Source organism: Bradyrhizobium sp. BR 10261 (assembly GCF_019455395.1).
GTDB classification, from domain to species: Bacteria; Pseudomonadota; Alphaproteobacteria; order Rhizobiales; family Xanthobacteraceae; genus Bradyrhizobium; species Bradyrhizobium manausense.
The window spans coordinates 1-56,736 of record NZ_JACOFQ010000008.1; the positions used below are offsets into that span (position 1 = coordinate 1).

The 56,736-nt window shown below is 63.3% G+C and carries 52 protein-coding genes, 3 tRNA genes and 1 pseudogene (1 of these 56 only partly in view); 25 read left to right on the forward strand and 31 right to left on the reverse strand.

Translation table 11 applies throughout. The annotated features are described in order from the left end of the window. Positions 1-285 precede the first annotated feature (285 nt). The 4 genes from HYH07_RS10915 to xylB form a co-directional block, all read right to left on the reverse strand. Positions 286-1,233 (reverse strand): ABC transporter substrate-binding protein, encoded by a 948-nt coding sequence (locus HYH07_RS10915; protein ID WP_220002503.1) that lies wholly within the window; start codon positions 1,231-1,233, stop codon positions 286-288. 95 nt (positions 1,234-1,328) lie between these two features. Beyond that, positions 1,329-2,369 carry an ABC transporter permease subunit gene (locus HYH07_RS10920; RefSeq protein WP_220002504.1) on the reverse strand — a complete coding sequence of 347 codons (1,041 nt, stop codon included), beginning with the start codon at positions 2,367-2,369 and terminating at the stop codon, positions 1,329-1,331. Further along, complete coding sequence (locus HYH07_RS10925) at positions 2,362-3,885, reverse strand: sugar ABC transporter ATP-binding protein (protein ID WP_220002505.1); 1,524 nt, start codon at positions 3,883-3,885, stop codon at positions 2,362-2,364. The genes HYH07_RS10920 and HYH07_RS10925 overlap by 8 nt, the downstream gene beginning before the upstream one ends. A 123-nt stretch (positions 3,886-4,008) precedes the next feature. Next, positions 4,009-5,454, reverse strand: coding sequence for a xylulokinase (xylB, locus tag HYH07_RS10930; RefSeq protein WP_220002506.1), 1,446 nt, complete (start codon positions 5,452-5,454; stop codon positions 4,009-4,011). A 245-nt stretch (positions 5,455-5,699) separates the two neighbouring features. Here xylB and HYH07_RS10935 point away from each other — a divergent pair, with 245 nt between their 5' ends. Further along, entirely contained in the window at positions 5,700-8,075 is a 2,376-nt protein-coding gene (locus HYH07_RS10935; protein WP_220002507.1) for a glucose/quinate/shikimate family membrane-bound PQQ-dependent dehydrogenase, read from the forward strand. Positions 8,076-8,140: 65 nt separating this feature from the next. On the opposite strand, the gene HYH07_RS10940 is transcribed toward HYH07_RS10935, so the two are convergent. From HYH07_RS10940 to HYH07_RS10970, 7 genes are read right to left on the reverse strand one after another with little or no spacing between them, the layout of a single operon-like run. Further along, positions 8,141-9,520, reverse strand: a complete 1,380-nt coding sequence (locus HYH07_RS10940; protein ID WP_220002508.1) for an amidase — start codon at positions 9,518-9,520, stop codon at positions 8,141-8,143. A 3-nt stretch (positions 9,521-9,523) separates the two neighbouring features. Further along, positions 9,524-10,030 (reverse strand): hypothetical protein, encoded by a 507-nt coding sequence (locus HYH07_RS10945; RefSeq protein WP_220002509.1) that lies wholly within the window; start codon positions 10,028-10,030, stop codon positions 9,524-9,526. 12 nt (positions 10,031-10,042) lie between these two features. Then, complete coding sequence (locus HYH07_RS10950; RefSeq protein WP_220002510.1) at positions 10,043-11,245, reverse strand: NAD(P)/FAD-dependent oxidoreductase; 1,203 nt, start codon at positions 11,243-11,245, stop codon at positions 10,043-10,045. Beyond that, a complete protein-coding gene (locus HYH07_RS10955; protein ID WP_220002511.1) occupies positions 11,246-12,361 on the reverse strand; it encodes a ring-opening amidohydrolase in 1,116 nt (371 codons plus the stop codon). It abuts the gene before it with no gap. Next, a complete protein-coding gene (locus tag HYH07_RS10960) occupies positions 12,358-14,703 on the reverse strand; it encodes a xanthine dehydrogenase family protein molybdopterin-binding subunit (RefSeq protein WP_220002512.1) in 2,346 nt (781 codons plus the stop codon). Before HYH07_RS10960 ends, HYH07_RS10955 begins: the two co-directional genes overlap by 4 nt. Next, positions 14,700-15,191 carry a (2Fe-2S)-binding protein gene (locus tag HYH07_RS10965; RefSeq protein WP_220002513.1) on the reverse strand — a complete coding sequence of 164 codons (492 nt, stop codon included), beginning with the start codon at positions 15,189-15,191 and terminating at the stop codon, positions 14,700-14,702. Before HYH07_RS10965 ends, HYH07_RS10960 begins: the two co-directional genes overlap by 4 nt. Further along, a complete protein-coding gene (locus HYH07_RS10970) occupies positions 15,181-16,059 on the reverse strand; it encodes a xanthine dehydrogenase family protein subunit M (protein WP_220002514.1) in 879 nt (292 codons plus the stop codon). Before HYH07_RS10970 ends, HYH07_RS10965 begins: the two co-directional genes overlap by 11 nt. Positions 16,060-16,257: 198 nt before the next feature. On the opposite strand from HYH07_RS10970, the gene HYH07_RS10975 reads away from it, so the two are divergent. The 9 genes from HYH07_RS10975 (at position 16,258) to HYH07_RS11015 (ending at position 25,226) form a co-directional block, all read left to right on the forward strand. Then, positions 16,258-17,091 carry an ABC transporter ATP-binding protein gene (locus tag HYH07_RS10975; RefSeq protein WP_220002515.1) on the forward strand — a complete coding sequence of 278 codons (834 nt, stop codon included), beginning with the start codon at positions 16,258-16,260 and terminating at the stop codon, positions 17,089-17,091. Further along, a complete protein-coding gene (locus tag HYH07_RS10980) occupies positions 17,081-18,004 on the forward strand; it encodes an ABC transporter permease subunit (RefSeq protein WP_220002516.1) in 924 nt (307 codons plus the stop codon). The genes HYH07_RS10975 and HYH07_RS10980 overlap by 11 nt, the downstream gene beginning before the upstream one ends. Continuing rightward, the gene (locus HYH07_RS10985) at positions 18,004-19,125 is read left to right on the forward strand and encodes an ABC transporter permease (protein WP_220002517.1); all 1,122 of its coding nucleotides are present in this window, start codon (positions 18,004-18,006) and stop codon (positions 19,123-19,125) included. Before HYH07_RS10980 ends, HYH07_RS10985 begins: the two co-directional genes overlap by 1 nt. A gap of 34 nt (positions 19,126-19,159) precedes the next feature. Further along, the gene (locus tag HYH07_RS10990) at positions 19,160-20,149 is read left to right on the forward strand and encodes an ABC transporter substrate-binding protein (RefSeq protein ID WP_220002518.1); all 990 of its coding nucleotides are present in this window, start codon (positions 19,160-19,162) and stop codon (positions 20,147-20,149) included. Between the two features lie 86 nt (positions 20,150-20,235). Next, positions 20,236-21,210, forward strand: coding sequence for an ABC transporter substrate-binding protein (locus HYH07_RS10995; RefSeq protein ID WP_220002519.1), 975 nt, complete (start codon positions 20,236-20,238; stop codon positions 21,208-21,210). A gap of 7 nt (positions 21,211-21,217) precedes the next feature. Then, positions 21,218-22,030 carry an ABC transporter ATP-binding protein gene (locus HYH07_RS11000; protein WP_220002520.1) on the forward strand — a complete coding sequence of 271 codons (813 nt, stop codon included), beginning with the start codon at positions 21,218-21,220 and terminating at the stop codon, positions 22,028-22,030. Next, positions 22,027-22,782, forward strand: a complete 756-nt coding sequence (locus HYH07_RS11005) for an ABC transporter permease (protein ID WP_057745763.1) — start codon at positions 22,027-22,029, stop codon at positions 22,780-22,782. The genes HYH07_RS11000 and HYH07_RS11005 overlap by 4 nt, the downstream gene beginning before the upstream one ends. A 764-nt stretch (positions 22,783-23,546) precedes the next feature. Further along, positions 23,547-23,807 carry a hypothetical protein gene (locus HYH07_RS11010; RefSeq protein WP_220002521.1) on the forward strand — a complete coding sequence of 87 codons (261 nt, stop codon included), beginning with the start codon at positions 23,547-23,549 and terminating at the stop codon, positions 23,805-23,807. Between the two features lie 1,191 nt (positions 23,808-24,998). After that, complete coding sequence (locus HYH07_RS11015; protein WP_220002727.1) at positions 24,999-25,226, forward strand: hypothetical protein; 228 nt, start codon at positions 24,999-25,001, stop codon at positions 25,224-25,226. Between the two features lie 456 nt (positions 25,227-25,682). Here HYH07_RS11015 and HYH07_RS11020 read toward each other — a convergent pair whose 3' ends face one another. Next, the gene (locus HYH07_RS11020) at positions 25,683-26,159 is read right to left on the reverse strand and encodes a hypothetical protein (protein ID WP_220002522.1); all 477 of its coding nucleotides are present in this window, start codon (positions 26,157-26,159) and stop codon (positions 25,683-25,685) included. Positions 26,160-26,851: 692 nt separating this feature from the next. Between HYH07_RS11020 and HYH07_RS11025 the strand changes: the two genes are divergently transcribed. The 4 genes from HYH07_RS11025 to HYH07_RS11040 all read left to right on the forward strand — a co-directional run bounded on the left by HYH07_RS11025 (position 26,852) and on the right by HYH07_RS11040 (position 29,179). Then, positions 26,852-27,091: a hypothetical protein gene (locus tag HYH07_RS11025; protein ID WP_220002523.1), complete on the forward strand. Its 240-nt coding sequence runs from the start codon at positions 26,852-26,854 to the stop codon at positions 27,089-27,091. A gap of 989 nt (positions 27,092-28,080) precedes the next feature. Then, positions 28,081-28,269, forward strand: a complete 189-nt coding sequence (locus tag HYH07_RS11030; protein WP_057745930.1) for a hypothetical protein — start codon at positions 28,081-28,083, stop codon at positions 28,267-28,269. A gap of 437 nt (positions 28,270-28,706) precedes the next feature. Next, a complete protein-coding gene (locus HYH07_RS11035) occupies positions 28,707-28,937 on the forward strand; it encodes a hypothetical protein (protein WP_220002524.1) in 231 nt (76 codons plus the stop codon). A 56-nt stretch (positions 28,938-28,993) separates the two neighbouring features. After that, positions 28,994-29,179, forward strand: a complete 186-nt coding sequence (locus HYH07_RS11040) for a hypothetical protein (RefSeq protein ID WP_157083481.1) — start codon at positions 28,994-28,996, stop codon at positions 29,177-29,179. 20 nt (positions 29,180-29,199) lie between these two features. Here the strand turns inward: HYH07_RS11040 and HYH07_RS11045 are convergent. Further along, positions 29,200-29,273 (reverse strand) — tRNA-Gly (locus HYH07_RS11045). Between the two features lie 327 nt (positions 29,274-29,600). Next, a complete protein-coding gene (locus HYH07_RS11050; RefSeq protein ID WP_220002525.1) occupies positions 29,601-32,030 on the reverse strand; it encodes an ATP-binding protein in 2,430 nt (809 codons plus the stop codon). Between the two features lie 333 nt (positions 32,031-32,363). On the opposite strand from HYH07_RS11050, the gene HYH07_RS11055 reads away from it, so the two are divergent. Then, on the forward strand, positions 32,364-33,077 hold the full coding sequence (locus tag HYH07_RS11055) for an ABC transporter substrate-binding protein (RefSeq protein ID WP_220002526.1): 714 nt from the start codon (positions 32,364-32,366) through the stop codon (positions 33,075-33,077). A gap of 22 nt (positions 33,078-33,099) precedes the next feature. Here HYH07_RS11055 and HYH07_RS11060 read toward each other — a convergent pair whose 3' ends face one another. Beyond that, positions 33,100-33,285: a hypothetical protein gene (locus tag HYH07_RS11060; RefSeq protein WP_220002527.1), complete on the reverse strand. Its 186-nt coding sequence runs from the start codon at positions 33,283-33,285 to the stop codon at positions 33,100-33,102. A 205-nt stretch (positions 33,286-33,490) separates the two neighbouring features. On the opposite strand from HYH07_RS11060, the gene HYH07_RS11065 reads away from it, so the two are divergent. The 3 genes from HYH07_RS11065 to HYH07_RS11075 all read left to right on the forward strand — a co-directional run bounded on the left by HYH07_RS11065 (position 33,491) and on the right by HYH07_RS11075 (position 37,249). Next, complete coding sequence (locus tag HYH07_RS11065) at positions 33,491-33,877, forward strand: YciI family protein (RefSeq protein ID WP_057745801.1); 387 nt, start codon at positions 33,491-33,493, stop codon at positions 33,875-33,877. A gap of 188 nt (positions 33,878-34,065) precedes the next feature. Continuing rightward, the gene (locus HYH07_RS11070) at positions 34,066-36,123 is read left to right on the forward strand and encodes an ATP-dependent helicase (RefSeq protein WP_220002528.1); all 2,058 of its coding nucleotides are present in this window, start codon (positions 34,066-34,068) and stop codon (positions 36,121-36,123) included. Positions 36,124-36,217: 94 nt separating this feature from the next. Further along, positions 36,218-37,249: an LLM class flavin-dependent oxidoreductase gene (locus HYH07_RS11075; protein WP_220002529.1), complete on the forward strand. Its 1,032-nt coding sequence runs from the start codon at positions 36,218-36,220 to the stop codon at positions 37,247-37,249. Positions 37,250-37,267: 18 nt separating this feature from the next. Here the strand turns inward: HYH07_RS11075 and HYH07_RS11080 are convergent, their stop codons facing one another. From HYH07_RS11080 to HYH07_RS11095, 4 genes are all read right to left on the reverse strand, one after another. Then, on the reverse strand, positions 37,268-38,440 hold the full coding sequence (locus tag HYH07_RS11080; RefSeq protein ID WP_220002530.1) for a hypothetical protein: 1,173 nt from the start codon (positions 38,438-38,440) through the stop codon (positions 37,268-37,270). A gap of 57 nt (positions 38,441-38,497) precedes the next feature. Next, complete coding sequence (locus HYH07_RS11085) at positions 38,498-40,582, reverse strand: hypothetical protein (RefSeq protein WP_220002531.1); 2,085 nt, start codon at positions 40,580-40,582, stop codon at positions 38,498-38,500. A 60-nt stretch (positions 40,583-40,642) separates the two neighbouring features. Continuing rightward, complete coding sequence (locus tag HYH07_RS11090; RefSeq protein ID WP_220002532.1) at positions 40,643-42,685, reverse strand: hypothetical protein; 2,043 nt, start codon at positions 42,683-42,685, stop codon at positions 40,643-40,645. Positions 42,686-42,762: 77 nt separating this feature from the next. Next, positions 42,763-43,641, reverse strand: a complete 879-nt coding sequence (locus HYH07_RS11095; protein WP_220002533.1) for a hypothetical protein — start codon at positions 43,639-43,641, stop codon at positions 42,763-42,765. Positions 43,642-43,901: 260 nt separating this feature from the next. Between HYH07_RS11095 and HYH07_RS36280 the strand changes: the two are divergent. Then, a pseudogene (locus HYH07_RS36280) lies at positions 43,902-44,021 on the forward strand (LLM class flavin-dependent oxidoreductase); the annotation flags it as partial. Between the two features lie 408 nt (positions 44,022-44,429). Here the strand turns inward: HYH07_RS36280 and rnk are convergent. From rnk to HYH07_RS11115, 4 genes are all read right to left on the reverse strand, one after another. Then, the gene (rnk, locus tag HYH07_RS11100; protein WP_220002534.1) at positions 44,430-44,843 is read right to left on the reverse strand and encodes a nucleoside diphosphate kinase regulator; all 414 of its coding nucleotides are present in this window, start codon (positions 44,841-44,843) and stop codon (positions 44,430-44,432) included. 16 nt (positions 44,844-44,859) lie between these two features. Next, a complete protein-coding gene (locus HYH07_RS11105; protein ID WP_220002535.1) occupies positions 44,860-45,246 on the reverse strand; it encodes a GreA/GreB family elongation factor in 387 nt (128 codons plus the stop codon). A gap of 537 nt (positions 45,247-45,783) precedes the next feature. After that, positions 45,784-46,758, reverse strand: a complete 975-nt coding sequence (locus HYH07_RS11110) for an ABC transporter substrate-binding protein (protein ID WP_220002536.1) — start codon at positions 46,756-46,758, stop codon at positions 45,784-45,786. A gap of 554 nt (positions 46,759-47,312) precedes the next feature. After that, positions 47,313-47,398: transfer RNA gene (locus HYH07_RS11115), tRNA-Tyr, on the reverse strand. A gap of 207 nt (positions 47,399-47,605) precedes the next feature. On the opposite strand from HYH07_RS11115, the gene rlmB reads away from it, so the two are divergent. Next, the gene (gene rlmB / locus HYH07_RS11120) at positions 47,606-48,460 is read left to right on the forward strand and encodes a 23S rRNA (guanosine(2251)-2'-O)-methyltransferase RlmB (protein ID WP_220002537.1); all 855 of its coding nucleotides are present in this window, start codon (positions 47,606-47,608) and stop codon (positions 48,458-48,460) included. Positions 48,461-48,653: 193 nt separating this feature from the next. On the opposite strand, the gene HYH07_RS11125 is transcribed toward rlmB, so the two are convergent. Next, on the reverse strand, positions 48,654-49,160 hold the full coding sequence (locus tag HYH07_RS11125; protein WP_220002538.1) for a hypothetical protein: 507 nt from the start codon (positions 49,158-49,160) through the stop codon (positions 48,654-48,656). 46 nt (positions 49,161-49,206) lie between these two features. Beyond that, positions 49,207-49,692: a hypothetical protein gene (locus HYH07_RS11130; protein WP_220002539.1), complete on the reverse strand. Its 486-nt coding sequence runs from the start codon at positions 49,690-49,692 to the stop codon at positions 49,207-49,209. A 272-nt stretch (positions 49,693-49,964) separates the two neighbouring features. Here HYH07_RS11130 and HYH07_RS11135 point away from each other — a divergent pair, with 272 nt between their 5' ends. Beyond that, on the forward strand, positions 49,965-50,399 hold the full coding sequence (locus HYH07_RS11135; protein ID WP_220002540.1) for a hypothetical protein: 435 nt from the start codon (positions 49,965-49,967) through the stop codon (positions 50,397-50,399). 162 nt (positions 50,400-50,561) lie between these two features. Beyond that, positions 50,562-50,636, forward strand: a tRNA-Thr gene (locus HYH07_RS11140). 18 nt (positions 50,637-50,654) lie between these two features. On the opposite strand, the gene HYH07_RS11145 is transcribed toward HYH07_RS11140, so the two are convergent. Together HYH07_RS11145 and HYH07_RS11150 are read right to left on the reverse strand one after the other, a co-directional pair. Then, positions 50,655-51,074, reverse strand: coding sequence for a GFA family protein (locus tag HYH07_RS11145; protein WP_220002541.1), 420 nt, complete (start codon positions 51,072-51,074; stop codon positions 50,655-50,657). 64 nt (positions 51,075-51,138) lie between these two features. After that, a complete protein-coding gene (locus HYH07_RS11150; RefSeq protein WP_220002542.1) occupies positions 51,139-51,846 on the reverse strand; it encodes a class I SAM-dependent methyltransferase in 708 nt (235 codons plus the stop codon). Positions 51,847-51,932: 86 nt separating this feature from the next. Here HYH07_RS11150 and HYH07_RS11155 point away from each other — a divergent pair, with 86 nt between their 5' ends. Continuing rightward, positions 51,933-52,688: a dienelactone hydrolase family protein gene (locus tag HYH07_RS11155; RefSeq protein ID WP_228749404.1), complete on the forward strand. Its 756-nt coding sequence runs from the start codon at positions 51,933-51,935 to the stop codon at positions 52,686-52,688. 281 nt (positions 52,689-52,969) lie between these two features. Here HYH07_RS11155 and HYH07_RS11160 read toward each other — a convergent pair whose 3' ends face one another. Both HYH07_RS11160 and HYH07_RS11165 read right to left on the reverse strand, forming a co-directional pair. Further along, positions 52,970-54,664 (reverse strand): methyl-accepting chemotaxis protein, encoded by a 1,695-nt coding sequence (locus tag HYH07_RS11160; protein WP_220002543.1) that lies wholly within the window; start codon positions 54,662-54,664, stop codon positions 52,970-52,972. 205 nt (positions 54,665-54,869) lie between these two features. Continuing rightward, positions 54,870-55,037 carry a hypothetical protein gene (locus HYH07_RS11165; protein ID WP_220002544.1) on the reverse strand — a complete coding sequence of 56 codons (168 nt, stop codon included), beginning with the start codon at positions 55,035-55,037 and terminating at the stop codon, positions 54,870-54,872. A gap of 102 nt (positions 55,038-55,139) precedes the next feature. Between HYH07_RS11165 and HYH07_RS11170 the strand changes: the two genes are divergently transcribed. Beyond that, the gene (locus HYH07_RS11170) at positions 55,140-55,535 is read left to right on the forward strand and encodes a hypothetical protein (protein ID WP_220002545.1); all 396 of its coding nucleotides are present in this window, start codon (positions 55,140-55,142) and stop codon (positions 55,533-55,535) included. Positions 55,536-55,846: 311 nt separating this feature from the next. Further along, positions 55,847-56,101, forward strand: a complete 255-nt coding sequence (locus HYH07_RS11175) for a hypothetical protein (protein WP_220002546.1) — start codon at positions 55,847-55,849, stop codon at positions 56,099-56,101. A gap of 36 nt (positions 56,102-56,137) precedes the next feature. Here HYH07_RS11175 and HYH07_RS11180 read toward each other — a convergent pair whose 3' ends face one another. Then, on the reverse strand, positions 56,138-56,380 hold the full coding sequence (locus tag HYH07_RS11180) for a DUF6719 family protein (protein ID WP_220002547.1): 243 nt from the start codon (positions 56,378-56,380) through the stop codon (positions 56,138-56,140). Positions 56,381-56,624: 244 nt separating this feature from the next. After that, positions 56,625-56,736, reverse strand: partial view of an outer membrane protein gene (locus HYH07_RS11185; protein ID WP_220002548.1) — the 3' portion only. 593 nt of this gene lie beyond the right edge of the window; 112 of the gene's 705 nt are visible here — the last part of the coding sequence; the start codon falls outside the window, past its right edge; it ends in the stop codon at positions 56,625-56,627.

A 56,736-nucleotide genomic window follows, 5' to 3' on the forward strand; every position in this document is an offset into this window, starting at 1 on the left:
CGATGGCCGGCGACGTAGACGCTCTTGCCCTTCAGCTCAAACGGTACGCTTGCCATTCGCGATGTCCCAAAATGCCCGACCGGACTTGCTGTCCTTCTCTGACATATCGCTCGCCGGGGTCAACCCGTTCTTCCGACGATTCAGCCCCAAGGCCATGGTCGGCCGTTGACGGGAGCGCCTTGCGCCGCTCACGCAGCTGCCGTGCCAATGGTGCTGACGATGCCGAAACGCGCCGTCGTGCGAAGGCGGCGACCGCGCAACAGGTCGCCGCCCAATGCAGCCGTTCTACTGTGAACGGTCCGAGGTCCAGCCCTTGTAATCCCCGATGTTATCTCGGGTCACGAGCTTCGAGGGCAGCAGCTCGACGGTCGAGGCCGGCTTCTGCCCATTCAGGATGCCGACGCCGACCTGCACCGCGCGCCGCGCCATGAAGAACGGGTCCTGCGAGGCCGACGCCTGGATCTGCGGCGAGCCGGGATCCTTCAGCGAGGCCTCAATGTCGGGCGCGCCGTCGACCGCGGTGATGATGATGCCGCTGCGGTTTTGCTGTTTGGCCGCGAGATCGGTGCCGATCGCCTGCGGGTCGTTGATGGCAAAGATGGCGTCGATCTTGGGGAAGCGGGTCAGATAGCCTTGCGCGATGGTGAGGCCGCCTTCGCGCGAGCCCTTGCCGTCCTGGTCGCTGGACAGCACCTTGATGCCGGGATTCTTGCCGAAGACGTTCTTGCAGCCGGTGACGCGGTCGATCACCGCGGAGACCTGCGGTCCGTTCTCGATGATGACGTCGCCCTTGCCGCCCAGCTTGTCGACAATGTACTGGCACGCGATCTCGCCGGCCTGGACGTTGTTGGTCGTCACGGTGGCATCGGCGCCTTCGGCCGCGGTGTCGACTGCGACCACGACGATGCCCGCAGCCTGCGCCTTCTTGATCGCCGGGCCGATCGCCTTGGGATCGCCGGGGTTGAGCAGGATCAGATCGACACCGGCGGCGATGAAATTGTCGATCTGGGTGACCTGCTTGCCGAGATCATATTCGAAGCCGACGGTGGTGATCTTCACATTGGGATTGGTCTTCTTGGCCTCGAACTCGGCGCCCTTCGACAGCGCGACGAAGAACGGGTTGCCCATCGAGCCCAGCGAGACGCCGATCGATTTGAGCTCCTTGGCAGAGGCCGGCGCGGTGGTCAGGGCAAGCGCCATCGCAGCGCCGGCGAGCATGGTCATCTTCAACATTGTCTTCCTCCCTGGTCTGTCTTCATCCCCGGGCGCGGCAGACCAGTTGCCGCAACCGAATTTCACACCATGCGCTCAGATGCGCGTAAAACCGTTCAAGTCCTGGCGGAGCCTTGCAACCGGTAGCGATCCAGCGCCACGGCGCCGATGATCACCAGGCCCTTGATCACATATTGCCAGATGTCGGAGACGCCGACGAGGATCAGGCCGTTCGAGAGCACCGCGATGATCAGTGCGCCGACCAGCGTCCCCCAGATCGAGCCGATGCCGCCGACGAAAGACGTGCCGCCGAGGATGACCGCGGTGATGGCATCGAGCTCGTAGCTTTGTCCGAGCTGCAAGCCGTTGGCGGCATAGAGCCGCGCCGCCTGCATGGCGCCGCCAAGGCCTGCGAAAAGCCCTGATACGCCATAGACGAAGGTCAGCACGGCCCAGACCTTGATGCCGGCGAGCCGAGCGGCGCTCTCATTGCCGCCGACCGCATAGATGTGCACGCCCAGCACGGTCCGGCGCAGCACTACCCACGACACGAGAATGACGAGCAGTGCAATGACCGACAGCCAGGGAATCGACGCGACGCCCGGAATCAGCGTCAGCGAGCCGTTGCCGATGAAGGCATAGGGAATCGACGGATTGAACACCGTGGTGTCGGCGCCGAGCAGACGCGCCAGTCCGCGCACGGCGGTGAGAGAGCCCAGCGTGACGATGAAGGGCGGCAGGCGCAACAGTGCGATCAGCGCGCCATTGATGATGCCGAAGCCAAGGCCGGTGAGCACAGCGACCGGCAGCCAAAGCGCCCCCATCTCGGGCAGTTTGGAGACCGTCAGGCCCGCCATCGCCGAGGCGGCCAGGATCGAGCCGACCGAGAGATCGATGCCGCCGGTGAGGATGACGAAGGTCATGCCCGCGGCGAGCACGGTGTTGACGGCAGCCTGCTGCAGCACGATCCCGAGATTCTGTCCGGTGAAGAAGCGGCCATCCGATAGATAGTGGAAACCGATGCACAGCAGTAGCAGCACCGGCAGCATGCCGGCGGCGCGGATCAGGAGCCTGATCCGTTGGCGCTTCGTTGCCTCGGCAGCGGCGGTGCCGTTTACGGTCGCGGCCTTTGCCTGCGTCGATCCATTGTCAGGCATCGAGATGCTCCGTCCCCGTGGCGAGGGCCATGATGTCTTCCTGCGTTAGAGGCGCCGTCTCGGTTCGCCTGACTTCGCCTGCGATATGCCCCGACCGCATCACCAGGACGCGGTCACAGATACCGATGATCTCTGGCAGATCGGACGAAATGACGAGGATGGCGGTGCCGGCCTTGGCGAGATTGTCGATGATGGTATAGATCTCCGACTTGGCGCCGACGTCAACGCCGCGCGTCGGCTCGTCGAGGATCAGCACCTTCGGCGCAATGGCGAGCAGCCGCGATAGCAACACCTTTTGCTGATTGCCGCCGGACAGGCCTCCTGCGGGCACGCCGGGATTGGCGGCGCGGATACTGAGTCCAGCAAACGCCCTGTCGGCGCGCTCGCGCGCCTTGTCGCGGTCCAGGAACCAGCCGAGCTTGGCATCGCGTCCGATCACGGCGAGATTGATGTTGTCCAGGCACGACATGTCGAGGAACAGGCCGAGCGCCTTCCGGTCTTCGGTCAGATAGGCGATGCCGGCCTCGAGCGCCTCGCCGGGCGTGCGGATGTCGATCGGCTGGCCTTCGAGTTCGAGACGACCCGAAATCTTCGGTGCGGCACCAACGATCAGATGCGCAAGCTCGGTGCGGCCGGCGCCGATCAGTCCGGCAAGCCCGACCACCTCGCCGGCATGGACGGTGAGCGAGCAGCCCTTGACGCGCTGCCCATCCGCCATGTCGGTCGCCGTCAGCACGGGATGCCCCTTCCCGGCCTCGGGATCATGATCCTTCTTGTAGAAGGAGGAGACGTCGCGCCCGACCATCATGCGGACGATGGCATCGGCGCGGATCTCCTGCTTGCCGAGCGAACCGACCAGCCGGCCGTCCCGCAGCACGGTGACGCGGTCACCGAGCGCATAGACCTCGTCCATGCGGTGCGAGATATAGATGATGGCAAGCCCTTCGGCGCGAAGTTGCCGGATCAGCGCAAACAGCCGCTCGCTCTCGCCGGCGGACAGCGCCGTGGTCGGCTCGTCCATGATCAGGATTTTCGAGCGCGCGTGCAGCGCACGCGCAATCTCGACGAGCTGGCGCTGCCCCATGGAGAGATGCGCCACCAATGTCGACGGTGTGAAATCCGCGCCCAGCCGCTCCAGGATCGGGCCGACACCTTCGCGCATAGCACCGCGCGCCAGCAAACCTGAACGCGACATCTCGCGACCGAGATAAATATTCTCCGCGACGCTCAGATTGGGGGCCAGAGACAGTTCCTGATAGATGATCGAGATACCCGCGGCGCGACCGCCGAGCGGGCCGTGGATATGCACCGGCTTGCCTTCGATGCGGATCTCGCCGCCAGAATCGGGCCGGTAGGCCCCCGACAGGATTTTCATCAGGGTCGATTTGCCGGCGCCATTCTCGCCCATCAAGGCATGGACCTCGCCGGCATAGACCGTCAGGTCAACCGCACGCAGCGCCTTGATGCCGAAAAAGGATTTTGACACTCCTCGCATCTCGAGGATCGGCTCGTTCATCGTGCCTCCCGGCGCACAATGCGTTTCCTGTTCGCGCCTCGTCGGGCGCGGTTTTGCGCATTAAACAAAAGGCCGCCGCACAGGGCAACAGCGAACAGGTCAAAATGCGCAACCAAAGCGAAGCTAGTGGCGTGGCCGATAGAGCTGGCGCCAGGCGGGAAGCCGGTCGGCATAGGCCCGAGCCAGCACGGGGTCAGGTTCGAAAGTCTCGACGCGTTGCGGTGGCGTGCAGACGTCTGCGATGGCCTCGCCGGTGACAGCAAGTCGCCCCAATCTCGCCGCACCGAACGCCGCGCCGGTTTCGCCTTCGGCAAAGCGATGGATCGGAACATTCAAGACGTTTGCAAGCACCGACAGCCAGAACCGGGACCGCGAACCGCCGCCGATGACGTCGGCCTCGGTCACTGCAATGCCGGCATCGCCAAGCGCGTCCCGGCAATCGGCCAGCGCGAAGGCCACGCCCTCCAGCACGGCCTGCACGATCGCCGTGCGGTCGGTGCCGTGGCTCAACCCATCGAGCATGCCGCGCGCGACGGGATCATCGTGCGGTGTCCGCTCGCCCGCAAGATATGGCAGGAAGCTCACGGGCGACGGCGCCTGCGCCCGCGCGCCAAGCGGCGCCAGCAGTTCGCTTTCAGGCACGCCGAACAGGCGCGCAGCCCAGGCAAGGCACGACGCCGCCGAGAGAATGGCGCCGGCCTGAATCCACATGCCAGGGATTGCGTGGCAGAAGGTGTGGACCACCCGGTCCGGGTTGGTGGCAATATGGTCTGATGGCGCCAGCAAGGCACCTGAGGTTCCCAGCGAGATGAACGCGGTTCCCGGTTTGATCGCGCCGATGCCGATGGCGCCCGCCGGATTATCACCGGCGCCGCCCGCGATCATTGGCCGGCGAACCATGCCCCAACGCTGCGCAAGCTCGCCGCGCAATGAAGCCGCCGGCGCGCAGCCCTCGACCAGGCGCGGCATGTGCGCGCGTGACAGGCCGGTTGCGGCCAATGCCGCATCCGACCAGTCCCGCCGCGCCGCGTCGAGCCATAGCGATCCCGATGCGTCGGAGACATCCTCGACGGCCTCGCCCGATAGAACGAGGCGCAGATAGGCTTTCGGCAACAGCACGCGCCGCGTCGCCTCAAAAACCTCGGGCTCGTGCTTTGCGATCCAGAGCAGCTTTGGCGCCGCAAAGCCGGGCATCGCCTTGTTGCCCGTGATCGCGCGCAAGGCGGGCCAGCGCTGCTCCAGAATGCGACACTCCCCGGCCGAGCGTCCGTCGTTCCAGAGGATGCAGGGCCGCAATGGCCTATCGTTCGCATCGAGCAGCGTCGGGCCGTGCATCTGGCCCGACAGCCCGATGCCTTCGACCCTCGCCAGCTCTTGTCCATGCGAGGCCTTCAGGGCGTCCAGTGTGGCAAAGGTCGCCTCGATCCACTGCGCTGGATCCTGCTCGAAATAGCCTTGCTGCGGCGAGGCGATCGTCAGCGCCCAACTCGCACTCGCGATCACGCGCTGCGCGCCGTCCACCAGAACGGTCTTGACTGCGGAGGTGCCGAGATCGATGCCCAGATACATGACGGATGTGGTTCCCGGCTATTGCGAGTCCTTAAGGACACGACAATGATCGTATTCAACGAGCGCGCAATTCCGAACAAAGACTTATCACATCGGATCGCAAGTTTTCGCCCTTGGATGTTGCATCAACGCAGCAGTCGAAGGTTGCCAGCTGTGGTTGACTTGACCACAGTGACTGCAACTCGGCGCCGTCTGCTGCGTTTGCACCGGACAGTGCTCGATCTTTTTGCCCCGCCGGAGCAACCATGCAGCGATCCAGGGCCGTCTTTGTCACAGGTCTCGTCTATGCCCTGATCGGTCTGGTGCTCGCGGGCGGCGGCCTCTGGCTCGCCACGCTCGGCGGATCCATCTTTTACCTTGTTCTCGGTGCCGGGATTGTCGTGACGGCCGCGTTGTTGCTGGCACAGCGCCATCAGGCGCTCTGGCTGTTCGCGATCGTGCTGATCGCCACTGTGGCGTGGGCCATCTCGGAGGTGCGGTTCGACTGGTGGCCGCTGGCAGCGCGCGGCGACATCGTCTTTCCCATGGCACTCTGGCTGCTCGCGCCCGTGATCGTTCGCGGGCTGCTGCAAGACCGGCCGGTGTCGTACCGAAGCGCGACGCTGCCACTCTGGATCGGCGTAGCTGCCTCTTCGGTCGTCCTCGTCATCTCGCTTCTGTCCAGCTATCACGACAGCAACGGCACGATCGCCGAGCAGGCATCGAGTGTGCCGCAAAGCGAAGCCGACCCTCAGCCGGATGGCGATTGGCGGGCGTATGGACGCACGCAATTCGGACAGCGCTATTCGCCGCTGCAGCAGATCACGCCCGACAATGTCGGAAAGCTCAAGGTCGCCTGGACATTCCGCACCGGCGATATGCCGACACCGGAGGATTCCGGCGAGACCACCTTCGAGGTCACGCCGATCAAGGTGCGCGACACGCTTTATCTTTGCTCACAGCACCAGGTGCTGTTCGCGCTCGACGCCAGCACCGGCAAGGAACGCTGGCGATACGATCCCAAGCTGGTGCACAACAAGACGTTCCAGCACATGACCTGCCGCGGCGTCTCCTATCACGAAACCGCTGAAGGTGCCGTCGACAGCGGCGGCGCTCCGGCGCCCGCCGAATGCCCCCGGAGGATCTTCCTGCCGGTCAATGACGGCCGCATGATCGCGCTCGATGCCGACAGCGGCAAGCCGTGCGACAGTTTTGGCGATCACGGCAGCCTCGATCTCCAGCAAGGCATGGGGATCAAGACGTTGGGCTTCTTCGAGCCGACGTCGCCGCCTGTGGTCAGCGACAAGATATTGGTCGTCGCCGCGGCAGTGATCGACAATTATGCGGTCGACGTGCCCTCGGGTGTCGTCCGCGGCTTCGACGTCTACACCGGCAAGCTGGTTTGGGCCTGGGACTCCGGCGCAGCCGACGAAAATGAGCTGCCGTCGCCGACGCGTCACTACACCAACGGCTCGCCGAATTCGTGGATCACGGCCTCGTTCGATCCGAAATTGAATCTCGTCTACATCCCGACAGGCAATAACGGGCCCGACATCTGGGGCGGCGATCGCAATGCGCTGGTCGAGCGCTATTCCAGCTCGATCGTTGCGCTCGATGTCCTCTCCGGCAAGCGCGTCTGGTCGTACCAGACGGTGCATCACGACCTCTGGGACATGGACGTTCCCTCGCAGCCGAGCCTGGTCGATGTCACCACGGCCAAGGGCATCGTTCCCGCGATCATCCAGCCGACCAAGGTGGGCAACATCTTCGTGCTCGATCGACGCACCGGCGAGCTGATCGTGCCCGCGTCGGAGCGCCCGGTGCCGCAAGGCGCCGCGCCCGGCGATCGCAGCGCGCCGACGCAACCATTCTCCGAACTGACGTTCCGCCCCGAGGCGAAGCTGACCGGCGCGGACATGTGGGGCGGCACGATCTTCGATCAGCTCTTGTGCCGGATCATGTTCCACCGGCTGCGTTACGAGGGCACGTTCACGCCACCCTCGTTGCGGGGCACGCTCGTCTTTCCCGGCAATCTCGGCATGTTCGAATGGGGCGGCATCGCGATCGATCCGGTGAGACAGGTCGCCATCGCCAACCCGATGTCGCTGCCGTTCGTCTCGAAGCTCATTCCGCGCGGCCCGCAAAATCCGCCCGCGCCGACGGCCGAGAAGCCTGTCGGCAGCGAGGTCGGCACACAGCCGATGTATGGCACGCCGTTCGGGGTGGACATCCAGAGCTTCCTCTCGCCACTCTCCGTGCCGTGCTACCGGCCGCCATGGGGCTCGATGGCTGCGATTGATCTGAAGACGATGAAGATCGTCTGGCAGCATCCCAACGGCACGATCCGGGACACCACGCCGCTGCCTTTGCCTTTCCGGATGGGCGTGCCGATGCTGGGCGGGCCGATCGCGACCGCCGGCGGCGTTGCGTTCTACACCGGCACCTACGAGTACACGATCCGGGCCTACGACGTGCGCGACGGCAAGGTTCTCTGGGAAGACCGCCTGCCTGCCGGCGCCCAGTCGACACCGATGAGCTACGAGGCCGGCGGCAAGCAATATGTCGTCACCGCGGCCGGCGGTCACGGTTCGTTCGGCACCAGGCGCGGCGACTACGTCATCGCCTATGCGTTGAAGGATTGACCCGCAGTGGCGTCTGGAGAGACTGCCGAGCGCTGCCGAATGCCGAGCCGCTCTGCGTCACCCCGTCAGAGCGAATTCGGCCATCGGTACACGAACAGCCGGCCTTCATATTCGCGAGCAAACTTCACCAGCCCGCCATCATGATCGCAGCCCGCGATCACTTGAAGTCCGACAGGAAGCGCGCCGTCCGGGATGACACAGGGAAGCGACATGGCAGGCAGGCCGAGTGCGTTCACGATCGCCGTGAACACGGCATGGCCGCGCGGCCCGACCGGCTGGCCGTCGATGACGGCGGGATGGGATTCGCCCGCCGGCCACGGCATCGCAGCGGCGCACGGTGTGATCAGGAAGTCGTATTGCGCGAACAACGCATCGAAAGACCGGCGCAGGGTTGCGACCTGGTTGAGTGCGTCGAGATAGTCGCGCGCCGACAGGCGGCGCCCGGCCGCCTCCATCTCGGCGATGGCGGGGCTAACCTGGCCCTGCCAACCCGGATGCTGATCCAGGAGCCAGGCGACCCCGGTCTGGCTGATCACGGGCCACACGGCTTCAAGCGGATCGGCCAGTGTGAACGGCGATAGGGTCTCGACGTCAAGGCCAAGCGTTCGAGCCTGCGCGATCGTGCGTTCGGTCACGTCGCGAATGAAGGGGTCGACGGGCGCTCGGCCAAATGTCGGCGCATAGGCGATGCGCGGCCGTGGCGGCAACGGCGCAGCCATAAGGCGCGGCCACGCCGGCGCAGCAATCACCTCCATGGCTGCGAGAACATCCTCGGCGCCGCGTGCGATCGGGCCGATCACCTCGAACTCGCCCAGGATGGCCGGAAAACCTTTGCCGCGCGCCACGGTGTCGCGCGAGGGTTTGAAGCCGACGAGGCCGGTATGAGCGGCCGGGCGCCGGATCGAGCCGCCGCCGTCGGTGCCGAGCGCGAACGCGCACATGCCGGTGGCGACCGCTGCCACCGCACCGCCGCTCGAACCACCCGGTGTCAGGGCCGGATCCCAGGGATTGCCGGTGGTCCCGAACAGCGCATTGTCGGTGTAACCATGCACGGTGAATTCAGGCACGTTGGTCTTGCCGAGGATGATGGCGCCGGCCTCGCGCAGCCGGCGCACCGGCAATTCGTCCTCATCGGGCACGAAGTCGGAATAGAGCTTCGACCCCCAGGTTGCGCGCAGCCCTGCGACGAGGATGTTGTCCTTGACCGTAACAGGCACGCCGTCGAGCGCGCTTGCGGGCTTCCCGTCGCGCCAACGCCGCGCGCTTGCGTCTGCCGCGGCAAGCGCGCCTGAAGCATCCAGCGTCACGATGGCATTGAGGCGCGGATTGGTCGCGGCGATATGCGAGAGCGTCGCCTCGATCACCGCGCGCGGCGAAAGGCCATCGGCAAAGGCGCGCGCGAACTCACGCGCCGACATGGCCCAGAGCGGAGCGCGATCGTTCATGGATCAGCCGAGTTTCGGGTAGGTCGCCTTGTCGAAGAAGCTCGCGCCGGCGACATATTTGCGGCCCGGCGACACGTCCGGCTTCTCCTCGCCTTCGCCCGATGATTCGAAGGTCAGCTCGAGCTGCACGCCGGAGGGATCGTAGACGAAAAGCTGCCACAGCGAGGCGCCGGGCACGATGAATTCGCGCCAGTCGAGCCCGGCGGCCTTGAAGCGCGCCACATAAGAGCGATAGCCCGAGCAGGACAGCGAGACGTGATCGATCGCCGCCGTGCCTGAGGGTGCCTTGCCTTCGGGGCCGAGCGCGGGACCGCCGGCATAGACGTGGATGATGCCGAGCCCGCCCGGCTGGGGGCAGCCGAGCCAGGCACCGGGATAGCCGAAATCGGGCCGGGGAAATTCGCGCAGCCCGATGATCCCGGTCCAGAACGTCCGGGTCGCGGCGAGATCATCGGTCTTGATCGCAATGTGATAGAGACCATGGACGGTCGCGAGCGGCAGATCGGTCATCTCAATATCTCCTCACGCTCGGCCGCCGTCGATCGGCGGGCCGATTTGACGATACAGCGCCTTCAGATTGTTGCGAAACGGTTCATCACTCTTCTTGCGCGTGCCCGCGACCGGATCTCCGCCCGCGAGAATCGTGTCGCTCGCGGCCAGCGAGAGCTCCATCACGAAGCGCATGCGATCAGACCGCAGCGCCTCGATCTCTGCAAGCCACGCCGCGACGTCACGCACGCCGCCCTGATGGCGCTGCGTGATCAGCGCGGCCGCACAGGCGGCATCCTCGATCGCCTGGGTCGCGCCCTGGCCGAGCGTCGGCACCATGCCATGGGCGGCGTCGCCAAGATAGAGCACGTTGCAGTCGGCGGCGTGGTAGAGCAAATCATGCTCCTGCATCCGCGCCCAATGTGTGTCGGCGACGCCATTGCAGAGCTGGTCGATCAGCCAGCGCGCCTGGTCGCTCGGCGGCGCCTCGGCCGGCGTATAGGCGGCGCGCAGCGCCTCAGGCGCCTTGCTGGCTTCGGGGATCTCAGACTCGATCGGGAACGTGCCGGCCAGATAGACGTGATCCGGCGGCACGCGGAACGCCAGCAACCGGTTCGGCCCGTTGAACCATTGCTCATAATCGTCGATCAGGCCGCGCGAGGTGTCAGGCACCAGGAGGCGCGAGATCGCAACGCCCGTGAGACGCACCGGCACTTCGCCGGAGATGGTCCGCCGCACGTCGGAGTAACGGCCGTCCGCCGCAATCAGGAGATCGATAGCGTCAATCCGATGCTCGCGGCCATCCTGGCGCCAGGTGATTGTTGTCTTGCGAGGATCGGCAGCATCGCGGGCGATATGCGTGATCTCGCAGCCATAGGCGACGCTCGGGCCGGCTGCCTCGCGCAACACGCGGTAGAGCTCCGACCAGCGGATGCGCCAGCCGGGCCCATCGGCAACGTCCTTGAGCGGCAGATCGAACAGCACGGTGCCGTCGGTGAGCGAGATCCGCCAATTGGCCCAGACGAAGCTCGCCGCGGTGATGCGCGCGGCAAGCTCCGGATCGACCGCACGCAGCGCCTTCACCGCGTTCGGCCCGACATTGAGCCCGGTGCCCGCTTCGGAGTGGTCGTCGCGGCTGACCCGCTCGAGGCAGACGACTTCGACGCCGTCAAGAGCTGCGAGCCGGCGCGCCATCACGCATCCCGCGACGCCAGCGCCGATGATGACAATCCGCATCTAGCCAGCCCCTTCCTGCGACGCGATCACGGCGATCAGGCCGCCGCCATCCGGCCCCTGATGCTCGGCGCCTCCAGACACGAAAATGCGTCCATCGCCGATCACGCCGGCCACGAGGCCGGCAACCGCACCTCTTATGTGCCGCTGCGCGTTGATATCGGTGTCGTCGAGCATGGTGTGGCGATGGCCGCGGATCCGGCCGCGCCGGTCCGGCTCGCATTTGACCAGCACCGAGGCGATGCGCGCCGAGTCCGCGGCGGACACCTGCGGGCTGGCCGCGATGCCGAGATCGGCGAGCACGTCGACCACCGCTCCGATATCGAGCGCATCGCTCATGGGCCGGTGCGCGATGCGCAAATTGCCCGCCCAGTTCGGGCTGTTGCCGAGCACCACGACCTCGTTGCTTTCGACCTCGACGCCCGAGGAAATGCTCGCACGCGGCGACTGGATCGAGAAATCGGCGAGCAGCGACGCATCGGTAAAGTCGTCCGGCCTGATCTCGGACAGGGCGAGCGCGACGCCAAAGGCGCCGGCGGCGCGCGCAAAGGCCATCGACTTGTTGGGATCGCTGGTGAGCGGCGTCTTGCCGGCGGCGATGGCCGCCGCCGCCCGCGCCACCGTCACGCAGGGGCATTTCACCTGGACGAAATGCACGTCCTCAATCCGTTCGATTCCGGCGTCACTCATTGCGGCACGCACGGTCGCCGCCACGCTCTCGACATGGGCGCGCCGGCCGACCTCTTCGGCCGCCACCGGAGCGCTGAAGGCAGTCCCGATTGCCAGCGCGGACGGATGGTGCTTAGCGGCTTCGCTCTCGCCGACACAGAAGACGCTGTAATGCGGGCTCATCACCCCCTCGGTGCCACCGGAGAGCACGCAGGGGATCTCGCGGATCAGCTCGGCGGCCGGCCGGCCGAGATGCTTCGACAGCAGCGCCATCAGCGTCTGGGTGAAGTAGCCGCGGGTAAAATCGTTGACGCCGCCATTGCCTTCGGTCTTGCCGATGATGGCCGCGACGTCGGCCGCCTTGATCGTGCCGCGCACGATCAGATCATCGAGTTCGGAGAGGTCGCCGGGATGGGCCATCGACAGGCGAAACACGCGTGCTGTTCTCATGCGTCCTCCTGTCGTGTCAGCTCGAACAGCCGGCTCGGGCTCAGCGGAATTTCGAGCAGCTCGACCTTGCGCGAGGTGAGCTGCAGCGCATCCTCGATCGCCTGCGCGAACACCGCACCCACCGGGATGGCTCCCGCCTCGCCCGCGCCCTTGATGCCGAGCGGATTGAGCGGCGACGGCGTCACCGTATGGTCGAGCTCCATGCGCGGCACGTCGAGCGCGGTCGGTAGCAGATAATCGGCGAGCGAAGCGTTGAGGAGCTGGCCCTGATCGTCGAAGGCAAGCTTCTCGAAGAAGGCATTGCCGATGCCCTGCGCTACGCCGCCGTGGATCTGGCCTTCGAGGATCATCGGATTGATCACCGTGCCGCAGTCATGGACCACGACATACTTGAGCACCTTCAGCTCGAAGGTCAGCGGATCGATCTCGACGATCGCGGCATGAACGCCGTTGGCGGTCGCGCCGGAGGGCGGACCGAAATATTGCGTGGATTCGAGCCCCGGTTCGGTGCCCGGCCTCACCGCACCGCGCATCGGATTGGCGCGCTGCGCGAGCTCGCCGAGGCGGATGAACTTTCCTGGAATCCCCGCGATCGACACTTTTCCGTCGGCAAGGACGAGGTCCTCCTCGGCGCATTCGAAGGCGTCGGCCGCGAGCTTCAGGGCCTTGCGCCGGACCGCGGCCGAAGCCTCGCTGACGGCGTTGCCGGCCACCACGGCACCCCGGCTCGCAAAGGTCCCGGCGCCCCAATAGAATTGGTCGGTGTCACCGGTGACGATATCGACATCGGAAGGATCGACGCCGAGCTGGTCGGCGACGATCTGCGCGAAGCTGGTGAAATGCCCCTGCCCCTGGGTGCCGATGCCGGTCGCCACGTTCACCTTGCCGTTGGCCTGCACCTGCACCTTGGCGCCCTCATACGGGCCGATGCCGGTGCCCTCGACGTAGCAGGCGACGCCGATGCCGACGCAGCGTCCCTCCTCGCGAAACTTCGGTTGCTCCTCCTTCAGGAAGCGCTGATATCCGATCGCGTCGAGCGCCTTGGTGAGAACGGGCTCGTAATTGCCGCTGTCGTAGCTGAGCGGCGCAAAGTCCTGGAAGATGATCTGATTGTTGTACGGAAAGGCGTCTGGTGGAATCAGGTTGCGCCGCCGGATCTCCGCGCGATCGATGCCGAGCTCCCGCGCGGCCAGATCGAGCAGCCGCTCGATCACGAAAACCCCGTGCTGCCTGCCGGCGCCGCGATAGGGCGTGACGATCGGCAGATTGGTGAACACGGCCGTGAACGTGCTGTCATAGGCCGGGATCACGTAGGGGCCGAGCAGCGTGCACTGGCTGTTGATCGGCACCGTCAGGCCGTACGTATTGTAGGCGCCGGTGTCGTGCAGGAAGACGTCCTTGACGCCGAGGATGCGGCCGTCGGCTGCGAGCGCGATTTCGGCGTCGTGAATCTGGCCGCGCTCGTGCGTGGTCGCGACGAAATGCTCGAGCCGGTCCTCGATCCATTTGACCGGACGATTGAGACGCATGGAGATCCACGGCAGCGCCACCTCTTCCGGGTAGAACATCATGATCTTCGGCCCGAAGCCGCCGCCGACGAAGGGCGCGATGACGCGCACCTGCCGCTCGCCGAGGCCGAGCATGGCGGCAAGGCCGTTGCGAATGAACACCGGCGCCTGGGTCGTATCCCAGATCGTCATCTGCTGGCCGCGCGCATTCCAATGCGCGACCACGCCGCGGGTCTCGATCGGCGAGGAGATGCCGTGCTCGTAGCGAATGCGGCGCCTGAGGATGATATGCGCGTTGGCGGCGGCCTTGCGATAGTCGCCTTTGACCTGGTGGACATGGGCCGCGACATTCGAGCCGAGGTCGTCATGGACCGGCACCGACGAGGACGTCAACGCCTGCTCGATGTCGACGACCGCAGGCAGCGTCTCCAGCTCCACATCGATATCGTCGAGCGCGTCCTCGGCGAGGTAGCGGCTCTCTGCGACGACGACAGCGAGCGGCTCGCCGACATAGCGCACCTTGTCCCTGGCGAGCGGCACCTGAGTGCGCGGATTGAAGGTGCTTCCCGGAATCGGCGGGGGCTGCACCAGAAGCGGACCGGGCTGCCAATAGTCGCCATAGTCCTCCGCAACATAGACCGCGACGACGCCCGGCCGCTTTCTCGCGCGCGATACATCGATCTGCTTCAGGCGGGCATGCGCAACCTGGCTGCGCAGGAAGGCGACATGCAGCATATCAGGCAGTTCGACGTCGTCGATGAACAGCGCCTGGCCGGTCAGGAGCTTCCTGTCCTCATTGCGCTTGACCGGCGCGCCGAAGAAGCGAGTGCTCATGGCGCCTCCTCCCGCATCCGCGCGGCCGCATCCATCATCGCATCGACGATGTTCTGATAGCCGGTGCAGCGGCAGAGATTGCCTGATAGCGCCTCGCGCACCTCGTCCTCCGACGGCGATGGATGCTCGTTCAGATAGGCCGTCATGGTCATCAGGATCCCGGGCGTGCAATAGCCGCATTGCAGGCCGTGATGGGCGTGCATCGCTTGCTGCACCGGATGCAGCTCGCCGCTGGCGGACGCCAGCCCCTCGACCGTCGCAAGCGCGTGGCCCTTGGCCTGCACCGCCAGCATCAGGCAGGACCGAACCGGATCACCGTCGAGAAGGATGGTGCAGGCCCCGCATACTCCGTGCTCGCAGCCGACATGGGTGCCGGCGAGCCCCAGCTCATGACGCAGGAAATCGGACAGCAGCAGGCGCGATTCCACCGTGCGCCGATAATGGGTGCCGTTCACCGTGAGCTCGATCTCGTGGTGGTCAGGCTGCATGGCTGATCCGTTGGTGAGCAGTGCGGATGGCGCGCTGGACCAGCACGCCGGCCACATGCCGCTGGTAGTCCGGGCTGGCGTGAACGTTGCCGGACGGCGCGATGAGGTCCCGCACGCCGGCGGCGACCGCTTCGACCGCATCGCCCGTCACACGGCTGCCGATCATCGGCAATGCTGCGGCACCGGCATCCACCGGCGTCTCGCCGACGCCGCAGAGGGCGAGCCGCACGCTGGCGCAGCGGCGCTCCTCGTCCAGTGTCACGACGGCCGCAACGCCTGCAATGGCGAAATCGCCGCGGCGGCGCGCGATTTCCATGAAGCAGGCGCCGCTGCGCGGGGCCAGGACCGGATAAGTGATACCGACCAGCATCTCGTCGCTGGCGAGGTCGGTGGTGAGCAGGCCGGCAAAGAAGTCGGACGCCGCCACCATTCGCTCGCCCGCTGCCGACCTGATCAGCATCTTTGCCTGCATGGCGATTGCGAGCGCCGGCAGCTCCGATGCCGGATCGGCGTGGGAGAGATTGCCGCCGATGGTGCCGCGGTTACGAACTTGCGGATGCGCGATATGCGGCAGTGCATCGGCGAACAGCGGGCAGCTCCTGAGGAACTCGCCATCCCGCTCGAGCGCCCGGTAGCGCGTCAAGGCACCGACCCTGACCTGCCCCGCCTCCGGGCGATCGATGCCGGCAAGCCCCGTGAGCGCGTTGATGTCGATCAGCACCGAAGGCCGCGCCAGGCGAAAATTCATCGCCGGGATAAGGCTTTGGCCGCCTGCGAGAAAGCGCGCTTCGTCGCCATGTTCGGCCTTCAGCGCGAGCGCGTGGTCGAGCGACGACGCCAGGACATATTTGAATGGAGCAGGCTTCATATGGCTCGCATATCGAGGGCTCGCGCGCTTGTTGCGAAAGCGAACACGAAACTATCTGCTGTGAACAAGGCAAGTCAAAAGTCGCCCGCGCGTCAATTGCTTCGAAATCAGACAAAAACCTGCTTATTATGCACTTCGCCTGCGTAAAGATTGGGCGCGCCACGACAAACCGCTTTTGCGACAATATTTCGCATCGCCATGCCAAAGCCAAGTCTCTCCATATCAGACGAACCGATCGCGGACCCCCGACCGGGGCGGCTCGTCGTCGACGCCCAAAACATCTCGCTGACCTTCGACACCGCCGACGGCCGGGTCGAGGCGCTCTCCAACGTCAATCTGCAAGTCGCCGAAGGCGAGTTCGTCTCCTTCATCGGGCCGTCCGGCTGCGGCAAGACCACGATGCTGCGGGTGATCGCCGATCTGCAGCAGCCTTCGTCCGGCACGCTCACGGTGAACGACATGAGCGCGGAAGCGGCGCGGCTTGCCCGCAGCTATGGCTATGTATTCCAGGCGCCGGCGCTGTTCCCATGGCGAACCATCGAGAAGAACCTGAAGCTGCCGCTGGAGATCATGGGCTATTCCGAGATCGAGCAGCAGCGGCGCGTCGAGCGCTATTTGTCGATGGTCAATCTCACCGGCTTCGAGCGCAAATTTCCCTGGCAGCTTTCCGGCGGCATGCAGCAGCGGGTCTCGATCGCACGCGCCTTGTCGTTCGATCCGGCGCTGCTGCTGATGGACGAGCCGTTCGGCGCGCTCGACGAGATCGTGCGCGATCACCTCAACGAGCAGCTCCTCCAGCTCTGGAAGTCGACCGGCAAGACCGTGCTGTTCGTGACCCATTCGATTCCGGAAGCCGTATTCCTGTCGACCAGGATTGTCGTGATGTCGCCGCGCCCGGGCCGCATCATCGATGTCATCGACTGCGATTTCCCGACCGACCGTTCCCTGGAAATCCGCGAGACGCCGGAATTTTTGAAGGTGGCGCAGCGCGTGCGCAATGGCCTGCGCGCGGGGCACTCCTATGACGAGTAACGCGCTCGCCCTGCCCTTGCGTCCCGCGCGCACGCTTCGTGATCATCCCCTGGTCACGCGTTACGCGCCAGTCGTCACAATGGTGCTGGCGCTGGCCGCGATCTGGTATGTCGCGGCCATCGCCATGAACTGGTCGCTGGTCCGCGACGGCTTCGAGCGCGAAGAGACACCCTATACGATGAGCGACGTGCTCGCCGGCACCATGGATGCCGAGCGGCCATTGCTGCCGGCCCCGCACCAGATCGCCGCCGCCTTCCTCGATTCCGTGTTCGGCTACCCGCCGCTGGCGCCGCGCAGCCTGGTCTACCATTCGCTGGTGACGTTATCGGCGACCTTGCTCGGCTTCCTGCTCGGCGCGCTGTTCGGGATCGTGCTGGCGCTGCTGATCCTGCACAGCCGAGTCTTGGAGCGGAGCTTGCTACCCTGGATCATCTGCTCGCAGATGGTGCCGGTGCTGGCGTTGGCGCCGATCTTCATCGTGGTGCTGGGGGCGCTCGGACTGCACGGCCTGCTGCCGAAGTCGATCATCTCGGCCTATCTCTGCTTCTTTCCCATCACCATCGGGATGGTGAAAGGCTTTGCCTCACCCGATCCGCTCCAGCTCGAACTGATGCGAACGTGGTCGGCGACGCCGCGCCAGGTGCTGTGGAAGCTGCGCTGGCCGGCATCGGTGCCTTATCTGTTCGCGAGCCTCAAGGTCGCCGTGACGATTTCGCTGATCGGCGCCATCGTCGCGGAATTGCCGACCGGCGCGGAAGCCGGCATCGGGGCGCGGCTGCTCTCGGGCTCCTACTATGGCCAGACGGTGCAATTGTGGTCGGCGCTGGTCGCCGCCGCTGTCCTCTCCTCCGCCTTGATCGCGCTGATCGGACTGATCGAACGCGCTGTCGGCCGGCGCATGGGGGTGCATTGATGGATCCGCGCAAGCTGAGGCTGGGATTCATCGCCGCGACCGCCGCGCTGGCGCTCGCCTTCGTGCTTCCGCTCGCGCCGCAATCCTCGCCTTTGTCGGCCTATCCCATCGTCCGGTCCATTGTCGGCGCAGCCGGCCTGTTGTTCCTGCTGGCCGCCTGGCTGTCGGATCAACGGGCGACAATTCCCGGTCTTGCCGGTGCGACGCTCGCCGCCGCCGCGTCGCTGGTGCTGCTGGACGATGCGGCCGTGGCGGGGACCGCACGCGCCGGCTTCTGGATGATCGTGATGGCGTGCTGGCTGTCGGCGGCACTGGGCGTCGTCAATCTCGCCGGCACGCATCAAGCCCGGGGCAGACGGCGGCGCGCGCTCGACCTGCTGGTCCCGCTCCTGTTCGGTCTCACCGTGTTCTATCTCTGGGAGGTCGCGGTGCGCGGCTTCGGCGTGCCGGCCGTGCTGCTGCCGTCACCGAGCGCGGCGGCGACGAAATTCGCCCATTCGCTGCCGATCCTCGGCGCCGACTTCGTGCAGACCTTCGTCCGCGGCGTGCTGGCGGGTTACGTCATCGGCTGCGCCGCCGGGCTTCTGGTTGCGATCCTGGCGCACCGCTACGCCTTCCTCGGCCGCGGGCTGCTGCCGCTCGGCAACTTCTTTTCGGCGCTTCCGCTCGTCGGCGTCGCGCCGATCATGGTGATGTGGTTCGGCTTCGACTGGCCGTCGAAAGCCGCCGTGGTCGTGCTCGTGACCTTCTTCCCGATGCTGGTCAACGCCATCGCCGGGCTGAATGCGGCCGGCCATATCGAGCGCGACCTGATGCGCTCCTACGGCGCCACCCATGCCCAGGCGCTGGCCAAGCTGCATCTGCCGGCCGCGCTGCCTTTCATCTTCAACGCGCTCAAGATCAACGCCACGCTTGCCCTGATTGGCGCGATCGTTGCAGAGTTCTTCGGTACTCCGACACAGGGTATCGGATTTCGCATCTCCACCGAGGCCGGCCGCATGGCCATCGACATGGTCTGGGCGGAGATCGCGTTGGCCGCCCTCGCCGGAATGGCTTTCTACGGCTTTGTCACGCTGGCCGAACGCGCGACAACGTTCTGGCATCCGTCCTATCGGACCTAGGTCGGCGAGGTCCAAGTTGAATTTGGAGTCTTGCATGAAGCACGCATTGGCACTGGCCGCAGGTCTTTCGCTCGGCCTGACGCTTTCGAACGCACAAGCAGCCGAACCCGTCACCATCCAGCTCAAATGGGTCGCCCAGGCGCAGTTCGCCGGCTACTTCGTGGCCAGGGACAAGGGCTTCTACAAGGAAGCCGGCCTCGACGTCACCATCAAGCCGGGCGGTCCTGACGTGGCGCCCCCGCAGGTGATTGCCGGCGGCGGCGCCGACGTGACCGTCGACTGGATGCCGTCCGCGCTCGCCTCGCGCGAGAAGGGCGTCCCGCTCGTCAACATCTCGCAGACTTTCAAGAAGAGCGGCCTGGAGCTGACCTGCCGTGCCGACACCGGCATCAAGAAGCCGGCCGATCTCAAGGGCAAGACGCTCGGCGTCTGGTACGGCGGCAACGAATATCCGTTCCTGTCCTGGATGTCGAAGCTCGGCTTCAAGACCGACGGCTCGCCGGGCGGCGTCAAGGTGATCAAGCAGGGCTTCAATGTCGACCCGATCCTGCAGAAGCAGGCCGACTGCGTCTCGACCATGACCTATAACGAGTACTGGCAGGTGATCGACGGCGGCTACAAGCCGAGTCAGCTCGTCGTCTTCAAATACGAGGACGAAGGCGTCGCAACGCTGGAGGACGGCCTCTACGTGCTGGAGAAGAACCTGAAGGACCCCGCCTTCGTCGCCAGGATGGCGAAGTTCGTGAAGGCCTCGATGAAGGGCTGGGAATATGCCAAGGCGCATCCCGATGAGGCCGTGAAGATCATCCTCGCCGCCGACACGACCGGCGCCAAGACCGAGAAGGATCAGAAGCGGATGATGGGCGAGATCGCCAAGCTGCTTGGCGACGCCGACGGCAAGCTCGACGTCAAGGACTATGACCGCACGGTGGCGACGCTGATGTCGGGCGGTTCCGATCCCGTCATCACCAAGAAGCCAGAAGGCGCCTACAGCTTCGCCGTCATCGAAGCGATGAAGAAGTGACATTGAACGTAGGACGGGCGCGCGGCGTCCGTCCTACCCTGATTCCGCGACCGCTCATTCAATCGAACCCTCCGGACGGATATCCCATGAACTGGACGACGAAGACGCTCGCGGCACTCCTTTTGCTCGCAAGCATGGCCGGTCTCGCAGGTCCAGCGCGAGCGCAGGACAAGGTTTCGGTCGGCGTCTTCCCGCTCAGTTCGTCCCTGCCCTATTTCGTCGCGCTCGAGCGCGGGTTCTTTAAGGAACAGAACATCGAGCCGGAGATGACCAAGCTGATGGGCGGGCCGGCCAATGTCGCGGCGCTCATGACCAATCAGATCGAGGTGTCCGCCGTCCTCGTCACGATCGAGGGGCTGAACGCCAACGTCAAGAAGCCGGGCGTTGCGATGTACATTGCGCTCAACAGCCAGACCAAGACCTGGAAGATGGAGCAATTCGTCGTCCGCAACGGCTTTCCCGCGAACTCGATCGCCGATCTCAAGGGCGCCAAGCTGATGTCGGCGCCGGGACCTGCCAATCTGAACACCGCCAAGGCCATCCTTGCCAAGAACGGACTGAAGGACGGTGACTACACCATCGATCAGCTCGACATGGGCCAGCACGTCAATGCGATGACCTCGGGCAGCTTCGACGGCGGATATACGCTCGAGCCGAATGCATCCATGATGATCAAGGCCGGCGTCGCACGCTCGCTCGAGGCCGGCGTGATCTCGAAATACATCCTGGGCAGCGAAACTGCCAATGCCTATGCGGCCGGCTGCGCGGTGACCAGCGACTTCGTCCAGAAGCGGCCGGATGTCGCAAGGCGCTTCGCCGCGGCCTGGGCCAGGGCGATCGCATTCATCAACGCCAATCCGGACGAGGCCCGCAAGCATCTCGCCAAGAACACCTTCACGCCCGATAACGTCGTGGACATGGTGCCGATGCTCGGTTACGTGATGGCATCGGACATGAGCAAGGAGCAGATCGCCGATCTGCAAACGCTGGCGGATTTCGGCGCGTCAATCGGCGTCATCCCCGAAAAGATCGACGCCACCAAGTTCCTGCAGAAGTTTTGAGCCCCGCGTGAGCAGCGCCGTCCCGAGCTGGCCGACCGGCACCCATGACGAGTCGCGCAGGACCGCGCCTCACGTCACCATCCGCGGACTTTGCAAGGGTTACACCGACGCCGTCATCTACGACAATTTCGATTTCGACATTCCTCGCGGCAAGCTGATTTCGGTGTTCGGGCCGAACGGATGCGGCAAGAGCACGCTGATCAACATGATCGCCGGCCTGGTGCCGATGGACGCGGGCGAAGTGCTGTTCGACGGCCGGCCGGTCAGCAAGGTCAAGTTCGGCTATGTCTTCCAGAACTATCGCGAGGCGCTGTTCCCCTGGCTGCGCGCCTTCGACAACATTGCGTACCCGCTCAAGCTGATGGGCGTTCCCAAGCCCGAGCGCGACCGGCGCGTCGAGCGCCTGGTCGCGCATCTCGGCGTCAAGGTCGATCTGTCGCTCTATCCCTATCATTTGTCGGGCGGCCAGCAGCAGCTGGTCTCGATCATGCGCGCGCTGATCGTCGAGCCGGAAATCCTGTTCCTGGACGAGCCGTTCTCGGCGCTCGACTATGAAATGACGCTGTTCATGCGCGAGCAGCTGCAGCGCGTGTTCATGGAGACGGCGACGACCATGGTGCTGGTGTCGCACGACCTCGAGGAGGCCGTCTATCTGTCCGACTATGTGCTGCTCTTGTCGCGGCATCCGGCCCGTGTCGTCGAGTTCGTCAAGTTCGACGCCCCCCGGCCGCGCACCGATCGCACCATGTCCGACCCGGGCTTTGTCGCCACCAAGGCGCATTGCCTGAAACTGTTCCAGCGCGAGGTGCACCGCGGATGAAACGCGCCAATGCCCTGCTGCCGCTCGTCGGCATCGCCATCCTGCTGGCGATCTGGTCGCTGGTCAGCTTCCTCAAGCTGGTCGATCCGGTGCTGTTGCCCTCGCCGCTTGCGACGTTCCGCACGCTCTGGGAGGGCATGCAGTCCGGTAAGCTCGGAGTCGACTTCGTCCGGACGGTGGTGCGTACCATCACCTCGACGGCGATTGCCGCCGTCATCGCCATCCCGCTCGGCATCGTGCTCGGCTCATCCGAAAAGGTCTACCGCTCGGTCGAATTCCTGATCGACTTCTTCCGTTCGACGCCGGCCTCGGCGATGTTCCCGCTGTTCCTGGTGCTGTTCGGCGTCGGCGACCGCACCAAGATCTCGGTGGCGGCGTTCGGCGCGGCCCTGGTGATCCTGTTCAACGTCGCCTATGGCGTCATGAATGCGCGCAAGACGCGGCTTCTGGCGGCCAAGGTGATGGGCGCGTCGCGTGCGCGCGTCCTGTTCGACGTCATGCTCAGGGAATCGCTGCCACAGACCTTCGTCGGATTGCGCAACGGCGTGTCGCTGGCGCTGGTCATCATCGTCGTCGCCGAGATGTTCATCGGCTCGACCGACGGCCTCGGCCAGCGCGTGTTCGAAGCCCAGCAACTGTTCGACATGCCCGCGATGTATGCCGCCATCTTCGCCGCAGGCGCGCTGGGCTATTCGCTCAACCTCATCTTCCTCGTCATCGAGCGCCGCTTCGTCCACTGGGCCGGACGCTGATGGCTCGCGGAAAGCGATCGGAAAGACGCGTCGGAACGCGTCAAGCGGCCCAGTGGTCAGGGTGAAATCTGACCGCTCGCCAAGTCTATTGCCAAGCCTATTGCCGAGGCTCTGAAAAAGCTGGAGCGGGTGAAGGGTTCGAACCCTCGATTCAGCTTGGAAGGCTGTGGCTTATTCATGGGCGCGAGAGACTTAGCTGTAAAACCGCTGTTATCCGCATCAAGTCGCATCAATGGGTTAGCGGCGTGGTGTAAAACTTGCCACGCTCTTGCGGCCCTAGCTCTGAGACAGGAAGCTTTCCGAGAAATTGGTGCTGCCCAGCGCCACCCTGCGCGGGTCACTTTCGCTTGTTCGAGCAGTCTGGTGTGAACTGCCTCACACATCGCCGGCATAGCCCTTGCTAAGTCAATGTTCGGAATTGCACTTCCCAACGTTTTTAGAGGGATTGCAAAAATGACTATGTCTAAGGTTGCTGTCGCAATTTTCGCTGCCTGTATCGCCCTCGGGCTTCTTCTGACGTTTGCATCAGATTTCGGCGCCGATTTGGCTCTCACGGCCATGACGTTTTTTGGATAATCGGTTAGAGACCCGCCGACGTGGCAGCCGGCGGGTCGCGTCGTAGCTTACCGCCTCAACCGCCGGCGATGGGTCATGAGCCGCTGCCGGTCGCGCGTGCGGTGAGACTCAGCGCCGGTGCTTCATGGTCTCGGGCGCTCGCAACAAGAAATCGACCACGGCTTCGATCGGGGGAAAGGAGAAGTGAAATGGCGAAAGACGTCCTTTTTGACGTGGTCCGCACGCTGATTGCCTTCTCAATGGTTCTAAGCAGCACCAGCGCTCAGGCGCAAAACTGCCGACAATATCCCCCCGGCCCCTTCCGCCTTCAGTGCGCCGAAGCAATCCATCCGCAGTTCGAAGCAAAGAGAGAAAGGTGCAAAGAGGAGGCCATGTCCATGGGCCTCAGCCGGAGCGCGCTGGATTCCGGCATGAAGGATTACGTGCATGCGTGCATGCAACGCCGATAGCCTCTCAAAACCCACCAAGCTAGATAGGTATTCAGTCCGCCCACATGCCGTTGATAACCGTTAGGCGATGCGGCCCCCGCTGGAGCGCGGCCCGACTTGTTCGCGCGGATCGGGTTTATGCCATGCTGATGATCGTGGTGCTTCTGGTCATCTGGCAGATTCTCGCTCCGCTTTGAGACCGCCGCCGACTCCGGGAATTTCTTACGTCCCCGACTGATCTCTTCCCTGCGCCCAAGCCAATCGATGCTTCGGACCCCTGAATGTTTGCTGTCGCGAGAGGAGAGAATAATGCGCGTTTTGTCGGTAGCGTTCTTCGCAGTGGCTTCGCTAGCTCAGGCTCACGCACAAGATCAAGAGAAGGTCAAAAGGCCTGTGTCGGCCTGCAACTATATTACCGGCGTGGGGGATACGTACACAGTGCCCGCTGGTGAGGCGCTTTGCTGGCGCGTGCCGCCCCCATCATACAAAGAATACACACTGCTCCAGTGTGACGGGCCGTCGTTCCAGGAGCTTCGCCGGGTGAAGCGAGGCGATCCTCGCTGCAGCAAATTCGAGGAACGACAATAGATCTCGGCTCGATGCTGGCGGCAATCAGCGTCGCCAACAGACCCCTTCAAGGCAGAATAAACTACCCCGGCTGAGGCGGTTAAGAAAGAACTGCGTGCGTTTTAAAACTAGCGCCACAGCAGGGTAGTTGCGTTTGGATATGCCGTCCCAGCGCGAGCGGCCTCCGCCTCGTTCTATCCTTCGCCGCCGACTACTCGGCAGACAAGAGGCCACAGCGTGGCGCGCTATCCGCCACAGCCTAAGCAGGCCGTGGGGCTGTCCAGCCATCGCCGGGTGGCCTCGTCGGTCCAACCGGGGACGGCGAAGCCGGGGGTCGCCACGCCTTGACCGGGAGGAACGAGTTGACTGTGGGGAACGAACACTTGCGGGCGCGCGCGCAATGGTGGTGTTGAGCGATGCACCGTGGCAGCATTCCCCGCAACACTCAAATTAAGCAATAGGCCCAGGGCCAAAACCGACCGCATCATCGCTGTTTCCAATCGAGCGTTCCGAGCCAGACATGTGGTTCGGACGTCAATCATCCCCAAGTGCTGGTGGTTTCACCATCGTTCAATTCAGTGGGATAACGCTGTGATGCCAGAATGTGCGACCCAGATCTCTGGCGACCAATCTGCAGAGGGACGAATGACCGTCTTCATATACGTCAACGCCGCCAAGCAGGTCGGCGACAAGGATCACATCAAGGTTTTCGCTACTGTGAATGCCGCGGAAATGTGGTTCGAGCAGAACGATCCGGAAGGCGTCGCTTTCGAATACGACGTGATCGAAGAGATAGGCCCCCAACGTGAACCGGTGGGCCGAAGAGGCCGCCAACCGAGGCGGCCTTACTCGCGCGGATTAAGTTGCTTGTAGGCGATCTCGCTAATCGCGACTGCGTTGCTGACGCCGTTCGTGCCGATCTCAATCACCTTGCGCGCCACGATCTCGCAAACGGGATCGCTACGATCAATCAGGTAGCGCGGTCATGCCCTTAGACCGTTTCCTTTCAGATATTGACGTCACGCCAGAGCAGCGCCACGTTATCGAACTGGCGTTCAAAAGCGCGCATGGCGCGAGCGGCTCGCGCTGCTTATGGGCACCTCGTTGCGCGGGGGACGCACATCTATCACTCGGACGGGACGCAACGAGGATCAGTTCTAGCCGACTGAGGAAGAAAAGACCTTCGCCACGTAACCTTGGAAACCTAATGCTCGCTGTCCGTAATCCGCCGGTCCGCGGCGAGCCGTCGTCGCGAGCCTGGGCGGGTTAGCCCTGCGGATTGCGCGAAGAGGAATCCGCGCGGCGTAACCCGCCCTACGCCTCTGCGCGCTATGCGCCTTCCGTCTCGGGCTCCAGCTCCGCAAGCTCCGGCCTCGGAGACTCGCCGACGGAGACTTCTGCCATTCTGCGCTTGACCTGTTCGCATGTCTTGCGAACGTCTTCGGTGAACAACGCGCATTCTTCGATGCGCTTGAAGATCTTCCGCCCTTCTTCACGATACCCGGCCGCCGTTTCGCGCATGAAGGCTATCGCATCATGGACCTGTGCCGTCAGCGCCTCGCATTTTTGTGCGGCGTCGATCAACTCGGTGCCCATAGCCTCGATCTCCTTTGCGGCGGACTCATAGTCGCGAATGACCGCCTCCGCGCTGAGCGCGCCAACGCGCGTCACCCCCGCGGTGTGCTCGACATAATCAGGCAGAGCGATGGAAGCGACAGAGCTTCCCGAGCGTACCGAACTAATGTCCGCCTCAAGTTGAACTAGATTGACACCTTCCCGTCTGTGCAATGGTTGAACACTTGCCATGATTGACCCTCCAAATAAGCACCCAGAACCCCAAACGGGATACAGTGTATAATGGGGATAATCGGCATTCTAATCCGATCTATCCTTGACGGCCTCAACTTTGCCGCTTTTTCCGAGCGGGCAGCGCTGCAACCGGCGATAATTAAACCACAGGCGCTCAACCTTCTGGTTGCGCTTCGCGAAGATGACAGGTTTCGCAAGGATTCGGCGGATTGCCATCAATAACGGGTACGGTGATCATGTTGAGCATGCTTTTGGACGCGATCTACGGCGAGGTCATTTCAGCCTCGGTTACCGGCATGAAGGCCCGGGGACCGACCAGCAGCGCACCTTCGAGCACCACCGTCACGAGCGCTGCTTGGTTGCCGGAATTGATCGAGGCGCTGGATAACGTCGCTGCGCTTCCTCCTGCAAGGCGCGGTTTCGGCTTCCTAACGCACCAGTTCAAACTACGCTGCACTGAGTGGCTGCGAAGGGCCGCAGTGAGCTCCTTCGATCCGTCCTAGATGCGCTACTTTGCGCGCGACCTCGTCGACGTCGTGCTGATGCCGCCCAGGACTCCCGCCGCCGCGCGCTCGTCAAGGGTTAGGACGATCTTCGCGTCTTGATGGGAAGCCGTTGGCCCGCATGTTGCCGGTTACGGCTCAGGACCGCGCGGCGATCGTCAGTCCGTGCCAAACCGGAGCAGACAGATGGAGACGTCATCCCGTTTCGAGACTCACACCGACAAGACCGCTCTCAAAATGAAAGTGTTGGTTGCCGACCTTCAAAGGCGCATCGAACTGCTGGAAACCGACATCGCCCATGAAGAAGCGCGGACCCGGGTCCATGACGTCGCTGAGCCGACATACTCTATCCTTGCCCGAAACCTGCGGAATCGGCGGGACAACCTTCTGGCGACGATCGCAATCCTGAAGCGCCAGTTGGACTAAAGGAAGCGGCGAGCTGTCTGACGCCGAATTACATCCCACGACGCGCAGTAGCTCGCGCGCGTTCCTGGCGCCTCAGGGCTCGATAATTCATACACGTCGGCGCGGTTGACCGATTGCCATTCTCAGTTGTTGAGGGACCTTCCGAAGGTTCGGCCGCCGTCGGAGCAGGACAATTGTCGGTAAGGATAAGATCCCGACCTTGTGCAAGCGACGGTCACGTTGCCGGATGTAAAAGTGAATACCTTAATGTGCTGCTTGGGCGGCTTGGTCACAAAGCACTGAATCTGGCTGTTACTGACTTCCTTCAGCTGCGAATTGGCCTTCACGTAGTTCAAAAATCCGGGACAATCGTTGGCGAAAGCGCTCGTCGGAAGGATGATGAAGATTGAAAGAATGAGCTTCATAACTCCTCCTGTGTAGATCGAGACCTCGGCTCCGCAGACCGAAAGGAGCACTGCAATCCCTCCAACGCTGGGACGCTGTGAAGCAGTTCACAAATGAGTGCAAATATCCGCGAGCGTGAACCGGCGGGCCGCGCCACATCAACGGCCGCTCAGTTCGGCCTCTACCGTTCCTTGTGCAGCCGGTTAGGTCAGCCCAGAGAACGGTGGGGGTGCCGGGGTGAGGCTCGCCAAGCGAAGCCGGCGGGTGAAGAGTTTTGGCGCCAACCCTCAGACTTGTCCCTCGGCGCGCGTTGGAACGTTTCGGCTCGCGCCGAGTCCTAGAAGTGCAATCGGTCCGTTGTTGCTTGTGGATCGAACAATGGAAAAAGCTCTCGCCTACGTCATTTCGGCAGTCATCGTAGGCTTCGGCGTCTGGATTTTAGTTGCTGGCGTCGGCTCCAGTTCGCCTGCCCTGTGGACTGTCGTTGGCCTGGTCCCCATCGCGATTGGGCTGATAAGCGCTTTCGGCCCTTCCTGACAGGGCTCGGGCTACTTCGGGAGCGGGATGACAGCGAGATGCCGCGAGTTGTCTCCAGAAAGGCAACTATGGATCTGACTGAGGTCGAGCGCGCTTTCCTGAAGCAATTGTCCGCTGAGCCGTGGATCAGCACTCCGCTGTTCGATCACGAGATCGTCGCTCGACTGGTGGAGCTTGGTCTCGTCGAGGCCAACCCGCTAGCTTCAGGTGAAGTCGAGTACAGCATTACTGCCGCGGGCCGGGCCTCCTTATCCTAGACCTAACAGACGCGCCGCCTCATTGCGCTGGGGAAATCCCGCGATTAGGTCAGCTTGTCTGTGTTGTTCGAATCGATCCGCCGTGCTCGCTCCCAACAGCTCAAATTTGCGGGCCTCACGCGCGTGAGCCAGTTCGTCTCAATGCTTCTGCTTGCCGTCGCCCTGACCCTGACTTTGTGCTACGGGGTGGCAGCCTGGCGACTGTCGGCTAGCAGAGACGCTGACATTACCTCCACGATTCCGCATCAGGAATACGGCTGGCGCGCCGCACCGAGGAACTGAACGCCCTAACGCTCGACCCTTGGTTGAGAGGAGCGAGACTACGGCAATTTCTTTGCCGTAACTCTGCGACTCGTCTGCGGGACCATTAGGGTTGATGCCGCCGACCTAATGACGTTAGGCTGCCCGAGCAAGCACAAAATATAAGGGAGGGCGCGATGTCCATCGACGACCGCCACCGTGACAAGAACGGTGAGATCAGCAAGAAGCACGGCAACACCCTCATTCGCACACTGCGCAAGATTTACGGCAACACCTTTGCCGCCGGCCACCCGGAGACAGCAAAGTTGGCTGAAGTGCTCCATCATCTCAATGAGACATCGCTAAGCCAGCTGGTTCACGACCAAAAAAACGGGCACCTCGAAAAGAAAATCAGAAAAGTAGAATAGCTCGCCTCCGCTCGGCTTTCGATGTCTCCGATCTTCAGGGGATGGTCATCCGAACCATGCGTGGCCTGCTTGATGTCGCCGGCATCCCGATTCGATCGATCGCCGAGATCATGGCTTGGGACGAAGAGAGCGTTGAAAAAATCATTCGGCGGTACGTCAACCGCACGGCCTTGACCAAGGCGCTGATTGAGCAAATGAACGAGGCCGGAACAAAAACTGTAAAACCGGCTGTAAAACTCTAGGCCATAATCCGGCTAAGCGTTGGAGCGGGTGAAGGGAATCGAACCCTCGTATTCAGCTTGGAAGGCTGCTGCTCTACCATTGAGCTACACCCGCGTAAGTCGCTCCCTAACACGGCCCGGCGGCGGTCTCAACTGCCCCGGGATCGCTTTCGCCGGCTTTCCGCCCCTGCGCACAGGGGCCGGTTCCGCACCGCCGCCCCTTAACAGGTAAGGCCTTCCAGCCTATATTGAGGGCTCCCGCAATCAACGAAAGGAGGTGATCCAGTGTCTTTTACCGAGCGCTGTCACCTCGCTGGGATCGCCCGCTAAGTTCTAGGTTGGGCTTGGCATCGGGGCGCTCTCGGCCCTGGACCAGCGAGCAAGAAATCGGGCGCGACGGGGATCTCCCCGCCGCGCCTTTATCTTGGGTTCAGGTCTTGGGTCAGGCCATTTTCGCGGATGTCGCGCCCTTCTCGGAGCGCTCGCCCCCGAGCACCTCCCGGATCTTCCGCGACAGGTCGGCCTTGCGGTAGGGCTTGCGCAGCAGCGCCACGCCGGGATCGAGCTGCCCCCCGTGGACGATCGCGTTGTCGGTATAGCCGGAGGTGTAGAGCACCCGCACGTTCGGCCGGCGCAGCTGGATTGCATCCGCCAATTCCCGGCCGTTGATGCCGCCGGGCATGATGATGTCCGTAAACAGAAGATCGAAGTTCGCGCCCCGTTCGACCAACGCCAGCGCGGTTGCGCCATCGCTGGCCGTCAGCGTGCGATAGCCGAGGCTGCCGAGCTGGGCGATGACGTAGCCTTGCACCAGCGGATCATCCTCGACCACGAGAATGGTCTCGTGTCCACGCGTCGGCGCCGGCGTCGGCGTCGGCCCCGTCCTCGCCGCCGCATCGCCCGCCGATCGCGGCAGGAACAGCCTCATCACCGTGCCGCGCCCCTCCTCGCTCTCGATCGTAACGGTGCCACCGGTCTGCTTGGCGAAGCCGTAGACCATGCTCAGCCCAAGTCCGGTGCCGCGACCGACGCCCTTGGTGGTGAAGAACGGCTCGAACACGCGCTCGCGAATCTCGGCAGGAATGCCGTGCCCGGTGTCGGCCACCGCGATCATGACGTAAGCGCCGGCTTCGCCGTCATCATTGTCGGTGCCGTTGAATTCCCGGTTCGCGGTCTCGAGCGTGAGCCTGCCGCCATCCGGCATCGCATCGCGCGCGTTGACGGCGAGATTGACGATCGCCGACGAAAGCTGCGACGGATCGGCCATGGCCGGCCACGCATCGTCGTCGAGATGCATCACGATCTCGACATGCTCGCCGAGAGTCGGCCGCAACAGCTTCGCCGTCTCGGCGACGAGAGCGTTGATATCGATCTCTCGCGGCTCCAGCGGCTGACGCCGCGCGAAGGTCAGGAGCTGCGAGGTGATCTCGGCACCGCGCGAGGCCGCGTCGTCGATGAGCTGGGCGATCGCGGCGAGCTCGGGCTTGTCCGCGAGCCCTTCCTGGATGATCTCGATGGTCCCGGTGATGACCGTCAGCACGTTGTTGAAATCGTGCGCGACGCCCCCGGTCAGCTGACCGATCGCGTCCATCTTCTGGGACTGGCGAAGCCGCTCCTCGGCCTCGCGCTGTGCGGTGATATCGGTGGCCGAGCCGCGATAGCCCATGAAACGTCCGTCGTCGCCAAACACAGGCTGGCCGTTGACGCTGAAATAGTGCGGACGACCGGCCGCATCGCGGCCGCGATATTCGAACTTCCGGAACGGCTCGTGACGATCCAGCATCGCCATGTGGTCGCGCCATTTCTCCAATTCGGCGTTCTGGTCGAAGGCGGCATCCGGACGGCGCTTGCCGATCATGGCCCGGTGGTCCGTTCCGAAAGCACCGGCCCGCTCAGAGATGTAGGTGAAGACATGATCCGGTCCGGTTTCCCAGAACCAGTCGGAGGCAATCTCGGCATAGTCGCGAAAGCGCTGCTCGCTCGCGCGCGCATCCTCTTCGGCGCGCTTGCGGATCTTCAGGTCACGATCGAGATTCGCATTGGCCTCGCGCAGCTCGTCATAGGCATGCCCGAGGTTGCTGCACATGGCATTGAATGCGTCGACCACCTTGTCCAGCTCGTCGGGGTCGGAAGGCGGCCGACGCTCCAGATGCAATGGCGGAGGCGGCCGCGCCAGATTGTATTTGCTGACGAAGTCGGCGATCGCGACCAGGTGCCGCGTCACCAGAATGTGGAACATGTAGATGATGAACAGCGAGACGAGGAAGGTCTTTGCCGCCTGACTTGCCAGGATGACGAGGGCCCGGTTCAGCAATTGCTGATAGACGTCACTGAGCGTCGCCTCGACATGGAGCACGCCGATCGGGCGCGCGGTCCCTTGAACCGTGTAAATCAGGGGATAATCGCGCGTGACGACCGAGCGGCGACCTCGTTCGCCGACGGCGACACTGATAGGATTGGGCCGATCGGCGATCTCGCGGACCTCGGCGGCGCGCAGACCCGGCAGGCGCAGGATTCCTTCGAGCTGAAGCTTGAGCTGGTTCTGGTCGAGACTCCACAGACTCTCGCCGAGGCTGCCGGTGGTGCTGCGACCGATCTCCCCGAGCCTTGTCTCGATCATGCCGACTTCGCGATCGTAGTCCAGATAGAGCTGGAGCGCAGTCAGGGTCAGCGTAACGAGCGATGAGAACAGCAGCACGGCCGCAAGCAGGCGTGGCCCGATACCGCTGCGCGACCAGTTGAATGCCCGCGACGACAAGGTCGCGAGCATCGGGGACGCGAATGCAGTTCCGATGCCGCTCAAATCCTGCTTCGCCGCCGCCGGCGCGACAGCGCGGCTGCGATCCGGACTCTCTTTACCTGCGTTGCCCATGCACCCCGTCCCGGAAAATGACGGCACTCCTCTTCGGCCTGCCGATCGCAGCCGCACGCGATTTTACGATTTTGATCTCCCTCAGCACGCGGTGCGCGCAGCAATCCTGTCGGCCCTTGGGCGATCTGAGGTCGGCGGGGTCATATCTTGCGCCCAGCAGCAGGATGCCAGCGCAAACTACCACTTCGCGTGCTAGAATGTCATCGGTGATATCCCGGATTCGCGCCCATGGCGGGCGAGCGGTGAGCGTTATGCCTTCGCGCAACCGCCATCTCCGGTAGATCACGCACGTATCAGAACTCAAGGGTAGCAAGAAACGGCCGAGAGGCACTCATGTGGCGGATCATCCTCGTCTGCCTGTCGCTGTTTGCAGCCGGCTCGGCCCAGGCGCAGTCGGTGATCCGGCTGGCCCGGATCGCCGACATCCCGGATCAATATGTCGGCGGCGAAATGCTTCGCTCCGTCTACGCCAAGCTGAACATCAAGCTCGAATTCGTCGACGTCCCCGGCAAGCGGGCCCTCGCGCTGTCGAGCGCCGGCGAGGTCGACGGCGAAATCCAGCGCATCGGATCGCTGTCGCGCGACTATCCGACGCTGCTGCAGGTAACGCCCGCGATCAACTACATCGAGCCGTCCGTGTTCACGACCAAACTCCATTTCGTCGTGGACGGTTGGAATTCGATCCGGGACTACCGCATCGGCATCGTCCGCGGCGTCGGCTCGTCGGAAGCCGGCACGCGCGGCATGGACCGCGTCACGGCAACCACTGGCCTCGAGAACATGATCACGATGCTCGATGCCGATCGTTTCGACGTGATGGTCACCGACCTCTTCAGCGGGCTGGCCGCGGTCCGCAAGCTCAATCTGCAAGCAAGAATCTATCCGCTCTCGCCGCCGCTCGAGCGTGTCCGCATCTTCCATTACCTGCACGAACGCCACCGCGACCTCGTGCCGAAGGTTGGACAGGTGATTGCGCAGATGGAGGCGAGCGGCGAGTTGGCGACGCTGCGCGAGACCCTCGTCAAGCAGGTGCTGAGCGCTCCCTGACAATGCCGGCTGAAAGCGCGATTCAGAATCCGAAGATGGCGAGGACGGACGGGCGTTTGCCGCGGCGCGTTTCGACGATGCGCTCGCCGCCGTTCTCGACCGAGCTGCCATAGTAGCGGTGATGACCTGCCTGGTCGTGCAGATCAGCCGGCTCCGACTTCCCCGCCCGCCGCGCGTCGCAGATGATCTTGATGGACTGACCCGACATTGCCGCCTCCGATAGCCCTTTGATTGCTCTTGGTGGCCATCAGTCGCCCCGCCTTTGGCCGGCGTTCACGCCACCGACCGGCAATCGGGTTTCAGAATGGTTTCGTCAGCATCGCCGTGACGCAATATTGGCGCGCCGCTATTGCCGGCATCGGCGGCGGTGCTACATCCTTCCGGCGGCGCACCCAAGAACGAGCGAGGTAACAATGCTTTACGCGATCCTGGCCTATCACGTGGAAGATGAGATGTTGTCCTGGACGCCGCAGCAGGACGCCGCCGTCGTGGCCAAGGTTATCGAGGTTCAGGCGCCCTTGCGGGCCAGCGGACATCTCGGGCCGGCCGCTCGTCTCGATGACACCAAAAAGGCCCGCACCTTGCGCGGCCCCGGCGCCGGCATCGTGCTGGATGGCCCGTTTGCCGAAACCAAGGAGCAGCTTCTGGGCTTCCACCTCGTCAACTACGACACGGATGAAGAGGCGATCGCGGCTGCACGGAAGCTGCGTGAGGTCAATCCGAGTGCAGTTTACGAGATCCGGCCGGTCAAGCTCTACGTGCCGGCCGATGGGTTCGGCGCGACAGCAACTGGGGGATGATGGGCAGGAGCGCCGTCACGTTTGGCCGGCCGTCGGCGTATCCCTGCGGGCCGGGATCGGACATGTCTGCAATCCCTCGGATTGGAACTCGAGCTGGCCTCTCCCCTAAATCCTCACGCCACTCGCGTCCAGCCGCATTGCGATTCGCGCGGGGATCGTTGATTCTGACCGCTTCATCGGGGCGATTCGTGACGTCATATCTGGACACGCTCAATGCGGAGCAGCGCCGCGCCGTGGAGCATGGCGTGGCCGATGGCGCGACCGTGGGCGCGCCCCTGCTCGTCATTGCCGGCGCCGGTTCCGGCAAGACCAACACGCTCGCCCACCGCGTCGCGCATCTGATCGTCGCCGGCGCCGATCCCCGCCGCATCCTGCTGATGACGTTCTCCCGCCGCGCCGCCGCCGAGATGGCCGGCCGCGTCGAGCGCATCGCGCGCAAGGTTCTGGGTGAGAACAATGCCGCGATCATGCGCGATGCGCTGACCTGGGCCGGCACCTTCCACGGCATCGGCGCGCGTCTCCTGCGTGAATATGCCGAGCGCATCGGCGTCGATCCCGCCTTCACCATCCACGACCGCGAGGATTCCGCCGACCTGATGAACCTGGTCCGGCACGAGCGCGGCCTGTCCAAGACCGAGAGCCGCTTTCCGGCCAAGGGCACCTGCCTGTCGATCTACTCGCGCTGCGTCAATGCCGAGATGGAGATCGAGAAGGTGCTCGGTCAGCACTATCCCTGGTGCACGGGCTGGGCCGCCGAGCTGAAGGGGCTGTTTGCGGCTTACGTCGAGGCCAAGCAGGCCCAGCACGTGCTCGATTACGACGACCTCCTGCTCTACTGGTCGCAGATGATGAGCGATGCGCTCATTGCAGAAGAGATCGGCGGCCGCTTCGATCACGTGCTGGTCGACGAATATCAGGACACCAACCGCCTGCAATCCTCGATCCTTTTGGCCCTGAAGCCTGATGGAGGCGGGCTCACCGTCGTCGGCGACGATGCGCAGTCGATCTATTCATTCCGCGCCGCCACCGTCCGCAACATCCTGGACTTTCCGCAGAGCTTCTCGCCGCGCGCCGAGACGATCACGCTCGACCGCAATTACCGCTCGACGCAAGCGGTGCTGGCGGCGGCCAATGGCGTCATCGGCCTCGCCCGCGAGCGCTTCACCAAGAACCTCTGGACCGACCGCACCTCCACGCAGAAGCCGCAGCTCGTCACCGTGCATGACGAGACGGACCAGGCCCGCTACATCGTCGAGCAGGTGCTGGCCAGTCGCGAGCAAGGCGCGCTGCTCAAGCACCAGGCGGTGCTGTTCCGCACCTCCTCGCATTCGGGTCCGCTGGAGATCGAGCTGACCCGCCGCAACATTCCGTTTGTGAAGTTCGGCGGGCTGAAATTCCTCGACGCCGCGCATGTCAAGGACGTGCTGGCCCTGCTGCGCTTTGCCGAGAACCCGCGCGATCGCGTCGCGGGTTTCCGCATCCTGCATTTATTGCCTGGAATCGGCCCCGCGACCGCGCAGCGCGTGCTCGACCAGATGGCAGAGAGTATGGACCCGCTGCACGCGCTCGCCCATCTCCCGGTGCCGGCGCGCACCGGCGATGACTGGACCAGCTTCGTCCGCACGGTCGAGAATTTGCGCTACTCGGAATGGCCTGTGGATCTCGAGCGCGTGCGTCTGTGGTACGAGCCGCATCTCGATCGCATCCATGAGGATTCCGAGACGCGCCGCGCCGATCTGATGCAGCTCGAGCAGATCGCGAGGGGCTATTCCTCGCGCGAGAAGTTTCTCACCGAGCTCACGCTCGATCCGCCGGATGCGACCAGCGACAAATCCGGGCCGCCCCTGCGCGATGAGGATTATCTGATCCTCTCCACGATCCACTCGGCCAAGGGCCAGGAGTGGAAGTCCGTGTTCGTGCTCAACGTCGTCGATGGCTGCATGCCCTCCGATCTCGGCGCCGGCACCTCTGCCGAGCTGGAGGAGGAGCGCCGCCTGCTCTATGTCGCGATGACGCGCGCCAAGGACGACCTGCATCTCGTGGTGCCGCAGCGCTTCTTCGTGCACGGCCAGGCCGCCAAGGGCGACCGCCACGTCTATGCCTCGCGCACCCGCTTCATCCCGGAGCAGCTGGTCTATCTGTTCGAGCGCGCCGCCTGGCCAAAAGTGGCTGCCGGCGCAGCGCGCACCACGGCACAGGGGCCGAAGATCGACATCGGGGCGCGGATGCGGGGGATGTGGCGGTAGACCGACCAAACGGAAACCGAGCATTTCCGAAAGCGCGCTTGTGGTACGACGCCCGGCACTTAAGTGTCCGGTATTCCCCGCAGAGACCTGATCAATGACCGCACCGCTCGAATTCGGACTGGATACCTTTGGCGACGTCACCAAGGATGCCTCCGGCGCCCTGCTTCCCCATGCGCAGGTGATCCGCAACGTCGTCGACGAGGCGGTGCTGGCCGACGAGCTCGGCCTCGACTTCATCGGTCTCGGCGAACACCACCGTTCTGATTTTGCGATCTCGTCGCCCGAAACTGTCCTCGCCGCGATCGCCTCGCGCACCAGGCGAATCCATCTCGGCTCGGCCGTGACGGTGCTGAGCTCGGACGATCCCATCCGCGTATTCCAGCGCTTTGCGACGCTCGATGCACTTTCGAGCGGACGCGCCGAGGTCATCCTCGGCCGCGGCTCGTTCACCGAGTCCTTCCCACTGTTCGGCTTCGACCTGCGCGAATACGAAGAGCTGTTCGAGGAGAAGCTCGATCTGTTCGCAGCCCTGCTGTCGCAGCAGCCGGTGACATGGCAGGGCAAGCTGCGTCCGCCATTGAAGGAGCAGCTGGTCTATCCGCCGGTCGAAAACGGCCAGCTCAAGACCTGGATCGGCGTCGGCGGCAGTCCGAAATCGGTGGTGCGCGCCGCGCATTACGATCTGCCCCTGATGCTCGCCATCATCGGCGGCGATCCCGAGCGCTTCGTGCCCTATGTCGATCTCTATCACCGTGCCTTCAAGGAATTCGGCCGCCCGGCGCAGCCGATCGGCGTCCATTCGCCCGGCTACGTCGCCGAAACCGACGAGCAGGCGCGCGGGGAGCTCTGGCCCGACTACAAGGCCATGCGCGACCGCATCGGCCGCGAGCGCGGCTGGCCGCCGATGTCTAGCGACGAGTTCATCAGCGAGGCCGAGCACGGCTCGCTCTATGTCGGCTCGCCGGAAACCGTGGCGCGCAAGATCGCGAAGACGGCGAAGACACTCGGCCTTGCGCGGTTTCAGTTGAAGTACTCGGCGGGACCGCTGCCGCACGAGAAGCTGATGCGAAGCATCGAGCTTTACGGGCGCAAGGTGGTGCCGATGGTCAGGGAGATGATTGGCTAGTGCAGCCCGGACCACGGATCACGCGAACTCGCCCATATCGATGACCGTGAGATAGTTATCGATGCTGGCCTTCGCCGCGGGGGCCAGCGAGTCGAACTGGCCCACAACGGTCTGTTCGGTGGAAATGGGACCACTGAGCGCAACGGTCGGTGCGATGGTCGTTCCCGCCGCGGGACGCGTTGGCTTCAACGAGGCCGTGGCCCCTCCGAACACGTCGCTCCACCAACCAGAATCGGCTGGAGTCGGCACCTCAGGGCCGATCTCGAACAGTTGCTCCTTTGCTGCGGCGATCGCGGCGCTCTTGACGGGGTTGCTCAATTCGATCCAGGCTTTCAAGCTCGGGTCCACGCTTCGGCTGTCGCCTTCGGTGATGTGAGTGACGATCGCACCATTGCCGAGGCCCGCGCTATAAGCCGTATTTGGGATTGCCCCTGCTATCGCGCGCGAATCGCCCTGCGGCAGAGCAGACGCGAACGCATCATAAAGCTTTGCCGCATCAAGAACGATCTCGACTGCCGGCGCTGCTCCGCCTGTGCTGAATTGTTGGGTGAGCGTATTGGTCACGACAAACGGTGGCGACGATCCGTTCCTGAGATTGCCGACAATTTCTTCCGTAGCAGCCGCGTTGCAAGACACCAGAAAGGTGGTGCGCGCGTGCATTTCGATACTTCCGATCTGGCTGGGTTGAACAGTCAGGAAGGCCTGACCGGACGCAGGCCGCGGGACCGTGCATGAGACGGTGTTGTGCAAAATGGGGACCATGCGCAGCTCCGGAGCGGGGTCGGCGCTCTCATGGTTGAATAGCGCAGCAATCCTGTCGGGCGGCGGCACATGACGATGCGACATGAGCTCTGCCAGAATCGAATTGAGCATCGCGTCACCAAGCGCGAAAGTCGTGCTGAAAGTGCATGATCCACCAACGAATTCGACCTGAGGAGCACCGGCACCGCTGCCGCGCTTGACCATGGCTCTCATGGAGAAGTCAGGACGACCCGAGCTTGGTCGAGTGGCCAGGAAGACCCTTGCTGGCTGAAAATAGAATATGGCGCTCAGGCCCGCGTCCCTCAGCTGAACATTGTTGGCGTCTGGATAGATCGGAACATCGAGCCCGGTTCCACGGCCATCCTCGACGCTGATCGCAACGAAGTCGGGACCGAAAATCGGGCCAGCCGGAAGAACGTCGTCCGCCATGATCTGCCTCCTTTATCTCGAGCACGCCGGGTTTGGCGCAACACAGTCGGGATCGCCTCACGCGATCGTATTGTTGGTGATGGTCAGGGTGGGCTCGTCGACGAAATCGTGGGTGACGGTGACGCTGCGTCGGCCGCTGGGCGTGGTGATATCCAGAGTGACTGTCGTCTCGAGGCCAGTGATTGCGGAGTCGACAGGGATCAGCACGTTGACGAAGTCTATCGTATGCGAGGCAGTCAGGGTCAGCCGGGGCACAGGCAGAGCAGGCGCTTCGGCAAGGCTGAACGCCACGTCGATGGCGGTGATCCCGGCTGCGGCGAAGTTGACCGCCGCGTGAACAGTGAGGGGATGCTGGACCTGCTGCACGGTTTGAGTATTGAACTTGACGAACTCGAGCATCACCTTCCTGGGAATCGGATTGGGCACGACGAGGGAGCGGACGACGGCGACGGAGGTGGCGCCAGTTGCGTCTGCGCTCAACGTGGTCGACTGGCCCGCCGCAAGGACCTTGTCGTTGAGTGCGGTGACACCAAGCTGGGGTAACAGCGCAAATCGCTGCAGGGTTAGATCGAACGGACCCTTGTTGGTGACCACTGCAGTGGGCGGCGATCCGGGCATGATAACGGAGCTGAGATCGTCGGACCCGGCAGTCTCGTGCAGGTTCAGCGTCGCCTGGGTCTGAACCGGCTGGCCGAAAAAATCATCGAGACGTACGGCAATGTTCGCGAACAGGGGTGCCTCCCCGGCCGTTTCGAGTTCAGCCAGGAAGAGGCTGACATTCGTGAGTGCAGGTGTGGCATGGTCATCGGCGATGTCGACCGAGACTCTAACGGTGTGCGGCGTGATTCCGTCCGCGAACGCTGCTGTCGCCGAAGGAAATCCATTGAGCATTGACGGATGGCGCGGGTCCAGTCCATCCGGCAAAGTCAACCGCAAGCCGCGCCCTGCAGCCTCGGGCGCACCCGGCAGCGCGACCGCGAGCCTGGCCAAATCAATTGGGTCCACCACCGGAGCAACGGTGAAGGTGAAGTGGAAGCGGCTGCCGGTGAGATTGCTGGATGGATCGATGATGGAATCGCATTTGGCGGCAAGGCCCGAGGCTCCGTGCACGATACCGTAGTTCATCGGCAGCGCGACGACGGTGCCGCTGACCTGGCCCAAATAGAGCCGCCGAAGCGACGGATATTGCGCCTGGACATCTCCCAGCGAGGTGAGCTCGCGATATTCCGAACGGACGGTGGCAAATTCGCTGAGATCCCCGGCATCGATGATGGGCCTTGTGTGGCCGTCTCGCGTCGTGATCCTGAACCGTGTGCGATAGGCATCGGTCGCGAAGGACAGACCCAGCGGCAGTGACCGCGCTGGCGGGGATGGAGGATAGCTCACCGTCACCGGAAAAAAATGATAGCCGCCGGGGAAGACATTGAGCTGCTCGATCACTGGCGAGGTTCCGTCGCCGAATGCCTGGAAGTGCCAGCCGTGGAACAATGGGGTCGGATGCGGAAACCCGACGTCGGGAATGAAGGCGAACACCGTTTGCCAGGCGCTGTAGGTCAAAGACAGTTCGAGCGTCGCGCCGCCGAGATCGGTCAGCCGCTCGTACGCCGCCTCTACGGCGCCCTGCGACAGAGCAAATGTCGCGAGGTAAGTGCCGTCGGATTGAGGCGTCACGGTGCCTTGCGTTGTCAGCGGGTGCACCGAGCCATCCTGAGCCGTGACCGGTACCGACAGAGTCGCGACGGGATGCGGGTCGGGCACGATCGTCACGCTCGCCGGGGCGTCCGGGGTCGTCAGCACATGTTTGACGTTGGCGGGAATTTCCGTCCGGAACGACAGTGCGAGCGTCGCCTGATTGACCGGCTTGCCATCGGGGGTGACCTCGCCTGCTTGCTGAACCACATCGAAGCGAAACGCCGGGTCCGCATCGACCAGCATGAAATCCGGCAAGAACCAGCCTCTCTGCCTGTCCGCCGACAGCAGATGAGCCGGAAACACCTCGTCCAGCCGCGGCAGATCCAATGCTCCCGCCGGCAGTTTTATGCCACCTGCATCAGCTAGGGCGATGCCGTTGCGCCTTACGATCCATGGCGCCTGCCTTGCGGCCAGGAACATGTCGAAGGCTATGTTGATCTCTTCTTCCACGGCATCCTCCCAAGCTGACGACAGCGCAGGCACGACGCGCCATGCACGGGGCAGAACCCGTCACGCAGGTGTGGTTTGGGCCGCTTTCACATAGGCGTCGATAAGGGCCTTCTTGTCAGCGGGCGCGCTCGGCAACGGCGTCTTCAGCTGCGGGAAGTACTTGATGTGTCCTTGTGGGATCGCCACCGAAACCGGCTCGGGCGTCGAGTAGATCACCGGGTCATCGGTGAAATTGGGACCATCGACCTCGACCGTCATCGTATACGTAAATTTGGTCTCCTCGATGTATTTGTCCGAGAACACCTCCCAGATGGCGTTGGTCACATTCGCCTTCGTCACCACGATCTCCGGGTAGGTATCGTTGCCGATCTTCGGTGTGATCGTTACGCTTACGTTCGGCGGAAGCTTGAGCGGCGTGACCGCAAACCGGACGAACACATATCCGACGGCCGCAGCGGTGAGAATCGGTCCATGATCGGTGGTGAGCTCTTGGATCTCGGCTATGGCCGGATCGTGCGGGGCGATCGCCCGGGAAAGGTTCACCCGGGGGTCAAGTCCGTCGAAGACAAGTTTGCGACGCAGTTTGATCTGGTCCTTCGGCCAACCTTGCACCGGATTGTCCAGACGCAGGAAAGAATAGTTCACGAAATCGCTGCTGTTCTCAGCCTTCCAGATCGCTGGCGAAACAGGCCCCTTGGGGACGCTTTGTCCCTGAACATAGTGCTGGCCCTGGTTCAGCATCCGCAGATTGACTTGCCCGTTCTCGACCGGACTGGAAAAGTCGGGATAACCGGCCTCGAGCTCAACAGCGACGAGCGGGTCCCGCAGGTCGGTACCATCTGGCAGCTTTTCGCCAAAGTTCACCGCGCAGGTGCCGACCACCTGAACTTTCTTGAAGAATTCGCCGATATCGATGACGAACAGGTACTTGTTGAGGTTGGCCCGCACCGCCGGCAGCAGGTCGTTGAGGTCTCCGGTCACTGCGGTTTCGACCGAGATGGTCTCGTCGAGGATCAGCGTCTGTTGGAAATGCACACCACGTCGCTCATGATCGGACTTCAGTGACACCGCAGCACCGCCGAAGACTTCGCTGAACCAGCCGCGCCCCGACGTCGTGGCCTTGGAGTCGGCCTTGGACGGGTCCCAGTCGAAGATCTCCTGCTTGACCAGATCCATCGCGGTCTTCTTCATGGCGTCGACATTCTCGTTGACCCACTTCGCCGTGGAGGCATCGAGAACGGATCCGTTCTGGGTAATGTGCGTTGTGACACCTCCTGAGGTGAGGCACGAGGACCAGGCCGCGCTGGCGGAAATTTCGTCGATGCCGAGGAAGCCGCCCGCCTCGACCGCGAAGGAGAACGAGTCATAGACCTTGTCGACGTCGACATTGACCTCGACCGTCACGGCGTTGACATAGAACGACTCCTTGAGGACGTTGGTGACGGTGAATGGCGGCGAGGCGCCCGCCTTGAGCGCTGAGGCGATCTCACCCGCGGCGAACAGATTGCAGGAGATGAGAAACGTGCTTATGCCGTGTTGCTCGATGCTGCCCTTCTGGCTGTACTGAGCGGTCATCAGGATCTTGCCGCCGGTGACGCTGGGGTCTTGCACCGCGCACACCACGGTGCTGTTGGTGATGGGCACGATGCCCAGCCCGGGGTCGGGGTCACCCGATTGATGATTGAAAAAGGGACCCAACCGCGGGATCGGCGCGGGGTGCTCGCGGCTCTTGAGTTTGGCGATGACACCTTCGATCACGCTCGGCGGGATCGCGAACGTGGTGGAGAACGTGCAGAAGCCACCGCCGATCTCGGTTGAGGCGCCGGCGAGCTCCTCAGGGGTTATGTTGGCTTCCTCCGAACCCAGACCTTTGAAGAGAGTCATCTCGAAATCAAAGTCTTGCGGCGAGCTCTGCTTGCGCGCCAGGAAGACCTGGGCAGGCTGGAAGTAGTATTGGGTGGGCAACCCGGCTCGCCTCAGCTCGGGATTGTGCGCATCAGGATAGACCTGCACATCGAATCTCGTTCCCGTCTCATCGTTGACAGTGACCACAACGAAATCGGGGCCAAACAGCGGTCCGACGCCGGAAATAAAATCGGCCATATCAAGCTCCTATGAAATATGAGTCTGCGAAAAAAGTGCGAGCGTGAGGGCTCGGCATTTACTGCACGGCAATCCGGTCAGGCGCCGGTCGGCTGCGGCCAGGACAGATTTGGATAAGCGGCGAGCAGTCCGGCGTTGCCGTCGTCACCCGATTGCCTGCACGCTGCTGCCCACAATTCGGTGACCGCGGTCGCGGGATCTCCGCTGCATTTGGCAATCAGCAGCGTCACCCGGTTGCGGAGAGCGATCCCGGCCTGCCCGTCAGCGAGCTGGTCCTGGGCCTGCTTGCGGGCGTCATCCCACCACTGCTTGTCCAACGCGTCCTGGTCGGCGCCCTGGAGGCTGCCCGAAAAATTCGGCTCCGGAGGGACTCCCATGGCCATCGCGTCATAGGCCACGGTGTAGCACCATGACCGCATGGCGGCTCCGCGCTCTTCCGTCTGGAGAGCTTTGATCACCGCGAGCAGCATCTTCACCGGCTGGAGGAACCAGCTGGCTGGCGACAGTTCGCCCTTGAGCGACTCGCCGAAAGCGGACGCAAGCTCGAACAGCGCGCCATATTGCTTGTCGACCACGGCGGCAACCCCGAATGCGCGCAGAATGCCTTTGGCTGCTGCCAGGTCGCGAATTGAACTCACCCCCTCGAGGACTTCGCTGAGCTCTTCGACTGTCGTCGGCGGTGGTGTGGGAGGATCATTGGATGAGCCGGACAGCGACTCTCCCGTAGTAACGTCCAGCGGATTGCCATTCACGTCATTGAGGGTCATGGTTCCGTCGGTCTCGATATTGAGAACCGCGAAGTCAGGGAAAGTGACCATGACCCTTCCGTCGGATTCGTCGACGCGGACGGTACCGTCAGGCCAGGATGTCGTGACCGAGCCGTCGTCGTTCTGAACGATAGATGCGCCGTCGCCATCGACGGGGCTAATGTGGGCGAGCTGCTCTCTGGTTGGCATAACTGATCACCTCTCTCGTATCTTCACTCCGCGTGTTGACCGTTTGGAATGCTAGTAGCGCCGGAGATCAATGAGTGTCGGCTAGCTCACACATGTCCCACTATTTCCAGTGTAATGAATGTCGCATTGCAGCCGGTGATCAACATGCGAGCAGATCGAGACGATAGCTACCTCAGATCGAAATTTGAAAATCACTGAGGCGATCGCCGGCTCCGACGGAAGTGGGTGGAGAGTCTGCCGCGCGACAGCACCACACATTCGGCCTTGCGCGGTTTCAATTGAAATACTCGGCGGAACCGCTGCCGCACGAGAAGCTGATAAAGAGTATCGAACTTTACAGGCGCAAGGTGGTGCCGATAGTGCGGGAGACGATGGGGTAGTGGGGCAAGAGACAGCCCGCCTGCGGCCCGGTGCCCGAAGTCCCGTCGCCGGGACGGTGGATGCGGTGAAGCCGTTACACGCCCAATGGCCGTCGTTTTACGAACCACGCGTATCTAGATAGGCTCACCGCTCCCTCTGACAGCATGATGTGGCGGCCAGGCGTCGACCACGAACAGAAGCATGAGCTCGGCGGCGTGGCGTTCACTCGGGAGGCTTGACATCATCCGCGTGGTTGAGCCGTCCCCGCAGTTGGGGTGCCCCAGCTCGAGAGGGGCCGCCCCGGAGGTTGGACCTTCAAACCTTGAGGAAGGTCGCAAGATAGAACACGGCAGCCAAAACGATGGTGATACCGATGACCGTTAAGGCGGCCTGTCTGGTTGAAACGTCGCGCATGTCAACGCCTTCCTTCAGTTGGACACGCCTAGCACCGTCAAGGACCGCTTGTTGTGGCCCGGGGTTTGAAACTCAATGGCTTGGCCAACCGACAGGCCGATCAACGCAGCTCCGACCGGCGTAAGAACCGAGACGCGCTTTAGCGTTATGTCCGCTTCGTGTGGATAAACCAATACCACGTCCCGGACCTCACCCGTCTTGTCATCGCAGTACCGGACCCGCGAGCCCATGCGGACTACGCCGCGCAGATCGGAATTGTCCGTCACCACGCTTGCACGCTCTATCTCCTGTGCAAGGAAATGGGCCACGCGCGGGAAGAGCACCGCGCTCGAACTGGCCAGAGCGTTGAGACGCCGCGCTTCATCCTCTATCACAGTGATGGGCGGCAACACGATTTCAGGTTTGCCTTTGCGATTGGTCTTGCTCATTACCTTCTCTCCTTTCCTAAGCGGCTGATGGTCCCGGATCACCGTCATCAAAGAGCTTCTTGCCCTTGACCTCCGGATTGCTGAACAGAACCCTAACAACATCGTTTGGATCACCTCGGCTGACACGTTCGACCTTAACGACGTTGGTCCGCCCAGCGGTGAAGAATGGGATTTCGCTTCCGACCTTCAGCCCGACCAACGCTGCGCCTAACGGCGACATGACGGGGATTTGGGTTCGGTCGGACGTGTAGTCTTCGGGGTACACCAGTTGTCTTGTCTCGCGGGGGAGGCCACAGGTGATCCAGAACGTCACCCACGAACCCACGGTGACGATGCTGTCCAATCCGGCTGCGCGATCAGGGACGACTTCCGCACGGTTGATCTCACTCAACAGAAAACGCATCCACGTCGCCTTGATCTGCGCCCGCCTGCGCGAGCTGTTCCAAGCGGCGATGGTCAGACGCCGGAAGAGTGACGTTCGGGAAAAAGGGGTTGTTCACGACATGCCTCCTTGTTTGGGCTTCTCCCTGCGGGAGAGCCACACACCAAATCCGTTTGATGAACGAAGGGGGTAATCCGGACGGCACCAACTACCGTCCGGCTAAGCTCCTGCTTGGAGCCGTCCGGCGTGCAAGCAATGCCGCGCGATACGCGGATCGATGTCGAGGACGTGGATCATGTCGCGGCCACCATAGGACCTTCCGCTGTCCCTGTAACGCGACTAAAGAGCACACACGTGGGGAGAGAGTTGTTAGGATTGGTCAATGTCCGTTTGGGGTCAAACACCGAATAACTCAGGTTGAGCAAATTTGGTCCGCTCTGGCTCAACGAGCCAACTTCCGACCCCCGAGGCGCAACTTTGCAGACGGGCTTAGAACCGACATCCGACGGTTGGCAGGCGCGACCTTGAGATTTAGAACATTGGCGCAACGACGCAACTTCAGTCGATTATTTCGTCGGCGCGCGATAGTAGGTTTGCGGGCAAGGAAAGGCCGAGCATCGTTGCTGTCTTCTGATTGATCAAGAGCTCGAACTTGGTCGGTTGATAGATCGGAATATCAGCCGGCCTGGTGCCGGTGAGAATTTGCTGGACGTCACGGGCCATGTGTCTCAATAGCTCCGCAAGGTCCACAGTATAGGCCATCAGTCCTCCGGCATCGACATAGTCACGGTACGGACACATCGTCGGCATGCGATGCTTTTGCGCGAGCTCGGCGATCAATTGACGGTTGGCATAAAGGTCACCTTCGCCAGTAATCAACACCCCGTCCGGCCGCTGCTCAGCCATCTCTGCAAAGACACGATTGATCTCCGACGTGGTGCCGGCGCTTGGGATCATCGAAATCAGCGAAATTCCCAACTGACCAGCGACGTCCCGCATGGCCTGCCCAAACGAACCTTCCCAGCCCTCGCGCATACCGAGGAACGCGATTCTGGTTACCCCAGGGACGGCTTCCTTCAACAACTCAAGGCGCTTGCCCCAGAGCTCGATACCGGGGTCGAGGGTGATGCCGGTGAGATTGCCACCCGGCCGGGCGAGGCTTTCCACTAGCCCTGCCTTCATCGGATCGATCATGAAGGCGACAACCGGTGTCCTAGTCGGAAGCGCCTTGAAAGCGAGCACGACGGGATTAGTTCCAGTGACGATCAGATCCGGGTTGCTGCCCACGATTTCCTGCGCAATTTCTGAATAGCGCTCGTGGTGCCCCTCTGCGGAATACCGTTTGATAATCAGGCTCTGGCCCTCAACGTAGCCGAGGCGGCGCAACTCACCGAAGAACGCACGCCAGGCAGTCCCACCGCCGGTTTCGGTGAGCAGCGTCGTTGGGATAGCAGGATGAAAAAGCGCGATTCGGGGAATGTTCCGCTGCTGTGCCGGCGCCGGCCGCGTCGCTGCTGCAAGCAACAACAGCACGGCTGTAAATTCCCGCCGCCTCATGTGCGCACCGGGGAAATTGAGATTGCCTAACGCAATTTAGCATACCGAGGAACGCACCGCATCGCCCAATTGCGAGCGAATGTCCGGTTTGGGTCCAAAAGCGGTAATGCTCCGACTGATCTGAAGATTTCCGCTGGGCCGCCAGAAGCTGACATCTTCAGCTTCATGAGTACAGGCCGCAGTTTCGCTAGCGGTGACTTGGGCTGGCTGGCCCAGCCGTAGCTCGCGAACCGAGCGAAGGCTCGGTGGGCCTTCTGGACACGCATCGAACATTGTGCGCCGGATGGCCGCCTGCATGGACATAGCTGACGAAGGCCGACAGTCGGAATCGCGCTTACCGCATTGTGATCCGCTAGCCGTTTTTTGAGGTCTGTGGCAGGCCGATATAGCGCTTACCTTCGAAAGCTTCGCTTTCCAGAAGATAGACATAGTGCATGCATCCGCCCTCCTTCGCCAAGGCTTCGGAGGGCATCCTGCTTCGCGCAATTGAAGGCTGCAAATCCTGCGAAGCGCGTTAGCGCGAAGCAGGATGGTGGGGGAGGCAGGACTCGAACCTGCGAAGCCATGAGGCGGCTGATTTACAGTCAGCTCCCTTTGCCACTCGGGACACTCCCCCGCTCGACGGCAGCACAATCGGGCCGGGCCTTGCCGGCGGACCGAAGACGGCCATGGAACGTGAAGGCCGCGACAGCCCGGATGGGGGCGCGACCGGGCGCGTTTATGGGCGAAGCGGTGGGGCAAAGTCAACCGAGGCGAACAGCTAAAATCGCCCTCCGGACCACCCAAATTGCCATATTCCGGCACCCGTGACACAAGCGAGCCCATGAAGGACAAAAAATTTGCTCCGAGGGGGCCCCGCGGCGGGGCTAAGCCCTTCAACAGAACAGGAAAATCGGCTGGCCGGCCGGCCTGGCGCCAACGCGATTCGCACCCCGACGGCCCCGTCATCCTCTATGGCTGGCACACCGTCACCATGGCGCTCGCCAATCCGCAGCGGCGGATCCGCAAGCTGACGCTGACCGAGAACGCCGCGCGGCGCCTGGCCGATGAAAACATCGCGAGCCCGGTCACGCCCGAGATCGTCCGTCCCCAGGAGATCGACCGCCTGCTCTCGCCCGACGCCGTGCATCAAGGGCTGCTCGCCGAGGCCGATCCCCTGCCCTCGCCCGACATCGAGACCTTGAAGCAGGAAGGCATGGTGCTGGTGCTCGACCAGATCACCGATCCGCACAATGTCGGCGCCATCCTGCGCTCGGCCGCGGCGTTCGCGGTGAAGGCGATCGTCACCACCGCGCGTCACAGTCCGGAAGCGACCGGCGTGCTCGCCAAGGCCGCCTCCGGCGCGCTGGAACTGGTGCCCATGGTATCAGTGCAAAATCTCGCGCGTGCGCTGACCGCCCTGAACGAGCGCGGCTTCCAGACCGTTGGCCTCGACAGCGAGGGCAGCGAGGATCTCTCGGACGTGGCATTGCGCGAGCCGCTGGCCCTGGTGCTCGGCGCCGAAGGCAAGGGCCTCAGGCAATTGACGCGCGAGACCTGCAGCGTGGTGGCGCGGCTCGACATGCCCGGGGAGATCAAGAGCCTCAACGTCTCGAACGCCGCGGTGCTCTCGCTCTATGTCGGTGCTGTCAGGCTGGGGCTGATGAAGCGCCAGGCGCAGATCCCGACGATGCCATAATACATCTGTTTTGCCCGACGGAACAAGCGCATTTCGTTTTTTCTGAAACTCCGTAGCCCGATGTTTTTTACTGGCGCGTAACTCATTGATCGCGCTGTCCCCGGCTACTGTGCATGGGGTTGTTTTGGAGACAAAGCAAAGCGCCCGTCCGCATCAAGCGAACAGGCGCTTCCTTGGCTCAGCCGATCAGAGATCAGTAATAGCGGCGCAGCACGCGATGGCCGCCATAATACGGCTGATAGCGATGGGCGTAGCCATAGCGCGGACCATAGCCGTAATGCGGGCGCGGCAGATAGCCGTAGCGCGGGCCGTAGCCGTAGCGATACGGACGGTAGTAGGGGCGGCGATAGGGATAGGCAGCCGGCGCTTCGACGGCAGCCGCGCGATAGCCATAGCCGTAGCCATAATTGGCGGGGGCGACGACCGCGTCTTCCTGATAGGTCGGATACGGCGCGAAGGCGCCCGGACCGGTGTAGGTCGGACCCTGGTTGACGTAGTAGTACTGCGAGGTCGGCTGGGCGAGGCGCTCATAGCCATAGCCGTAGCCGTAGCCGTAGCCATAACCACCGCAACCGGTGTTGCAGCCGGAATAGACCGGCGCAACCGGCTGGCACGGGCTGAAGCCGCAGGCCATGGCGGGCGCAGCGCCCACAAACATCACGGCAGCCGCCGCGACCAGTCCCGAAATCATTTGACGCATTACTCTCTCCTGTTGAATTCCGTCTTGTTGGATTTCCGACGTTTCTTTAGCCCGGCGGCCTGCCGGGCATTCCTGTACGCGGCCGTGGCCGTGGTGGTCGCGGATAGTCGTTGATCTCTGGCGCCAGGATCACCGGCGGCGGATTGACTGGCACGTCCATTTGCGGCGGCAGCGGCGCGGACGATGCGCCCCAGCTCTGGTGGTAGCTCTCCGCCGGCTTGGGCAATTTGCGGCTCGCCGGCGGCTCGACCTCGAGGCGGCCGTAACCAGGCTGCAAGCCCAGGCTCGGATAATAATGGCCGACATCGGAGGGCTGCCGTTCCGGGACGTACACCCCGCCATAGATCGTGGGCTGCACCTGGACGTTCTTGCCAAGGCCCCAGACGCCTTCGACCACGGCGTAGGACGCATCGATGTTGTTGATGATGATGGGCACGCCGGGACGGCTCGGCACGACGAGATCGAAGCCGCCGCCGGCAAAGGCCGTCGCGGGCAGTCCGATCAGAAAGATTGCGAGCGCAGATGCGCGCATGGAAGAGCCCCGGTTATCCGGCCCGCAAACTATCCGATCGCGACGCAGAGTGGGTTAAGGACAGTTGACCAAATTCAGGTAAGCCTAACGCGTAAGGATCTCGCGCTGCTCAAATGCTGCGACGCGCACTAGCGAAGTGTTAACGGCGGCAGACCTTGTTCCATTCGCTCACGTGCGTTTGACCGACGCTTGCGGAAAATCAGCCTGCTGCTTCGGAACCGTCCGCCGCGGTACGACATTTAGCTCCCCGTCAATTCGAAGGGAGACAACGAATGACGATCACGAAACTCCTCGGCGCGACGGCGATTGCAGCAACCATGGTGACCGGCTCCGCGATGGCGCAATCGGTCGTCACCAATCCCGAGCGCTGCTCGGTGCAATCCACTGATCCCTCCTGCCAGAATCTCGGACGTCACGGATATCGCCATCAGCGGGTGAGCTACCGACAGAGCAATGGCGACTGGAACAGGACTCACACCGGCTTCTGGCCGACCGACGTTGCGGGCGATGTCGCGGGCGCCGCGATCGGGACCGCGGGCGCGATTGCGACCGCCCCGTTCCGGGCCATGGACAACTCCTACGCCTACGATAATTCCTGGGACAATCGTGGCTGGGATCACCGCACCTATGCCCAGCGCAACGGGTTCGTCTGCACGCCCGGCACCTGGTTCAAGGGTGGGGACGGCCGCCGGCATATCTGCCAGTAAGCCAAGCCGTTGAGGCAGCGGACAGGCGGCCCCAAAGCCGCCTGTTTCGTGCCCGCGGGGACCGCGCTCGGTTCTGGCACTTTCCGAACAAGTCTGGTATTGCGACGCGCGGGCGCGCAGCCCGGCGCATGCCGGCCCTCCGCCTGCCTTTCTCAAGGCGTCGCCGGCTTAGCTCAGCGGTAGAGCAGCGGTTTTGTAAACCGAAGGTCGGGGGTTCAATCCCCTCAGCCGGCACCAGCGCGCGATGCGCCTCCCTCAGCTCGAGGTTTTCGCTAGGCTGCCGTGTTGCAGATGCTCGACATCCGTGCCGTCGATATTGACCCATGCATGCTTCGAGCGCTCGAACACCGATTTGATCGGCGGCGGGAAATTCGGGTCGGCGATTGCGCCAACGGCGACGCCGATGATTCCCGGGAGTTTGTCGGGCTTCCAATAAACCGTCGCGCCGCAATCGGAGCAAAAGTAGCAGTGGACATTGCCGCCGCTCTCGCCGGCGCGAACATATTCCTTCGGCGCTCCTGAGATCTTGACCGCCTCGACCGGATAGAAGGCACCGACGCCGAATGGCGCGCCGGTCCGCCGCTGGCATTCGAGACAGTGACAGGCCGCGACCAGGTTGGTCGGTCCCGGAAGCGACAGCGCAAGCGCGCCACAACTGCATCTGGCGTCGATCATAGACTGCACTCCTTGCATCCATTGCTTCGATGTCTGCCTAAGCCGCGGCGATGATGGCAGGGCGTCAGGTGCGCTCAGCTGTGCCTTCCGGCAACTCGTCCAGCCGCCAGAGCCCGAGGCTCTTGTCGCGCCAGCCGCCACCGCCCTCCTCGCAGCGCTCGTTGATCAATTCGCGCGGGGCCGGCCAGCCGAACGGCGGCTTCGTCATGTTGAGTGCCCGCCAATCGCCGTCCTCGCAATCGCTGTTGTCGTCCCATTCCGGAAAAGTCGTGACCAGTAGGAATTGCGCGCCGCTGGCGCGAAAGCAGGATATAGCGCGCGCGATGTTCTGAAAGCTCAGATGCACGAGACAGTCGCGGCACAGGATCACCTCGCAGCGCGGCAGGGAATCTCGCGTGATGTCGGCGACGGCAAAGTGGCCCCGCAACTCGCCTCGCGCGACGCGGGCGCTGTTGGCTGCGATCAGCGATGGCACGATATCGATGCCGACATAGTCGACATCGAGCTGCATGCTGCCGATCCAGCCGGCATCGCCGCAGGGCGCATCGAGCAGCGAACGCGCGCCCAGCCGATGCAGCAGACCGGGCAGAGCATCGCGGATCGCCGCGGTGGCAAGATCTTCCGACCCGAGGCCCGAGACCGACGTCGCAGCTCCCCACAAATTGATCCGCTCGATCCTGTCAAAACGCGCGGCGAGGTCGAGGCCTGCAAAATTCTCACGGTCGGCAACGAATCGCTCATGGGCGAGCACAGCGGGACGATGGAAGATCATCGGATGGGACTCGCGTCAAGATTCCGTCGCAAGCATACTATAGGGGCGAGATATCAAACCAAAATCTCCCGCGAGCAAGTTCGCTGATGATCACCCGACGAACGGCCCTGACCGGCCTTGCCACCCTTCTGTTGCCGATCCCCGCGCATGGCGCTCCCAGCGAAGAGTTTAAGATCGTCTCCGGCGGGGACAGCCTCTCCGTGTCGCGCTATGCGGCGGCCGGATCAGAGAGACGTCCTGCCGTAATCGCGCTGCACGGCGCCCACGGGGTCGAGATCAAACCGCGCGCTTACGAGCGTTACGCCGATGCGCTGACGGCGCGGGGCATCGACACCTATTTTCTCAGCTACATGGCGCCAGCCGACATGGTTGCGTTGACGTCGACCTCACACGAGACACGTGAGGCCTACGAAACGAAACGGTTCGAGGGCTGGGCCGACACGGTCGCCGCCACCGTGACTGATGTCCTCGGCCGACCCGACAGTTCGGGACGCATCGGCCTCCTCGGCTTCTCGCTCGGCAGCTACATCGCCGCCGAAGCGGCCGCGCGTGACAGGCGCATCGCAGCCCTCGCTGTGCTCTATGGCGGCATGCCTCACGCCATGGCCACGAAGATCAAGCACCTGCCGCCGCTGATCGTACTGCACGGCGAGGCCGACAAGAACATCCCGATCGAGGAAGGCCGGCAGCTGGTTGCGCTCGGCAAGCTGGCCGGCGCCGACGCCGAATTCGTGCCCTATCCCGGCAGAGCCCACGGCTTTGATTTCTCGGACACAGACCCGATGACTCGGGATGCGATCGATCGGGTCACGAAATTCTTCCAGGCACGGCTCGCCACCTGACCGCTTCAGGGCGGCTTCAGCTACTCATGATGCGGATGTTCTTCGCAGGAAAAGCGCGGGGACGGCGAGCGACCACAGATTGGATCAACAGTCTGAATGAGGTAGCATGCGCTTGCATGCCTTCCTACACCAGCCGAGAGAGCGCCAAGATCATCGCCGGAGCCGTCACGGCCGTCGTCGCAACGCTCTTCCTTTTCGCGATCGCGATGGCGTTCCTGCTGCCGCAATAGGAGCTGCGGCGCGCCGGCGGCGCGGGGCCGCCGGGCCGTGGTCGCGCGGGATCAGGCCGCGCGCACCGTCCGCAGGAATTTGCCGACTTCGTCCTTCAAGCGGGTGCTGTCGGTCGCCAGCATCTTCGCGGTCGAGAGCACCTGCGAGGAGGCCGAACCGGTCTCAGCGGCGCCGCGCTGCACGTCGGTGATGTTGGCCGAAACCTGCTGGGTGCCGTGAGCGGCCTGCTGAACGTTGCGCGAGATCTCCTGGGTCGCGGCGCCCTGCTCCTCGACGGCGGCGGCAATGGTCGAGGACACTTCAGACAGCCGCTCGATGGTTGCGGAGATATCGCGGATCGCCATCACCGAGTCCTGGGTGGCGGTCTGGATGCCGGAGATCTGCTGGCTGATCTCGCCGGTCGCCTTCGCGGTCTGCTCGGCGAGCGTTTTCACCTCGGAGGCGACGACGGCAAAGCCGCGGCCGGCCTCGCCTGCCCGTGCCGCCTCGATGGTGGCGTTCAGCGCCAACAGGTTAGTCTGGCCGGCAATGGTGTTGATCAGCTCGACGACGTCGCCGATGCGCGTGGCTGCGATCGAGAGCTCGCTGACGCGTTCGGTGGTGGTGCGCGCCTGGTTGACAGCTTCGCTCGCCATCCGCGCGGATTCCTGCACCTGCCGGCTGATCTCGTTGACCGAGGACGACAACTCTTCCGTGGCGGTCGCAACCGATTGAACGTTGCCCGTGGCCTCGCCCGAGGCGACTGCGACCACCGAGGTCAGCTCCTGGGCGCGCTTCGCCGTCGTAGCGAGTGTCGAGGACGAGGCTTCGAGCTCGGTGGAAGCGGATCCGACGGTATCGATGATCTCGCCGACCGCGCGCTCGAAGCCATCGGCGAGGTTGAACATGTCACGGCGGCGCTGCTCGGCGGCCTGTTGCTCGGCTTCCACCTGCGCGGCCTTGAGGCGCTCGACCTCGATCGCGTTGGTCTTGAACACCTCGACGGTCTTGGCCATCTCGCCGATCTCGTCGCGGCGGTCCTTGTCGGGCACTTCCGTCTGGAGGTCGTTGCGCGCCAAGCCCTCCATGGCGGCCTTGAGACGGGCAATCGGCTTCGACATCGCCACGAGGCCGATGAAGAGCGCAATCGCAATGCCAATGATCAGGCCGCCGGCGCTGACACTCATCACAGTCCAGGTCGCGGATTTGGCGTCGGCCTCAATGGCTTCCTTGCGCTGGTTCACGGCCTTGGTCGTGTACGTGAACTTGGCCACGCGCTCGAGGGCCGCATCGATCAGCGGGTCACACTCCTTGTGGGCACGATCCGCGGCCTTGACATTGTCCTCAGGGGTGCTTGCCGCCGCGCCAGCCTGGAGCACCGGATCGCAGCCCGCAAAGGCGGCCTTCAGCTGCTCGCCGACGCTCCGCGTTTCGGCCGCACGTGCCGGGTCATCCCGTTCCGCAGCAGTCATATATTGGCCGACTTCATTGCGGTTCTGGTTCGCGATTCTGAGGCGATTGGCGTTGCCCGCCTCTGTCGTCTCGGTGAGTACCGCATAGAGCGCAGCGTGATAGGTCTCGACGCGGCGCTGGGCGCGTACGAGGTTGAGGGCAGCCGACTGCATCGCTGTGACTTCGCTGAAGCCGTCGACCGTCGCCGACAACTCGCGAATGCCAAAGGCCGCAACCGCAACCAAGGCACAGCCCATCACGGTCACGATCAGCGCAACCTTCAACACGATCTTCAAATTATTCAAAAAGCTCATTCGCAGCCGCCTTCAAATACCCGGTTCCTTCACCGGAACTACCCCGGCGGCCGCATTGGAACCGGAGGAAATTAACATTTGATAATGAGCGTCGTGAATAAGGTTACGGAAAAATACCGAATCGAGCCTGGCCGTAAGCCCTGCGTAAGCTTGAGCCTTCTTTCAAGGCGTTCCGCGGGCTAGCGAACGGGCATCCGCGGCAGCGCTAGTGATCCGGGGAGGCCTCCCCGCAGTCATCTGGTCGGACATGGGCACGCACCAGATCCTCGACGAACGCAATCACCTCCGCCCGCTTCTCGGGCGGCAGCGACAGGAAGGCGCGCACAAGGCGCAAGCCCTGCACTTCGCCCGACGGGTCGGCCCTGGAATCCATCCGGCTAATGTCAGGCGACTGGGAAAAATATGCAACCCCCGGTCAACCTTCTTGATTCGGTGCCCCGGCTTTGGTGGAATAGGTCAAACAGGGTGGTGGATCATGAAGTGGATCAGGGAGCGCGACGCTCTGATCGCGCAGACGCTGGCCTTCGTGCAATCGGTTGCCGGCAAGAAGGACGATTTCCGTCAGCGGGATACCGCTGCAGCTGCTCCCGTCCTGGCAACGGAGATCGTCTCCGTCCGGGCTACGACCGTGACGCTTGAACAGGCGCAGGCCGATCCGCCCCCGCAGATCACCCCGGCGTTCCAGCCAATGCCCACCCCCGCACCGCGAATGGGTAGCGACTTCCGCAGCGAGATGCAGACCCGCATCGCCAATTTCAGGAAGCATCAGGAGCGGTTCGAGCGCGAACGCGAGGAATATTGTGTGGCGACACTAACCAAGCTCCGCGCCGCCATCCGCGATACCGACGCGTCCCCGACGGCTCGCAAGTAGGATCGGACCGCCCGCCTACAACCAGGACCACACCAGCCAAAGATTGGCTGCGCAGGCGCCGATCAGTGCCAGCGTCAGTGGCAGCAGCAGGTGCCCACAGCAGGTTTTGAGGTCGGTCGTCATGGCCGGAAACATCCGCTGATTCCGCCAAACGAGTCCCAAGGTTTCTTTTTTGGAGGATTCAGGACTCGTTAAGGACTCAGGTCCCGGCCGCCTTGCATCCAAGTACCCATCGCCGATCACGGCCCCGTGATCGCTCAGGAACCGGCCGCGCCCGTAAGCCGTTAACGCGTTTTCCGGGAGCGGGAAGCATGCCCTACGCCCTGTTCTGCAACGACAGCCAGATCAGCAAGGCCTATCCTGATGAAGCCGACGTCTGGAAGCTCGCGCAACGAAGCGGGCTGGTCGTGGACGTCGGGACCGACGACGAGCGGCACGGTCCGCGCCGGGTGCTCGACAACGACTACGAGATCAAATCCTGCCGGGCCGCCCAAGGCGAGGATCCCGCCAAGAACAAGGCGGATGCCGAGCGGGAATCCAGGATGGAGCTTCAGCTCAGTTCGTGATCTCCGGCTAAGACGTGCTTCGGTGCAAAGCGCACTTCAGGGTGTCGCGATCGCCAGCGATGCCTGCTCACCGGCGAGCGACACGCAAGCCTTGCGGCGATGCAGCCCGCGGATTGCTCCGGTAACCTTCAGCACCTTGCCGAAGGGACAGGAGGCGTCTTTCACGAAGGCGACCTCGTAAGGTGCCAACATCAGAGGCTCGGATTTGAGGATTGTTTGGGCAGCGCAGGGGAGCGCGGCGAAGCACGCGACGACCACCACCGACGCCAAGATACGCATGTTCGTCATCCCACAGCCCGGTTATTGCCCTAATCCGCGTACCGGAGCACGAGTTCCGTAAGTCGCAAAAATTATTTTTGCTTTACCCGATGCCCGTGACACGCGAGAGAATGCGCCCGCAAGACTGTTGGCTTGCAAATGACGCGCCAGATGGTTCACACAATGAAAACAACAGGCGCCGACAAACAAAAGGCCGGCGGAAAGCCGGCCTTTGTCGGATCGTGGTCGTGTTGCTCCCGGCGGCTCAGTAGCGCGAGGCCGGGCCCCCCCAGCCGAAGCGGTAGTTCACACCGACCTTGACGGTATGCTCGTCGTCCCGGCCGCGGACGCCGACGACGTCGGCCGGACCTGAAGTG

Coding starts and splice junctions, on each gene's coding strand:
- HYH07_RS10915 (WP_220002503.1), bottom strand. CDS start 1,233: ATGTTGAAGATGACCATGCTCGCCGGCGCTGCGATGGCGCTTGCCCTG.
- HYH07_RS10920 (WP_220002504.1), bottom strand. CDS start 2,369: ATGCCTGACAATGGATCGACGCAGGCAAAGGCCGCGACCGTAAACGGC.
- HYH07_RS10925 (WP_220002505.1), bottom strand. CDS start 3,885: ATGAACGAGCCGATCCTCGAGATGCGAGGAGTGTCAAAATCCTTTTTC.
- xylB (WP_220002506.1), bottom strand. CDS start 5,454: ATGTATCTGGGCATCGATCTCGGCACCTCCGCAGTCAAGACCGTTCTG.
- HYH07_RS10935 (WP_220002507.1), top strand. CDS start 5,700: ATGCAGCGATCCAGGGCCGTCTTTGTCACAGGTCTCGTCTATGCCCTG.
- HYH07_RS10940 (WP_220002508.1), bottom strand. CDS start 9,520: ATGAACGATCGCGCTCCGCTCTGGGCCATGTCGGCGCGTGAGTTCGCG.
- HYH07_RS10945 (WP_220002509.1), bottom strand. CDS start 10,030: ATGACCGATCTGCCGCTCGCGACCGTCCATGGTCTCTATCACATTGCG.
- HYH07_RS10950 (WP_220002510.1), bottom strand. CDS start 11,245: ATGCGGATTGTCATCATCGGCGCTGGCGTCGCGGGATGCGTGATGGCG.
- HYH07_RS10955 (WP_220002511.1), bottom strand. CDS start 12,361: ATGAGAACAGCACGCGTGTTTCGCCTGTCGATGGCCCATCCCGGCGAC.
- HYH07_RS10960 (WP_220002512.1), bottom strand. CDS start 14,703: ATGAGCACTCGCTTCTTCGGCGCGCCGGTCAAGCGCAATGAGGACAGG.
- HYH07_RS10965 (WP_220002513.1), bottom strand. CDS start 15,191: ATGCAGCCTGACCACCACGAGATCGAGCTCACGGTGAACGGCACCCAT.
- HYH07_RS10970 (WP_220002514.1), bottom strand. CDS start 16,059: ATGAAGCCTGCTCCATTCAAATATGTCCTGGCGTCGTCGCTCGACCAC.
- HYH07_RS10975 (WP_220002515.1), top strand. CDS start 16,258: ATGCCAAAGCCAAGTCTCTCCATATCAGACGAACCGATCGCGGACCCC.
- HYH07_RS10980 (WP_220002516.1), top strand. CDS start 17,081: ATGACGAGTAACGCGCTCGCCCTGCCCTTGCGTCCCGCGCGCACGCTT.
- HYH07_RS10985 (WP_220002517.1), top strand. CDS start 18,004: ATGGATCCGCGCAAGCTGAGGCTGGGATTCATCGCCGCGACCGCCGCG.
- HYH07_RS10990 (WP_220002518.1), top strand. CDS start 19,160: ATGAAGCACGCATTGGCACTGGCCGCAGGTCTTTCGCTCGGCCTGACG.
- HYH07_RS10995 (WP_220002519.1), top strand. CDS start 20,236: ATGAACTGGACGACGAAGACGCTCGCGGCACTCCTTTTGCTCGCAAGC.
- HYH07_RS11005 (WP_057745763.1), top strand. CDS start 22,027: ATGAAACGCGCCAATGCCCTGCTGCCGCTCGTCGGCATCGCCATCCTG.
- HYH07_RS11010 (WP_220002521.1), top strand. CDS start 23,547: ATGGCGAAAGACGTCCTTTTTGACGTGGTCCGCACGCTGATTGCCTTC.
- HYH07_RS11015 (WP_220002727.1), top strand. CDS start 24,999: ATGACCGTCTTCATATACGTCAACGCCGCCAAGCAGGTCGGCGACAAG.
- HYH07_RS11020 (WP_220002522.1), bottom strand. CDS start 26,159: ATGGCAAGTGTTCAACCATTGCACAGACGGGAAGGTGTCAATCTAGTT.
- HYH07_RS11025 (WP_220002523.1), top strand. CDS start 26,852: ATGGAGACGTCATCCCGTTTCGAGACTCACACCGACAAGACCGCTCTC.
- HYH07_RS11030 (WP_057745930.1), top strand. CDS start 28,081: ATGGATCTGACTGAGGTCGAGCGCGCTTTCCTGAAGCAATTGTCCGCT.
- HYH07_RS11035 (WP_220002524.1), top strand. CDS start 28,707: ATGTCCATCGACGACCGCCACCGTGACAAGAACGGTGAGATCAGCAAG.
- HYH07_RS11040 (WP_157083481.1), top strand. CDS start 28,994: ATGCGTGGCCTGCTTGATGTCGCCGGCATCCCGATTCGATCGATCGCC.
- HYH07_RS11050 (WP_220002525.1), bottom strand. CDS start 32,030: ATGGGCAACGCAGGTAAAGAGAGTCCGGATCGCAGCCGCGCTGTCGCG.
- HYH07_RS11055 (WP_220002526.1), top strand. CDS start 32,364: ATGTGGCGGATCATCCTCGTCTGCCTGTCGCTGTTTGCAGCCGGCTCG.
- HYH07_RS11060 (WP_220002527.1), bottom strand. CDS start 33,285: ATGTCGGGTCAGTCCATCAAGATCATCTGCGACGCGCGGCGGGCGGGG.
- HYH07_RS11065 (WP_057745801.1), top strand. CDS start 33,491: ATGCTTTACGCGATCCTGGCCTATCACGTGGAAGATGAGATGTTGTCC.
- HYH07_RS11075 (WP_220002529.1), top strand. CDS start 36,218: ATGACCGCACCGCTCGAATTCGGACTGGATACCTTTGGCGACGTCACC.
- HYH07_RS11080 (WP_220002530.1), bottom strand. CDS start 38,440: ATGGCGGACGACGTTCTTCCGGCTGGCCCGATTTTCGGTCCCGACTTC.
- HYH07_RS11090 (WP_220002532.1), bottom strand. CDS start 42,685: ATGGCCGATTTTATTTCCGGCGTCGGACCGCTGTTTGGCCCCGATTTC.
- HYH07_RS11095 (WP_220002533.1), bottom strand. CDS start 43,641: ATGCCAACCAGAGAGCAGCTCGCCCACATTAGCCCCGTCGATGGCGAC.
- rnk (WP_220002534.1), bottom strand. CDS start 44,843: ATGAGCAAGACCAATCGCAAAGGCAAACCTGAAATCGTGTTGCCGCCC.
- HYH07_RS11105 (WP_220002535.1), bottom strand. CDS start 45,246: ATGCGTTTTCTGTTGAGTGAGATCAACCGTGCGGAAGTCGTCCCTGAT.
- rlmB (WP_220002537.1), top strand. CDS start 47,606: ATGAAGGACAAAAAATTTGCTCCGAGGGGGCCCCGCGGCGGGGCTAAG.
- HYH07_RS11125 (WP_220002538.1), bottom strand. CDS start 49,160: ATGCGTCAAATGATTTCGGGACTGGTCGCGGCGGCTGCCGTGATGTTT.
- HYH07_RS11130 (WP_220002539.1), bottom strand. CDS start 49,692: ATGCGCGCATCTGCGCTCGCAATCTTTCTGATCGGACTGCCCGCGACG.
- HYH07_RS11135 (WP_220002540.1), top strand. CDS start 49,965: ATGACGATCACGAAACTCCTCGGCGCGACGGCGATTGCAGCAACCATG.
- HYH07_RS11145 (WP_220002541.1), bottom strand. CDS start 51,074: ATGATCGACGCCAGATGCAGTTGTGGCGCGCTTGCGCTGTCGCTTCCG.
- HYH07_RS11150 (WP_220002542.1), bottom strand. CDS start 51,846: ATGATCTTCCATCGTCCCGCTGTGCTCGCCCATGAGCGATTCGTTGCC.
- HYH07_RS11155 (WP_228749404.1), top strand. CDS start 51,933: ATGATCACCCGACGAACGGCCCTGACCGGCCTTGCCACCCTTCTGTTG.
- HYH07_RS11160 (WP_220002543.1), bottom strand. CDS start 54,664: ATGAGCTTTTTGAATAATTTGAAGATCGTGTTGAAGGTTGCGCTGATC.
- HYH07_RS11165 (WP_220002544.1), bottom strand. CDS start 55,037: ATGGATTCCAGGGCCGACCCGTCGGGCGAAGTGCAGGGCTTGCGCCTT.
- HYH07_RS11170 (WP_220002545.1), top strand. CDS start 55,140: ATGAAGTGGATCAGGGAGCGCGACGCTCTGATCGCGCAGACGCTGGCC.
- HYH07_RS11175 (WP_220002546.1), top strand. CDS start 55,847: ATGCCCTACGCCCTGTTCTGCAACGACAGCCAGATCAGCAAGGCCTAT.
- HYH07_RS11180 (WP_220002547.1), bottom strand. CDS start 56,380: ATGCGTATCTTGGCGTCGGTGGTGGTCGTCGCGTGCTTCGCCGCGCTC.